The sequence below is a fragment of the Lawsonibacter faecis genome (genome assembly GCF_014287675.1).
Classification (GTDB): domain Bacteria; phylum Bacillota; class Clostridia; order Oscillospirales; family Oscillospiraceae; genus Pseudoflavonifractor; species Pseudoflavonifractor faecis.
In genome coordinates, this window is the sequence record NZ_JACOPQ010000015.1 from 56,867 (window position 1) to 107,173 (window position 50,307).

General features: G+C 62.6%; 54 protein-coding genes (1 of these 54 running past the window's edge). 25 read left to right on the forward strand and 29 right to left on the reverse strand.

All coding sequences use genetic code 11. From position 1 onward, the window contains the following. Positions 1-799: the 5' portion of a helix-turn-helix domain-containing protein gene (locus H8S62_RS15535; protein WP_155150132.1), read on the reverse strand. It extends 65 nt beyond the left edge of the window; 799 of the gene's 864 nt are visible here — the first part of the coding sequence; it begins with the start codon at positions 797-799; the stop codon falls past the left edge of the window. A 207-nt stretch (positions 800-1,006) separates the two neighbouring features. On the opposite strand from H8S62_RS15535, the gene sdaAB reads away from it, so the two are divergent. The 7 genes from sdaAB to H8S62_RS15570 all read left to right on the forward strand — a co-directional run bounded on the left by sdaAB (position 1,007) and on the right by H8S62_RS15570 (position 8,324). Beyond that, the gene (gene sdaAB, locus H8S62_RS15540) at positions 1,007-1,675 is read left to right on the forward strand and encodes an L-serine ammonia-lyase, iron-sulfur-dependent subunit beta (protein ID WP_186920205.1); all 669 of its coding nucleotides are present in this window, start codon (positions 1,007-1,009) and stop codon (positions 1,673-1,675) included. A 1-nt stretch (position 1,676) separates the two neighbouring features. Further along, positions 1,677-2,534 carry an L-serine ammonia-lyase, iron-sulfur-dependent, subunit alpha gene (gene sdaAA, locus H8S62_RS15545; RefSeq protein ID WP_186920206.1) on the forward strand — a complete coding sequence of 286 codons (858 nt, stop codon included), beginning with the start codon at positions 1,677-1,679 and terminating at the stop codon, positions 2,532-2,534. A 205-nt stretch (positions 2,535-2,739) separates the two neighbouring features. After that, on the forward strand, positions 2,740-3,108 hold the full coding sequence (locus H8S62_RS15550) for a VOC family protein (RefSeq protein ID WP_155150127.1): 369 nt from the start codon (positions 2,740-2,742) through the stop codon (positions 3,106-3,108). 3 nt (positions 3,109-3,111) lie between these two features. After that, complete coding sequence (locus H8S62_RS15555; protein WP_186920208.1) at positions 3,112-4,176, forward strand: acyltransferase; 1,065 nt, start codon at positions 3,112-3,114, stop codon at positions 4,174-4,176. Positions 4,177-4,260: 84 nt separating this feature from the next. Continuing rightward, positions 4,261-5,682: an MBOAT family O-acyltransferase gene (locus H8S62_RS15560; protein ID WP_186920210.1), complete on the forward strand. Its 1,422-nt coding sequence runs from the start codon at positions 4,261-4,263 to the stop codon at positions 5,680-5,682. A 12-nt stretch (positions 5,683-5,694) separates the two neighbouring features. Further along, complete coding sequence (locus H8S62_RS15565) at positions 5,695-6,924, forward strand: alginate O-acetyltransferase AlgX-related protein (protein ID WP_186920212.1); 1,230 nt, start codon at positions 5,695-5,697, stop codon at positions 6,922-6,924. 182 nt (positions 6,925-7,106) lie between these two features. Further along, complete coding sequence (locus tag H8S62_RS15570) at positions 7,107-8,324, forward strand: MFS transporter (protein WP_243255780.1); 1,218 nt, start codon at positions 7,107-7,109, stop codon at positions 8,322-8,324. A 103-nt stretch (positions 8,325-8,427) separates the two neighbouring features. Here H8S62_RS15570 and H8S62_RS15575 read toward each other — a convergent pair whose 3' ends face one another. Genes H8S62_RS15575 through thyA form a run of 4 tightly spaced genes read right to left on the reverse strand, consistent with a single transcriptional unit; the run spans position 8,428 to position 11,286 of the window. Beyond that, positions 8,428-9,447 (reverse strand): nitrilase-related carbon-nitrogen hydrolase, encoded by a 1,020-nt coding sequence (locus H8S62_RS15575; protein ID WP_186920213.1) that lies wholly within the window; start codon positions 9,445-9,447, stop codon positions 8,428-8,430. Further along, positions 9,381-9,950 (reverse strand): NUDIX hydrolase, encoded by a 570-nt coding sequence (locus tag H8S62_RS15580; RefSeq protein ID WP_186920215.1) that lies wholly within the window; start codon positions 9,948-9,950, stop codon positions 9,381-9,383. Before H8S62_RS15580 ends, H8S62_RS15575 begins: the two co-directional genes overlap by 67 nt. A gap of 5 nt (positions 9,951-9,955) precedes the next feature. Beyond that, a complete protein-coding gene (locus H8S62_RS15585) occupies positions 9,956-10,435 on the reverse strand; it encodes a dihydrofolate reductase (protein ID WP_155150116.1) in 480 nt (159 codons plus the stop codon). Between the two features lie 20 nt (positions 10,436-10,455). Continuing rightward, positions 10,456-11,286 (reverse strand): thymidylate synthase, encoded by an 831-nt coding sequence (gene thyA / locus H8S62_RS15590; protein WP_155150114.1) that lies wholly within the window; start codon positions 11,284-11,286, stop codon positions 10,456-10,458. Between the two features lie 128 nt (positions 11,287-11,414). Between thyA and H8S62_RS15595 the strand changes: the two genes are divergently transcribed. From H8S62_RS15595 to H8S62_RS15610, 4 genes are all read left to right on the forward strand, one after another. Beyond that, on the forward strand, positions 11,415-11,915 hold the full coding sequence (locus H8S62_RS15595) for a hypothetical protein (protein ID WP_186920216.1): 501 nt from the start codon (positions 11,415-11,417) through the stop codon (positions 11,913-11,915). A 160-nt stretch (positions 11,916-12,075) separates the two neighbouring features. Further along, entirely contained in the window at positions 12,076-12,849 is a 774-nt protein-coding gene (locus H8S62_RS15600) for a nitroreductase family protein (RefSeq protein ID WP_186920218.1), read from the forward strand. Positions 12,850-12,868: 19 nt separating this feature from the next. Further along, positions 12,869-13,231, forward strand: coding sequence for an ArsR/SmtB family transcription factor (locus H8S62_RS15605; protein ID WP_155150229.1), 363 nt, complete (start codon positions 12,869-12,871; stop codon positions 13,229-13,231). A gap of 267 nt (positions 13,232-13,498) precedes the next feature. Continuing rightward, positions 13,499-14,062: an FUSC family protein gene (locus H8S62_RS15610; protein WP_186920220.1), complete on the forward strand. Its 564-nt coding sequence runs from the start codon at positions 13,499-13,501 to the stop codon at positions 14,060-14,062. A gap of 88 nt (positions 14,063-14,150) precedes the next feature. Here the strand turns inward: H8S62_RS15610 and mtaB are convergent, their stop codons facing one another. Continuing rightward, on the reverse strand, positions 14,151-15,488 hold the full coding sequence (gene mtaB / locus H8S62_RS15615; protein WP_186920221.1) for a tRNA (N(6)-L-threonylcarbamoyladenosine(37)-C(2))-methylthiotransferase MtaB: 1,338 nt from the start codon (positions 15,486-15,488) through the stop codon (positions 14,151-14,153). A 194-nt stretch (positions 15,489-15,682) separates the two neighbouring features. Between mtaB and H8S62_RS15620 the strand changes: the two genes are divergently transcribed. From H8S62_RS15620 to H8S62_RS15635, 4 genes are all read left to right on the forward strand, one after another. Continuing rightward, positions 15,683-15,928 (forward strand): HPr family phosphocarrier protein, encoded by a 246-nt coding sequence (locus tag H8S62_RS15620; protein WP_155150104.1) that lies wholly within the window; start codon positions 15,683-15,685, stop codon positions 15,926-15,928. 86 nt (positions 15,929-16,014) lie between these two features. Further along, positions 16,015-16,593 (forward strand): 5'-deoxynucleotidase, encoded by a 579-nt coding sequence (yfbR, locus tag H8S62_RS15625; RefSeq protein ID WP_186920222.1) that lies wholly within the window; start codon positions 16,015-16,017, stop codon positions 16,591-16,593. 118 nt (positions 16,594-16,711) lie between these two features. Further along, positions 16,712-16,981: an ACT domain-containing protein gene (locus tag H8S62_RS15630; RefSeq protein WP_155150100.1), complete on the forward strand. Its 270-nt coding sequence runs from the start codon at positions 16,712-16,714 to the stop codon at positions 16,979-16,981. A 229-nt stretch (positions 16,982-17,210) separates the two neighbouring features. Continuing rightward, positions 17,211-18,569, forward strand: coding sequence for a PFL family protein (locus tag H8S62_RS15635; protein ID WP_155150098.1), 1,359 nt, complete (start codon positions 17,211-17,213; stop codon positions 18,567-18,569). Between the two features lie 226 nt (positions 18,570-18,795). Here H8S62_RS15635 and H8S62_RS15640 read toward each other — a convergent pair whose 3' ends face one another. From H8S62_RS15640 to H8S62_RS18730, 5 genes are all read right to left on the reverse strand, one after another. Further along, positions 18,796-20,163, reverse strand: coding sequence for a hypothetical protein (locus tag H8S62_RS15640; RefSeq protein ID WP_186920223.1), 1,368 nt, complete (start codon positions 20,161-20,163; stop codon positions 18,796-18,798). 297 nt (positions 20,164-20,460) lie between these two features. Next, entirely contained in the window at positions 20,461-23,385 is a 2,925-nt protein-coding gene (locus tag H8S62_RS15645; protein ID WP_186920224.1) for a beta-glucosidase, read from the reverse strand. A 223-nt stretch (positions 23,386-23,608) separates the two neighbouring features. Continuing rightward, the gene (locus tag H8S62_RS15650; protein WP_186920225.1) at positions 23,609-24,877 is read right to left on the reverse strand and encodes an ATP-binding protein; all 1,269 of its coding nucleotides are present in this window, start codon (positions 24,875-24,877) and stop codon (positions 23,609-23,611) included. Continuing rightward, on the reverse strand, positions 24,874-25,584 hold the full coding sequence (locus H8S62_RS15655; protein WP_155150091.1) for a LytR/AlgR family response regulator transcription factor: 711 nt from the start codon (positions 25,582-25,584) through the stop codon (positions 24,874-24,876). The genes H8S62_RS15650 and H8S62_RS15655 overlap by 4 nt, the downstream gene beginning before the upstream one ends. Positions 25,585-25,693: 109 nt before the next feature. Further along, positions 25,694-25,825 carry a helix-turn-helix domain-containing protein gene (locus H8S62_RS18730; RefSeq protein ID WP_423788679.1) on the reverse strand — a complete coding sequence of 44 codons (132 nt, stop codon included), beginning with the start codon at positions 25,823-25,825 and terminating at the stop codon, positions 25,694-25,696. A gap of 59 nt (positions 25,826-25,884) precedes the next feature. Between H8S62_RS18730 and H8S62_RS15665 the strand changes: the two genes are divergently transcribed. After that, positions 25,885-26,424, forward strand: a complete 540-nt coding sequence (locus tag H8S62_RS15665) for an aldo/keto reductase (RefSeq protein WP_341481073.1) — start codon at positions 25,885-25,887, stop codon at positions 26,422-26,424. Next, the gene (locus H8S62_RS15670; RefSeq protein WP_155150087.1) at positions 26,363-26,764 is read left to right on the forward strand and encodes a MerR family transcriptional regulator; all 402 of its coding nucleotides are present in this window, start codon (positions 26,363-26,365) and stop codon (positions 26,762-26,764) included. Before H8S62_RS15665 ends, H8S62_RS15670 begins: the two co-directional genes overlap by 62 nt. A 222-nt stretch (positions 26,765-26,986) precedes the next feature. Here H8S62_RS15670 and H8S62_RS18585 read toward each other — a convergent pair whose 3' ends face one another. The 7 genes from H8S62_RS18585 to H8S62_RS15695 form a co-directional block, all read right to left on the reverse strand. Beyond that, a complete protein-coding gene (locus tag H8S62_RS18585) occupies positions 26,987-28,780 on the reverse strand; it encodes an ATP-binding protein (RefSeq protein ID WP_186920226.1) in 1,794 nt (597 codons plus the stop codon). 52 nt (positions 28,781-28,832) lie between these two features. After that, a complete protein-coding gene (locus H8S62_RS15680) occupies positions 28,833-29,510 on the reverse strand; it encodes a response regulator transcription factor (protein WP_155150083.1) in 678 nt (225 codons plus the stop codon). Between the two features lie 147 nt (positions 29,511-29,657). Further along, the gene (locus tag H8S62_RS15685) at positions 29,658-30,878 is read right to left on the reverse strand and encodes a TPM domain-containing protein (protein WP_186920227.1); all 1,221 of its coding nucleotides are present in this window, start codon (positions 30,876-30,878) and stop codon (positions 29,658-29,660) included. A 231-nt stretch (positions 30,879-31,109) separates the two neighbouring features. Next, positions 31,110-31,238, reverse strand: a complete 129-nt coding sequence (locus tag H8S62_RS18415; protein WP_279287768.1) for a hypothetical protein — start codon at positions 31,236-31,238, stop codon at positions 31,110-31,112. Positions 31,239-31,331: 93 nt separating this feature from the next. Continuing rightward, the gene (locus tag H8S62_RS18420) at positions 31,332-31,460 is read right to left on the reverse strand and encodes a hypothetical protein (RefSeq protein ID WP_279237039.1); all 129 of its coding nucleotides are present in this window, start codon (positions 31,458-31,460) and stop codon (positions 31,332-31,334) included. A 93-nt stretch (positions 31,461-31,553) separates the two neighbouring features. After that, positions 31,554-32,780 carry a toxic anion resistance protein gene (locus H8S62_RS15690; protein ID WP_155152288.1) on the reverse strand — a complete coding sequence of 409 codons (1,227 nt, stop codon included), beginning with the start codon at positions 32,778-32,780 and terminating at the stop codon, positions 31,554-31,556. A gap of 117 nt (positions 32,781-32,897) precedes the next feature. Beyond that, positions 32,898-33,602: a 5-bromo-4-chloroindolyl phosphate hydrolysis family protein gene (locus H8S62_RS15695; protein WP_186920228.1), complete on the reverse strand. Its 705-nt coding sequence runs from the start codon at positions 33,600-33,602 to the stop codon at positions 32,898-32,900. A gap of 135 nt (positions 33,603-33,737) precedes the next feature. Here H8S62_RS15695 and ilvA point away from each other — a divergent pair, with 135 nt between their 5' ends. The 4 genes from ilvA (at position 33,738) to recR (ending at position 37,027) form a co-directional block, all read left to right on the forward strand. After that, positions 33,738-34,958 (forward strand): threonine ammonia-lyase, encoded by a 1,221-nt coding sequence (ilvA, locus tag H8S62_RS15700; RefSeq protein WP_155152292.1) that lies wholly within the window; start codon positions 33,738-33,740, stop codon positions 34,956-34,958. A gap of 277 nt (positions 34,959-35,235) precedes the next feature. Then, positions 35,236-35,883 (forward strand): ribulose-phosphate 3-epimerase, encoded by a 648-nt coding sequence (rpe, locus tag H8S62_RS15705; protein WP_155152294.1) that lies wholly within the window; start codon positions 35,236-35,238, stop codon positions 35,881-35,883. 5 nt (positions 35,884-35,888) lie between these two features. Further along, positions 35,889-36,326, forward strand: a complete 438-nt coding sequence (locus tag H8S62_RS15710) for a hypothetical protein (RefSeq protein WP_186920229.1) — start codon at positions 35,889-35,891, stop codon at positions 36,324-36,326. 98 nt (positions 36,327-36,424) lie between these two features. Further along, positions 36,425-37,027 (forward strand): recombination mediator RecR, encoded by a 603-nt coding sequence (gene recR / locus H8S62_RS15715; protein WP_155152298.1) that lies wholly within the window; start codon positions 36,425-36,427, stop codon positions 37,025-37,027. Between the two features lie 37 nt (positions 37,028-37,064). On the opposite strand, the gene H8S62_RS15720 is transcribed toward recR, so the two are convergent. Continuing rightward, the gene (locus H8S62_RS15720; RefSeq protein WP_155152300.1) at positions 37,065-37,268 is read right to left on the reverse strand and encodes a hypothetical protein; all 204 of its coding nucleotides are present in this window, start codon (positions 37,266-37,268) and stop codon (positions 37,065-37,067) included. A 106-nt stretch (positions 37,269-37,374) separates the two neighbouring features. Here H8S62_RS15720 and H8S62_RS15725 point away from each other — a divergent pair, with 106 nt between their 5' ends. Continuing rightward, complete coding sequence (locus H8S62_RS15725; RefSeq protein ID WP_155152302.1) at positions 37,375-37,584, forward strand: YlcI/YnfO family protein; 210 nt, start codon at positions 37,375-37,377, stop codon at positions 37,582-37,584. A 264-nt stretch (positions 37,585-37,848) separates the two neighbouring features. Here the strand turns inward: H8S62_RS15725 and H8S62_RS15730 are convergent, their stop codons facing one another. Both H8S62_RS15730 and H8S62_RS15735 read right to left on the reverse strand, forming a co-directional pair. Beyond that, entirely contained in the window at positions 37,849-39,417 is a 1,569-nt protein-coding gene (locus H8S62_RS15730; protein ID WP_186920230.1) for a vWA domain-containing protein, read from the reverse strand. A 156-nt stretch (positions 39,418-39,573) separates the two neighbouring features. Beyond that, positions 39,574-40,578, reverse strand: a complete 1,005-nt coding sequence (locus tag H8S62_RS15735) for an asparaginase (RefSeq protein WP_155152306.1) — start codon at positions 40,576-40,578, stop codon at positions 39,574-39,576. Between the two features lie 177 nt (positions 40,579-40,755). Here H8S62_RS15735 and H8S62_RS15740 point away from each other — a divergent pair, with 177 nt between their 5' ends. The 3 genes from H8S62_RS15740 (at position 40,756) to H8S62_RS18425 (ending at position 41,960) form a co-directional block, all read left to right on the forward strand. After that, a complete protein-coding gene (locus H8S62_RS15740) occupies positions 40,756-41,160 on the forward strand; it encodes an Ltp family lipoprotein (RefSeq protein ID WP_186920231.1) in 405 nt (134 codons plus the stop codon). A gap of 79 nt (positions 41,161-41,239) precedes the next feature. Beyond that, positions 41,240-41,593, forward strand: coding sequence for a DUF4234 domain-containing protein (locus H8S62_RS15745; RefSeq protein WP_155152272.1), 354 nt, complete (start codon positions 41,240-41,242; stop codon positions 41,591-41,593). Then, positions 41,583-41,960: a DUF2752 domain-containing protein gene (locus H8S62_RS18425; RefSeq protein WP_155152270.1), complete on the forward strand. Its 378-nt coding sequence runs from the start codon at positions 41,583-41,585 to the stop codon at positions 41,958-41,960. Before H8S62_RS15745 ends, H8S62_RS18425 begins: the two co-directional genes overlap by 11 nt. A 167-nt stretch (positions 41,961-42,127) precedes the next feature. Here H8S62_RS18425 and H8S62_RS15755 read toward each other — a convergent pair whose 3' ends face one another. The 8 genes from H8S62_RS15755 to H8S62_RS15790 form a co-directional block, all read right to left on the reverse strand. Beyond that, positions 42,128-42,733 carry an NAD(P)H-dependent oxidoreductase gene (locus H8S62_RS15755; RefSeq protein WP_186920232.1) on the reverse strand — a complete coding sequence of 202 codons (606 nt, stop codon included), beginning with the start codon at positions 42,731-42,733 and terminating at the stop codon, positions 42,128-42,130. 43 nt (positions 42,734-42,776) lie between these two features. Next, a complete protein-coding gene (locus H8S62_RS15760) occupies positions 42,777-44,045 on the reverse strand; it encodes a DUF2812 domain-containing protein (protein WP_186920233.1) in 1,269 nt (422 codons plus the stop codon). A gap of 42 nt (positions 44,046-44,087) precedes the next feature. Further along, complete coding sequence (locus H8S62_RS15765; protein WP_186920234.1) at positions 44,088-45,257, reverse strand: DUF2812 domain-containing protein; 1,170 nt, start codon at positions 45,255-45,257, stop codon at positions 44,088-44,090. Beyond that, entirely contained in the window at positions 45,254-45,577 is a 324-nt protein-coding gene (locus H8S62_RS15770) for a PadR family transcriptional regulator (protein ID WP_155152261.1), read from the reverse strand. Before H8S62_RS15770 ends, H8S62_RS15765 begins: the two co-directional genes overlap by 4 nt. Before the next feature lie 114 nt (positions 45,578-45,691). Beyond that, on the reverse strand, positions 45,692-46,282 hold the full coding sequence (locus tag H8S62_RS15775; RefSeq protein ID WP_155152259.1) for an SGNH/GDSL hydrolase family protein: 591 nt from the start codon (positions 46,280-46,282) through the stop codon (positions 45,692-45,694). Between the two features lie 36 nt (positions 46,283-46,318). Next, positions 46,319-47,032, reverse strand: a complete 714-nt coding sequence (locus H8S62_RS15780; protein WP_155152257.1) for a GNAT family N-acetyltransferase — start codon at positions 47,030-47,032, stop codon at positions 46,319-46,321. 190 nt (positions 47,033-47,222) lie between these two features. After that, positions 47,223-47,990: a DNA/RNA nuclease SfsA gene (gene sfsA, locus H8S62_RS15785; RefSeq protein WP_186920235.1), complete on the reverse strand. Its 768-nt coding sequence runs from the start codon at positions 47,988-47,990 to the stop codon at positions 47,223-47,225. A 104-nt stretch (positions 47,991-48,094) separates the two neighbouring features. Further along, positions 48,095-50,307: InlB B-repeat-containing protein (locus H8S62_RS15790; protein ID WP_186920236.1), on the reverse strand; the 2,213-nt coding region annotated here is incomplete at its 5' end.

Below are 50,307 nucleotides of genomic sequence, written 5' to 3' on the forward strand. Positions count from 1 at the left end.
CGGCGCCGAAATACTCCGGCCCGGAGAAAACGAGGGGCATCAGGGAGCTGACGGCGGCCAGCACACCGCAGAGGAAGCTTTTGCTTCTGGCCCCATCCCTCCAAATCCCGGCGACCGCCAGGGCCAGCAGGGCGACGGTCAGAAGGCCGGTCATCATCGGCGCAAAATTGGCGTACCCAATGGGTATGAGGCTGAAGCTGGAGAAGGTGCTGCGTATGAATACGACCCCGCCGTCTTCGCCTGGACGCCCGAAGTTGAGCACCGCGCTCCAGGGGGATATCTCCAGTCCCAGGGCCAGAACCGCCGCGGCAATGGAGACGCCCCGGGCCGCCGCCGGGGAAGGCCCGCCGGTCCGGAAGGAAAACGCGGGGAGTCTGGGCAGGGCGATCCCGGCCGCGATGAGAGCCGCTCCGCCGGCCGCCAGAAACCATTGCAGGGGCCCCCGCACGCCGATGATAAACAGCGCGATGGGCAGCAGGATCGCGCCCGCTGCGATCAGGAGCGCGGAGACAGACTTTCTCCCCATCCCCCTCATGTACTTCAGCGCGTCCAGCACGGCGCTGTCCGCTTTTTCCCGTTCACCGGCGGCGATTGGCTCCCCGGCCAGCAGTTCATTCACCGTTATGTCCAGGGCGGCGGCCAGTGCGGGAAGCAGGGAGATGTCGGGAAAGCCCCGGCCCGTCTCCCAGCGGGAGACCGCCTTGTCCGTCACGCCGACGGCGCCGGCCAGGTCCTCCTGGGTCATATTCTTCCCCCGGCGCAGGGCGGCGATAAATGTGCCCGTTTTATGTGGGTCCATTTGTATCCCTCCTCCCCATCAGCATAACATGAAGGCGCGATTGTGTCACTCTATAGTTCGTAGAGCGGAGATTTAGCGGAAAAACCGGCGGTCGGCAGGCAAAGCGCCGGGCCGCACTCTAGCCTCTTTGGGGCGGCTCATCTCCCCGCGCCCCGCAATGCGGCGTTTATAAACCCCCTCTGATGATAGAAAGGCGTGACTGCTGATATGAATCTCTTTGACATTATGGGACCAATTATGGTAGGACCCAGCAGCTCCCACACGGCGGGGGCGGTGCGCATCGGGCTCATCACCCGCAAGCTGCTGGGGCGGCCTCCCGTCCGGGCGGAACTGCTGCTCCACGGGTCCTTCGCCGCCACGGGGAAGGGCCACGGCACCGACCGGGCTCTGGTGGCCGGGCTGCTGGGCATGGATCCTGACGACCCGGACATCCCCCGCTCCTTCGCCCTGGCGGAGCGGGCGGGGCTGCTGGTGCGCATCGGCAGCGTGGTTCTGCGGGGCGCCCACCCCAACTCGGTGCTCCTGAAGGTGGAGGACGAGCGGGGCAATACCCTGGAGGTCAACGCCTCCTCCCTGGGCGGGGGACGGGTTCGGGTCAACGCCATCGACGGCCTGGACGCGTCCTTCACGGGGGACTACCCCACCCTCATCATCCGCAACGAGGACCGGCCCGGCGCGGTGGCGGAGGTGACCTCCATCCTGTCCCGGCGAAAGGTGAACATCGCCACCATGCAGCTCTACCGCAACATGCGGGGCGGCCTGGCCGTCATGGTCATGGAGAGCGACCAGGACATCTGGCAGGAGGCCGTGGAGGAGCTGCGCTCCTGTCCCGGCATCGTGCGGGTGACCTATCTCAATATGCAGGAGGGCAACTGATATGGCGTTTACATCCGTTGAGGGGCTGCTGCGCGCCGCCGGGCAGGTCCCCCTGTGGCAGGCCATCCGGGACGACGACTGCCGGGACCGGGGCGTGGTGACGGCGGACTCCTGGAGCCACATGGAAAAGCTCTGGACCGCCATGCAGGAGAGCGTGGGGCAGTACGACCCGGCCCTCCGCTCCACCAGCGCGCTGGTGGGGGGCGAGGGCGGAAAGGTGGAGGGGAGCCGCGCGGAGCTGTGCGGGCCCTTCCTGCGGGAGGTCATCGCCACCGCCCTCAAAACCGGCGAGTGCAACGCCTGCATGAAGCGCATCGTGGCCGCCCCCACGGCGGGGGCCAGCGGCGTGCTGCCCGCCGTGCTCCTGCCCCTCCAGGCCCGGGACGGGCTCTCGGACGAGGTGATGACCCAGGCTCTCTACGTGGCCGCCGGGTTCGGACAGGTTATCGCCTCCCGGGCCTCCATCGCCGGGGCGGAGGGGGGCTGTCAGGCCGAGGTGGGCTCCGCCTCGGGCATGGCCGCCGCCGCGCTGGTGCATGTAATGGGCGGTACGCCCTTCCAGATGACCCACGCCTGCGCCATGGCCCTGGCCAACACCCTGGGGCTGGTGTGCGACCCGGTGGCGGGGCTGGTGGAGGTCCCCTGCGTCAAGCGCAACGTCATGGGCGCGGTCAACGCCCTCTCCTGCGCGGAGATGGCCCTGGCCGGCGTCACCAGCGCCATCCCCTGCGACGAGGTCATCGACGCCATGCGGGCCGTGGGCGACGCCATGCCCGCGTCACTGAGGGAGACGGGCATGGGGGGGCTTGCCGCCACACCCACCGGGAGAAGAATCGCCGAGCAGGTGCTGGGCGGGTAGGCGCCGCCCACACGCGCCCGCATGGTGCGCAGCCGCGGCGGATAAAAAAAGGTCTCCCGCGGAGCCGCCGTTGGTTTCGCCGTGGGCGGGGGCCCTGCCCCTGCCCCGGGCGCTCAACTGCCTGTGACATCCGTCCTTGCTCTTCCCCCGCGCGGTATGTTATACTAGAAAACCGATTTGATAAATACAGAAGGAGTTGTGCCGTATGCTGCGTTTTGCTCACTTTAACTTTAACGTTCTGGACCTGGACCGCTCTTTGAAGTTCTACGCCGAGGCCCTGGAGCTCGCCCCCGTGCGCACCAAGGAGGCCGGGGACGGCTCCTTCAAGCTGGTGTACCTGGGCGACGGCGAGACCGGCTTCGAGCTGGAGCTCACCTGGCTGAAGGACCGCGCCGAGCCCTACGACCTGGGCGAATGCGAATTTCACCTGGCCTTTGTCACCGACCGCTACGACGAACTGCACAAGCGCCACGAGGCCATGGGGTGCATTTGCTTTGAGAACACGGCCATGGGCATCTACTTCATTGAGGACCCGGACGGCTACTGGATCGAAATCATTCCCAGCCGGGGGTAAGCCATGGCGAAAACCGTCGACGGCCGCGTGGCCTACGCCGACCTGCTGCGGGTGCTGGCCACCTTCGGGGTCGTGGTAATCCACGTGTGCAGCATCTGGTTTTACGACGTGGGGGTAAGCTCCGCCGCCTGGTCGGTGTACAATGTGTACGACGGCCTGGTGCGCTGGTGTGTGCCCCTCTTTGTCATGCTCTCGGGTATGTTCATGCTGGACCCCAAGAAGGGCCTCACGCTGCCGGGCCTCTTTTTCAGGAATATCCTGCGGGTCTGCACGGCCCTGGTGGTCTGGGGCGCGCTGTACGCCATTGCGGATTTTGGCCGGGTGGGCGGGCGCTTCACCTGGGATGGCATTCTCTCCGCCCTCAGAAGCGCCCTGCTGGGCAACACCCACTACCACCTGTGGTTCCTCTATGTCATTCTGGGGCTCTATCTGGTCACGCCCATTCTCCGCGCCTTCGTCCACGGGGCCGGCCGGAGGGATTTCCACTACTTTTTCATTCTCTGCTTTGTGGTGGCCTTCCTGCTGCCCACCCTGCTCCAGTTCCGGCCCAGCCAGACGGTCTCCACCTACCTGGCCCGGCTGAACCTCCACATGGTCATGGGCTACGTGGGGTTTTACGTGGCGGGGTACTACCTGAGGACCTATTCCCTGGGGCGGCTGGCAGAGGTCATTATCTACATCCTGGGCGTGGCCGGCGGCGCTGCGACGGTGTGGGGCACGTCGGCCCTCTCCCAAAAGACGGGGAGTCTGGTGGGCACTCTCTACGACTACATGACCCCCAACGTGGCCGCCATGGCGGTGGCGGTTTTTGTGCTCTTCCGCTACCTTCTGGGGGTCAGCGATGAGCGCGGCCGCCGCAGGAGCCTGGCCGGGATCGCCAAGGTCACCTTCGGCATCTATCTGGTCCACGACTTCTTCATCACCCTTTTCCGCCATTTCGGCCTTACCGCCCTTCCCATCCCCCCGGTGGCCGCAGTGCCGCTGATGACGGCGCTGGTCTTCCTCTGTTCCTTCGCCGCGGCGTGGGTCATCGGCAGGATTCCCTTTGTGGGCAAGTATTTGACCTAGGCCTTGTTTGATAAACGTCAACACGGCCAATCGGCCCAAACCGCGCGCTGCCCGTATTCTCTCTCTTGAAGGAGAACCTCTCTTATGCTGTTTTCCAGTTCCATCTTTCTGTTCGTCTTCCTGCCGGTGGTGCTCTTGTGCTACTATCTGCCCTTCCGGGGACACAGGCAGGGGCAGAACATACTGCTTCTGGCGGCCTCCCTGCTGTTCTACGCCTTCGGGGAACCCTGGTTCGTCTTCGTGATGATCGCCTCCATCCTGGCAAACTACGGCTTCGGCCTGTGGGTGGACGCCGCGCGGCGAAAGGGCTGGAGCCGCAGGCTCCCCATCGTGTGCACGGTGGTCTTCAACATGTCCATCTTCTTCGTATTCAAGTACCTGGTGTTTGTGCTGACCAACCTGAACCTGCTGGGCTTCCAGTTCATGATCCCGGTCATCGAGCTGCCCATCGGCATCTCCTTCTTCACCTTCCAGGCCATGAGCTACGTGCTGGATGTGAGCCGTGGAGACGCCCCGGTCCAGCGCTCCCCCTTCAAGGTGGGGCTCTATGTCTCCCTCTTCCCCCAGCTCATCGCCGGTCCCATCGTCCGGTACACCACGATTGCGGACGAGATCGACGGGCGGAGAGAGACCTGGGCGGACTTCTCCTCGGGTGTGTCCCGCTTTCTTGTGGGACTGGGGAAAAAGGTCCTGCTCTCCAATCAGCTTGCCGTGGTGGCGGACACTGCCTTCGGCGGCGGCGCGCCCTCCTCGGTGGCCTTTGGGTGGCTTGGCGCGGTGTGCTACATCCTTCAGCTCTACTACGATTTCTCCGGCTACTCCGACATGGCCATCGGCCTGGGCCGCATGTTCGGCTTTCACTTCCTGGAGAACTTCAACTACCCCTATATCTCCACCTCCATCAGCGAGTTCTGGCGGCGGTGGCATATCTCATTGACCACCTGGTTCCGGGACTACGTCTACTTCCCCCTGGGCGGAAGCAGAATGGACAGGCAGTGGAAGGTGGCCCGGAATCTCTTCGTGGTGTGGCTCCTCACGGGTATCTGGCACGGGGCCAACTGGACCTACATCGTGTGGGGGCTTTTGAACTACGGCCTTCTGATGTGGGAGAAATATGGGGGGCTGGGCAAAGGCTGGCCCAAGTTCTGGGGCTGGCTCTATACCTTCACGGCCTTCGTCCTCACCTGCGTGGTCTTCCGGTCAGACTCCCTGGCCGCGGCGGGGCGCTACTTCCAGGTGCTCTTTCACCTGGGCGGCGGAATTGCCGGTTTTTCCGGGCAGTTCTTCCTCTATCTGCGGGAGTACGCCCTCTTCATCGTGGCCGCGGCCCTCTGCGCCGCGCCCATCGGGACCTGGCTGCGGGGGAAGGTCGGCTCGCTCCGAAGCGGCGCTCTGCTGCCCGCCTGGGACGCCCTCTCCGGCGTTTGTCTGATGGCGATTTTCCTGCTGTCGGTCTGCTTCATCGTCAAGGGGACCTATAACCCCTTCATCTACTTCAACTTTTAAGGGGGCGGAATGATGAAACGCAAGCACAGTATGACCGCCGTCCTCTTCCTGGCCGGGCTGCTGGCCGGGCTGTTGATTCTGGCCAGCTCCTTCTTCGGCCAGGAGGGCAAGCTGGAGACCCTGCTCAAGAACTTTGTCCGCAGCGGAGATGTGACGGCCCTGGTCACCGGGGCGGAGGGTGCCGCCAACCAGGATTTGGACCGCTCCCACTTTTTCATCCAGCTCTTCGGCGGCGTGCAGCGGCTCATGGGCCGCAGGGCCATCGTGGATATGGCAGAAGCGGACTATACCGTGGTCAAGATGGACGACGGGGCGCTGACCTTTGAGAACCTGAGCCGGGAGCCGGTGGACGTCACCCCCCACGGCGAGGCACTGGTCCAGCTCGACCGGGCGCTGCGAGACCAGTTCGACCTGCCCCTGCTCTATATCCAGGCCCCCCAGAAGGCCAGCAATGACGCCCTGCCCACCGGCGTCACCGACTACGGCAACGGCTATGCCGACAGTCTGCTGTCCGTGCTGGCGGAAAATGGCGTGGACTATCTCGATCTGCGCCCCGGCATGGAGGCTGCGGCGGCGCAGCCGGACGCCCCCGCCTTCTTCTTCCGCACCGACCACCACTGGACGCCGGAGGGCGGCTTTGCGGGGTATCAGATTCTGAGCCGATGCCTGGACGAGCACTACGGCATGGAGGCTCCGGCCCTCTTCACCGACCCGGACAGCTACGAGAAAATGGTCTATGAGGACTACTTCCTGGGCAGCCAGGGCAAGCGGGTAGGCACCCTCTACGCCGGGACCGACGACATCACCCTCTGGAAGCCCAAGTTCGAGACCAGCTTCACCTACTCCGTGCCCCTCAACGCCATTGAGCGGACAGGCCCCTTTGAGGAGTCCCTCCTCTTCCCGGAGCGGGTGGCGGAGAGGGACTACTTCGGCGGCAACCCCTACACCCTCTATGCCGGCGGGGACTATAACCTGGCCCGCATGACCAACCACTTCAACCCGGACGGACCCCGGATTCTCCTCATCCGGGACTCCTACTCCTGCGTTCTGGCCCCCTTCCTGGCGCTGAACTGCTCGGAGGTCGTCACCATCGATCTGCGCTACTTCAAGGAAAATGTGCTGGACTATATCGAGTGGCTGGACCCGGATCTGGTGTGCGTCATGTATACCGCCAGTTCCACCCGCCTGCCGGAGCTGTTCCAGTTCTTCGGCGCGGAGGAAAAGCCCGGATTTCGATATTAGGTTATACCTGAAACGTCCAGGCGGCGCGTCTATCGGCGGAAACCGCGTCCTGCCGTACCATTTTTCCTTGGAATCCACACCACTCCGACGTTTCAGATACACCCTAAAGGAAATTCCGAGTTTACGGCCCTGTTCCTTTTCATTTTACCATACTCTTTTCACACTTCATTGGGGGTGCCCTTTTGGACCACACCAACTCCATGCCCTCCGTCCGGCGGCTGGACCTGCAGTACATCGTCATGCAGGCGGCCTACTGGGCCATGTTCGCGGGTATCTGCGCCTATCAGGCCGCGCTGCTGCAGCAGCGCGGCTTCTCCAACAGCGACGTGGGGCTGCTCATCGCCGTGCGCTGTCTGGCGGGCATCGTCTGCCAGCCCCTGCTGGGCGGCTTTGCCGACCGGCATCCCGGCATCCCCCTCAAGCACATCGTCTCCGCCTCACTGGCGCTCTCCCTCGTGGTGGGCCTCCTCTTCACGGCCATGCCCATGGGTATGGCCGGAACCGTGGCGGTCTTCGTCATCCTGGGCGGCTTTGAGATCTCTGCCTACCCGCTGATGGACGCCATGGCTATCCAGTTCATCAACGCCGGGGTCCCCATCCGGTACAGCCTGGGCAGGGGCATCGGCTCCATGGCCTACGCCCTCACCTGCGTGGTGCTGGGGCTCCAGGTGGCCCGCTGGGGGGTGGAGAGCACCCTTATCACCCACGCGGGACTGGTGGTGCTGGTCATCGCACTGGTGTGTACCTATCCAGCCTTCCACGCTGCGCCCGCCCCCGCCGGTGCTCCGGCGGAGAAGCCCCATTCGGTGTGGTACCTGCTCAGGAGCAATCCCCGCTTTACGCTGATGCTGGCGGCGATTCTGCTGGGACTCACCGCCTGCCTGCCCATGAGCAACTTCCTTGTGAACGTCATTGAGAGCCGGGGCGGCACCAGCGCCGATCTGGGCCTGGCCCTGTTCGTCATGGCCGGGTTTGAGATGCCCACCGCCTTTTTCTTCCAGAAGCTCCTGCGCCGCCTGGGCAGCGGCAGGCTCATCCTCATCAGCATGATTTTTACCACCCTGAAGGCCGCGGCGCTCTTCTTCGCCTTCAACATGCTGGGGGTCATGCTGGCCCAGCCCCTGCAGATGCTGGGCTACGGACTCTTCACCCCCGCGTCGGTCTTCTTTGTCAACGAGTCGGTGCCCGAGGCCGACCGGGTCCGGGGGCAGACGGTGATGATGGTCGCCTCCAACGGCATGGGCGGGATGCTGGGCAGCTATATCTCCGGCCGGGCGCTGGACATCGGCAGCGCGCTCCCCGTTGGCGGGGCGAACCTGATGCTCCTGTGCTGCATCGCGCTGGGCGGGGCGTCGATCGTCCTCGCGCTGCTGGCGCTGAAAGTAAACGGTAAAAAGTAAAAAGCTGAATGGAACCACATCCACAGCAAAAATAAGCCGCCCGGGAGACAAAGAGTCTCCCGGGCGGCTTATTTGGGGTTCAGGCCCCTTCGGGCACAGGTTTTTACTTTTTACTTTTTGCCTTTTCTCCCCGCCGCTTGCGCTTTTCGTACTCCCTGGTCCCTTTTCGTATATCAAGCGGGATTACAACATGTCGAAACAGCTTCGAGCCCTCGTCGATATAGGTGCCGTAGAACGGGATCTCCCGCAGCCGCTGCCCCGGACTTGTGACGGCAAGCTCAAATAAGCCTATCTCCCTGTCCTCAAAACGGATGGCATGGCCATTGGGCAGATAGACCCCGGACTGCCCCGCCAGCTTGAAGTCCTTCATCAGCAGCCCCGTGATTCCCGCCATGCGGTCCACCGCGCCAATCGCATTGCAGAAGACGACGGGGACCCCAAAGGCCGCGGCGTAGGTACTGCCCAAAAAATCGATTTTTACTCTGTTTTCGCCTCTGACCCTCCCGCTGCCGTCCACCGACATTGCCCAGGCGTGGGGCATCAGGATCAGGTCCGGCTTCTCTTCTTTGATGCTCTCATAAAAGCACTCTCTATGTGCGTCGAAGCAGATTGCCACCGCGATCTTACCCAGCGGGGTTTGAATGATGTGGGGAAATCTGCCCCGCTTGAACAGGTTTGACTCAGGCTCCTCTTTATAGACGAAGCCGCAGACGCCGTTTTTACACGCTATCAGATAGGCGTTATAGTACTCGCCGCCGGAATGATCGAGATAACCGCAGCCGATGTACATTTCGTATTTCTGCGCCATGGAGACCGCCCAGGCCTTTGTCAGCGCCCCTTCCCGCTCCCTATAGTCCCATATCTCCGGGGTGGGGATATAGCCCGGCGTGGAAAGCTCCGGTAAAATGACAAAATCAACGTCTCTTACCTGCGCCAGAAGCCGCTCGATCATGCATAATCTGTTTTCGATCCCGCGGACTGAATTGTCCACTTGAATTGCCGCAAAATGCACAGGCCCGCCCCCTATCCAATGAGACATGCCGATCGTTTCCTCTTCTATCCCCTGTGAAGCAGCGCCCGGGCGCGGTCCAGCAGCTTCAGATAGACATAGTCCATCTGCCACTCGTTGGTGATCTCCGTGAGCTTCTCGGCAGGGAGCCATGCCACGTCCGTGTTCTCCCCCTCCCGGACGGTGAGGCCGTCCGCCTCGTCGGCCACCAGGAGGTAGCTCACGTTCAGGTGCTGGTGGGCGGCGACATACCTGCCCCGCTTCACATGACCCCATACGGGCAGGACGTCCAGGCTGGCAATCTCTGTGGAGAGGGGGCGGATATGGGTAATCCCGGTCTCCTCCCAAGCCTCCCGGAGGGCCACGGTCAGAAAGTCCGGGTCGCCGTCGGCGTGTCCGCCGGTCCAGGCCCAGACTTTGAAGATATTATGGTGGGCCATAAGCACCTTGGTAGCGTCGGCGTTCACCACGAAGCCGGAGCTGGTCATATGGGCGTACTCATTTTCGCGGGTAAGAACGGTGTCGGGGTAATTTTCAATATACTCCAGGATGATGCGCTTGTCGGTCGCCTCCTGTTCATCGTGGGGAACAAAGGCGCGGATTTCGTCGGCGTACATACGGCTCACTTCTTTCTCTGATAGACGGTGTAGTGGAATGTCACGCCGTTTTCCACAATGGCCGGCTCCTCTGTGGAACAAACCCAGTCAGGCAGGGCGTCCAGATTGGGGAACCAGGCGTCTGCCGGGTATGCGGCGTGGATTTTGGTCACATAGGCGGTGTCGCACACGCCCAGCAGGGCGCGGTAGACGCTCTCTCCGCCGATGACAAAGGCGTCCGCCGGACAGGCCGCCAGAGCCTCCCCCATCGTGTGGAGCACCCTGGCGTTTTCCACTTCAAAGGCCCGGTTGGTGGATAAAATATAGTTCTCCCGGCCCGGCAGGGGTCTTCCGCCCGGGAAGGTCTCCAGGGTCTTACGGCCCAGAATGACCGGATGCCCCATTGTGAGGGCCTTAAAGCGCTTTAAATCCGCTGAAATGCGGACCAGGAGCCTGTTTTGATGCCCAATAGCCCAGTTTTGGTCCACGGCGGCAATCAGATTCATTCCAGTTCCCTCCCGCTCCGTCAAACCGCCACGGGGATACTTACGTCCAGCGGGTGGGACTGATAGCCCTCCAGTTTCAGGCTGTCCCTGGTAAAGGCGTAGAAATCGGTGACGGAGGTGTCCATCACCAGCCTGGGGGCCTCATAGGGCGTGCGGGCGATGATCTCCTCCACGATTGGGACGTGCCGGTCGTAGATATGTGCGTCGGCAATCACGTGGACCAGCTCCCCCGCCTCCAGCCCGGAGACCTGGGCGAGCATGTGCACCAGTGCTGCGTACTGCATCACGTTCCAACCGTTGGCGGTGAGCATATCCTGGCTGCGTTGGTTGAGGATGGCGTTGAGGGTCTTCCCCGTGACGTTAAAGGTCACGGACCAGGCGCAGGGGTAGAGGGCCATCTCCGAGAGGTCGTGGTGGTTGTAGAGGCTGGTCATGATCCGCCGGGAGGAGGGGTTGCGCTTCAAATCGTAGAGCACACGGTCCACCTGGTCCATGTCCCCCTCGGCGTAGTGGTGCTTCACGCCGAGCTGGTAGCCGTAGGCCTTGCCGATGGAGCCGGCCTCGTCCGCCCAGGCGTCCCAGATGCGGCTTCCCAGGTCGTGGATGTTGTTGGACTTCTTCTGCCAAATCCAGAGGAGCTCGTCCACGCTGCTCTTGAAGGCCATTCTGCGGATGGTCTGGACAGGGAACTCGGCGCGCAGGTCGTAGCGGTTCACAATTCCAAAGCGCTTTACCGTATGGGCGCTCTCCCCGTCCGCCCACCTGGGTCGGACGGACAAATCGGTATCCCAGGTCCCGTGGGAGAGGATATCTTTACAGTTCTCAATAAACAGTTCATCCGCGCGGCTCATAGGCGTTCCTCCGTATTCGACAAAGCTTGTATTGAGGTATCATACCATATTTTTTGTTCCCCCACAACCGTTTACACAGGGTCCTTTTCATGCTAAACTACTCTCAACGGTCAAGAGGAGGCGACGGGATGGACTATTCCGCTACCGAGCGCAGCGGGCGCTTTTATCTGCGATCTCTGCTGTGCGTGATTTTCATTCTCATGGCGGTGCAGACGCTGCTTCCCTACCGGGGGATGCTGTCCCTCCCCCGCTCGCTGCCCTTCATCCTCCTCACGGCCCTGACCCTGCTTCCCTCCGCCGTGGTCTTCTGGGCCTTCTTCCGGGGGAGCTGGCCGGGGCTGGTGGTATTTGTCCTGGGGACCTTCCAGTTCATTGAGCGTGTCACCGACCTCTTTTACGTTCGGGACGTGGAGCTGATGGTCAGCCCCTATACCCTGGTTGGGGTGCTGTGTATGCTCCTGCGTCTGACCGTATTTTTCATGGCCCTGCGCGGGGACGGCACGGCGCGCTACCTGGAGCGGCGGCGGGAAGTCCGGCTGACCCGTGACCACTTCATAGAGGGCGGCGTTTTTCTGCTGAGTTTTATCGTGGCCGGGCTGGCCGAGTCCTACTCCTACGGCTTATTCTAAATGAAAAGAGCCCCGCGGACGGAAGGGCCGTACCCGGGCGGAGGTATGCTCTGCCCCCTATGGGCACAGCCCTATTGGTAGCCTCTTTCTTTACGGATGTGGCGAAGGCGCGTTTTTCTGCTATAATCGTTCATGAATTTGAACGAAGGCGGCGATACTGATGGCGGAGCATATGATTACAGTCGATACGGAGCGCTGTATCGGGTGCGGGCTGTGTAAGGCGGACTGCGCTGCCCGTAATATTGAGATACGGGCGCAGAAAGCGGTTATCCTCACCCCTGACTGCGTACTGTGCGGGCACTGCGCGGCGATCTGCCCCCGGGGCGCCGTATCCATCAGCGGGTACGGGGAGGCGCCGATCTCCCGGGACGGCGGGCGTCCGCTGGACCCGTCACAGGTGCTGGACGTCATCCGTTTCCGGCGGACCATCAGGCAGTTCCAGGCGCAGGATATCCCGAGCGGAGTGCTGGAACAGATCCTGGAGGCGGGGCGGCTGACTCACACTGCCAAAAATCTGCAGGATCTCTCCTTTATTGTGCTGGACAGGGAGAAGGCCAAGTTCGAGCAGATGGCTGCGGCGCTGTTCCGTAGGGTAAAGCCCCTGGCGAATCTGTTCAGCCCCATGGCGAAGCGGATTCAGATTGACGACCACTTCTTCTTTTTCCATGCGCCCAAGGTGATCGTCATCGCCGCGAAGGAAGAGATTAACGGCTGTCTCGCGGCGCAGAATATGGAATTCGTGGCGGAGGCCCACGGGCTGGGCGTCCTGTTCAGCGGCTTTTTTACCATAGCGGCCAACCGCTCCGGCAGGCTCAGGAAGGCGCTGGGCATTCCCAGAGGAAAGCGGGTGGCAGCCACACTGGTATTGGGCTATCCCAAGGTAAATTACCGGCGCTCCGCACAGCGGGAGGCGCTGGACGTCACATATTTATAAGGGCGGGTGCTTGATGGAATTGGACCGTGAGTGCTCAGCGCGGCTGGAGCAGATAACCCTGGGCTTCCGGGAGTGCCGCAAGGCTTTTACCGCAATCGGCGACGAGACGAGGCAGCTCATTTTGTTCGTCCTCCTGCAGAGCGATCTGTCAGGCGTCCGGGTCGGCGAGATTGCGGAAAGGACGCACCTCACCAGGCCCTCGGCCTCTCACCACCTGCAAATTCTGAAGGACGCGGGGATCGTCAGCATGAGAAAGGACGGGACCAAAAACTACTACTATATCAGCGCCGACGAGACCCGTTGGAAGGCAATTGCGGACCTGGGAAACCTCATCTATGAGGGCGTGCTGCATATCAGCGGGCAAACGCACGGCAGTCCGTAATGCTTTCCCAGCCTCCGCCGCACGCAGGAGGTATGCGCCGGTTCGTTTTCCCCCGCTCATTTAAATTTCCTTTTTACCGCCTATTTTTCAGTCATCCGGCCTGTTTTGCCCCTTAATCCCCACCACTGGGGCGCATCTTCGTCGGCATGGACCAATCCCCCCAAATCTGGGGGGATTTTTTCGTGGAATTCCCATCATTTCCATTTTTCTGGCGCTGTGTTACACTATGGGAGTCTGATGAAAATTGCAACAGGAGTTGTCCAATCTATGGAAACCGCTGAAAAACGCCGCTTTCCCGGCGTGGGGCTGCGCAATATCAAGACCGCCTGCTCCGCCACCCTCTGCGCCCTCCTATACTTTCTCCTCCTCCCCGACCGAAACCCCGCCTTTGCCTGTATCGGCGCCATTTTCGGAATGGGGGCCAATATGGAGCACTCCAAGCTCCACGGCGGGAACCGCCTCTTCGGCACCATTATCGGCGGCTTTCTGGGGATGGGACTCTATAGGGTTTTTCTGATCGTTTACCCCGAGGGGGGCCATCACCTTCTGCTGGTGCCCCTGCTCTTCATCGGCGTGGTCATCCTGATTATCCTGGCCCAGATCTTCTGGGTAGGCGCGGTGCAGCCCGGCGGCGTGGTGCTGTGCCTGCTGCTGTTCAGCATCGGCCCGGATAACTACATCTCATACTCCCTCAACCGCATGTTTGACACAGGCGTGGGCGTGGTCATGTCCCTGCTCATCAATTACCTCCTCCCCCGGGAACGGCTGGAGGGGTGGATCGAGTGGGGCAGGGGCAGATGGGATGCCATAAGCGGGCGCGGAGAAAGCTAGCCGCGCAGAATGCCGCGCATCCCCCACCCGCCGGGACGCTGTCCAGCCCGGGCGGCGGGAGGCCCGGGCGGCGGGGAACGCATTTTATCTACGATTCCAGCACGCCCATGAGCCGGGTATCCTGTACGCCGGTAATCACCACATTTCCGAGCACATTGTGGAGATTTTCCGCCGCCGGCGCCCGTACCTCCACGTAGTTGGGGGCATGGCCCCGCCAGCAGCCGTCCTTCTCCTCCTCAAAGAGGACGGGCAGGGTCGCCCCCACCCACCCGGCCAGATATTCCCCCTCCAGCCGGGCGGCCAGGAGTCCGGCCCGGCCGGCGCGCGCCTCCTGCTCCGCCCTGGGAATCTGGCCGGACATCCCGGCCGCCGGGGTGCCCGGGCGGCGGGAGTAGGGGAAGATATGCATGGAGGAAAAGGCGCACCTTTCCACAAAGGCCAGTGTGTCGGCAAACTCCTCCTCCGTCTCGCCGGGAAAGCCCACAATCAAATCCGTGGTAATTGCGGGCCGGGCAAAGGATTCACGGAGCAGTCTGACGCTCTCATAGTACCGCGCGGTATCATATTTCCGATTCATCCGCTTTAAAGTGGCGTCGCACCCGCTCTGCATGGAGAGGTGGAAATGGGGGCACAGATTGGGAAGGCGCGCCGCGCGGCGGCAGAACTCCCCCGTAATGGTCCGGGGTTCCAGAGACCCCAGCCGCACCCGCGCGCCGGGGGCCGCGGCGCAGACCGCCTCCACCAGATCGATGAGGCCTGTCCCGTCCCTGAGGTCCTGGCCCCAGGAGGAGATCTCAATGCCGGTCAGGACAATCTCCCTGTACCCCTCTTCCGCCAGCCGCTTCGCCTCCGCCTCCGCCTCCGCCATGGGGAGGGAGCGGACCGGGCCGCGGGCGTAGGGGATGATGCAGTAGGTGCAGAAGTTGACGCAGCCGTCCTCCACCTTGAGCATGGCCCTGGTACGCTGGGCCAGGCCCCCGGCGCTCAGGTGCTCATAGGCGCGGTGGGTCATGATGTTGTCCACCAGGATCTCCGGGGCGGAGACGGAGGCGCCGATGGGCGGCTCCGCCCCGTCGAAGCGCGCCCGCTCGTCGGCCAGCCGCTCCACCTCGCCCAAAAAGCCCATGCGGTCCCCGGTGCCGGACACCAGGTCCACCCCCAGGGCGGCCACGGCCTCCGGGTCGGTCTGGGCGTAGCAGCCGCAGACCGCCACCACAGCCCGGGGGCAGCGCTTCCGGGCCCGGCGGATGACGCCCCGGGACTTCTTGTCGCTCACGGCGGTGACGGTGCAGGTGTTGACGATATAGGCGTCGGCCTCGGTTTCAAAGGGCACCAGCTCGTGGCCCCGGCGCTTGAGTTCGGTTTCAAGGGCCTGGGTCTCGTACTGGTTCACCTTGCAGCCCAGGGTGTAGATTGCACATCGCATGGTCATACCTCGCAGAATTTCATGGTGTTTACCCGGCGCGCCTCGTACAAAACGCGCAAGTTGCGCCCCGCCGGGAATTTGTGTTTGTAATTTGGCGGCCCGGTGCTATAATGGTAGGGTGCTAACTCTGGGCCGCTCCTATTTTATCAGCAGTCCGGCGGATTGTACAGACCAAACCACAGGAGGTACCCGCTATGCAGACCTTTTTCGTATCCCTCTCCTCCATCAGCGACGTAAAGAAGTTCGTGGACGCCGCCACCCGCTGCGCCTGCGAGGTGGACGTCCTCTCCGGGCGGTATGTCATCAACGCCAAGTCCATCATGGGCCTCTTCTCCCTGGACCTGGCCAAGAGCGTCAAGGTGGAGTTTCACGGGAGCGACGCGGACGCCGACGCTTTCCGGCAGGAGATTTCCGCTTTCCTCGCCGAGGCCGCCGAGTAATTTCCATCAGTCAGCCAACGTGGCGGAGCCCTCTGGAGATTGTCTCTCAGAGGACTCCGCTTTTGGTATCATCAGGAGGACCGCCTATGGCGTACAATTTCTTTGCTTTTATCTCCAGGATGCGGTATATCAGCCGTTGGGGGCTGATGCGCAACACCTTTCAGGAGAATATCCAGGAGCACTCCCACATGGTGGCCGTTCTGGCCCATGCCCTCGCCGTCATCCGGCGGGATGTGTTCGGCGTGCCCTGCGACCCCGGCGAGGCCGCCGTGGCCGCCCTCTACCACGACGCGCCGGAGATTTTCACCGGCGACCTGCCTACCCCCGTGAAGTACTATAACCCCGAGATCCGCGACGCCTACAAGGAGGTGGAGGCCACCTCGGCCGCGAAGCTGCTGTCCATGCTGCCCGAGGAGCTGCGCCCCTCCTACGACCACTATCTCCGGGAGGACTACGACAGCGCGCTCCACGCCCTGGTAAAAGCCGCGGACAAGCTCTCCGCCCACATCAAATGCCTGGAGGAGCTGAAGGCCGGCAACCACGAATTTGAGGCCGCCGCCCGCCAGACGCTGGAGGCGGTGAAGGCCACGGCGCTGCCTGAGGTGGATTATTTTCTGACCCACTTCCTGCCAGGATTCGGCCTGACGCTGGACGAGCTGCAATGAGAGCTGTTTTCCGCCTCAGCACAGGGCCTGGGAAACCGTCGCGCCCGGCGCGATCGGCCGGATGAAACTCCGCTTCTATACATCATAACATTTTCAACAAGAGAAAGGATGAACCCCTATGCGCGCCATCGTCACCGTCAACGGCAAGGACCAGGTGGGCATCATCGCCACCGTCAGCACACTGCTCACCCTGCACAACGTCAACATTCTGGACATCTCCCAGACCATTCTCCAGGGCTACTTCACCATGACCATGCTGGTGGACGTGTCCCAGGCGGACATCCCCTTCGCCGACCTGTCCGTGGCTCTCGAGGAGGCGGGCACCAAGCTCTCCATGGCGATCCACGCCCAGCGCGAAGATATCTTCCACGCCATGTACCAGATTTGATTCCGCGCGCAGGCGCGAGGGGAGGCACCGTGACCCATATGTGCAATCATCAAAAGATACTGGACACCCTGGATTTGATCGGCCACCCCAGGGCGCTTACGCACCCTGGGGACCCCGTGATTTTACATCCTCGGGACAAATAAATTGCCCCTGCGGCAAGGTTTTGGGCGCCGCCCAAAACGCTTGAGCGCGCCGCTCGGCGCGAATGACCGAATGGGAGGATTATTTTATGCTCAACCATCAGAACATCCTTGAAACACTGGATATGATTGACCACCAGCACCTGGACGTGCGTACCATCACCATGGGCATCTCTCTGCTGGACTGCTGCGACAGCGACCCCAGGGCCGCCTGCCGGAAGATTTACGACAAGATTACCCGCAAGGCCGAGAAGCTGGTCTCCACCGGCGAGGCCATTGAGCGGGAATTCGGCATCCCCATTGTCAACAAGCGCATTTCCGTCACCCCCATGGCCCTGGTGGCCGGTGCCTCCCGGACCGACGACTATGTCCCCTTTGCCGTGGCGATGGACGAGGCCGCCAAGACCACGGGCGTAAACTTCATCGGCGGCTTCTCCGCCCTGGTGCAGAAGGGCGGCACCCATGGGGACAGGAAGCTCATCGCCTCCATACCCGAGGCCCTGGCCGTCACCGACTTCGTCTGCTCCTCCGTCAACGTGGGTTCCACCAAGGCGGGCATCAACATGGACGCGGTGGCCGAGATGGGCCGCGTCGTCAAGGCGGCGGCGGAGCGCACCGCCGACCGGGGCGGCTTCGCCTGCGCCAAGCTGGTGGTCTTCTGCAACGCCGTGGAGGACAACCCCTTCATGGCCGGCGCGTTCCACGGCGTGGGCGAGGGCGAGTGTGTCATCAATGTGGGCGTCTCCGGCCCCGGCGTGGTCCACCACGCCCTCAAGAGCGTGAAGGGCCAGCCCTTCGACGTGGTGGCCGAGACCATCAAGAAGACCGCCTTCCGCATCACCCGCATGGGCCAGCTGGTGGCCCAGGAGGCCAGCCGCAGGCTGGATGTGCCGTTTGGCATCGTGGACCTCTCCCTGGCCCCCACCCCCGCCGTCGGGGACAGCGTGGCCCGCATCCTGGAGGAGATGGGCCTGGAGGTCTGCGGCACCCACGGCACCACCGCCGCCCTGGCCCTCCTCAACGACGCCGTCAAGAAGGGCGGCGTCATGGCCTCCTCCCACGTTGGCGGCCTCTCCGGCGCGTTTATCCCCGTCAGTGAGGACGAGGGCATGATCGCCGCCGCCGCGTCCGGCGCTCTCCACCTGGACAAGCTGGAGGCCATGACCTGCGTGTGCTCGGTGGGCCTGGACATGATCGCAGTCCCCGGCGACACCACCGCCGAGACCATCTCCGCCATCATCGCCGACGAGGCCGCCATCGGCATGGTCAACTCCAAAACCACCGCCGTGCGCATCATCCCCGCCCCCGGCATGAAGGTGGGGGACACGGTGGAATTCGGCGGGCTGCTGGGCAGCGCGCCGGTGATGCCGGTGCACCCCTTCGCAAGCGGCGAGTTCATCCACCGGGGCGGGCGTATCCCCGCGCCGATGCAGAGTTTAAAGAATTAAAGCGCCCGCCGGATAAGCAGACGGGTGGTAACTGTATCTCCGCGCCGACGCGGCCTTAAAAACCAATCTATAAAAGCGAGGCGTCCGTTGGCATCAACGGGCCTCGCTTTTATAGTGCTTCGATTCCCCGGCCGGTAATCCGCTCGCCGGCCCGGACTGCATCCCGTCCCGCGCGGCGGCGGTCCCCGGCGGCCTGAGATAAAAACCGCGGAAAGCAGGTCCTCTGTCAATACCGGACCATGCCCGCGAGACAGTCTCCCATAAAATCCAGCTTCAGGCAGTAATCAGGCCGATCGCCGTCGTCTTTGTAAACGAAGTAATACTCCAGACTTCCGTGGGTGATGTAGCAGTCTATCCTTGTTACACGCTCACGCCTGTCATAATAAAGATACGCAGGGGAATACGTGGTGCCGAACAGCAGGGCATCATGGCCGTATTTCTTGCTCCACAGGGTCCCATTGTCCCGGTACAGGAAATCAATGTGGACGACAGTGAAGGGCTCGTCCGTCGGACGGTCTTCGTCAACTCCAGTCGACCGGAAGCAGACGGGCTTCCCCGCTTCGTTATACTCATAAAATTCCTGATAGTCGCTGACATATTCCGCGCCGTCCGTACCATAGAACGATTTCACACAATACGGCCCCTCGTCTTCCCACACGCCGCTTTTAACGCCGTTAAATGCGAAGCTGACGAAGGCCGGCGGCGGTCCGGCGGCGGCACTCACATCGTAGCGAAACCCGCAGCCCTTCCCCGCCTCCTCGTCAAAGTACAGCTCCAGCAGCAGCCGGTCCGCCTCGTCCACACAGGTGAAATAGGCCGTCTCCCCGTCAAACCCGTACTCTTCTTTTATTTCCAGGGTCCGCAGCTGCGCCAGAAGCTCGGTAGCCGTTCTGTCCCCTGCGATAGACTCATACTCGCCTTGAATCAAATAGGAGTGGAAGTCCGCGGCGGAGATCTCCTGGCCGCCGTAGTAATAATACGCCTCCACGCCGAGCGGCTCGTCCTCATCTATCTGATAATTGCCGTTTGTATCCTCAAACATCCAGCTGGACAGCGCATCTTTATAATAGGACTCTGTTTCATGGCGACCATTTATCTTCAGGTAGGTCACATACATGATCGCCCCAGCCAAGTCCCCGTTATAGTTGCGGATTACGTTTCCCTTGGGGATGTATTCATACCCGTGGTTCCCCATGGCCCCATAGCCCCACTGATCCATAACAGCGTAAAGTTCGCCGCCGGCATACTGGTACACGCTCACGAAATATCCGGGTCTTCCAGCCACAAGCTCCGGGACATTGTCCTCATCCAGGTAGATGAGCGCGTATCTCAAGCCCTCAGCCTCAGCCTCCATCTCATTCACCTTTTCAGCATAGGCCCTGGCGTAGCCGACCAGTCCCTCCAGCGGGTCCCCGGCGCTGTCGGCGGGGTCCGGGGGCGGAGCGGGGTCGTCGGGCGCAAGGTCACCCCCTGCCTGCGCTGATGCCGGGAGCGGAGTAGCAGCCGCCGTCCGGGACGGGATGGGGGAGCGCGCCGTGCAGCCCGACAGCAGCAAAAGCGCGCAGAGCAGCCCCGGAACCGCTCGGTTTTTCATATGCATCCCTCCTGCCGCGCCGACGGCTCCGCCGTGCGCGTTTGTTTCATCCTACCACTCCCCCGCACCCTTTGTCCCGCTTGATTCGGCTACAATTTATCACCAATTGGTTACGATGACAGGCGCTGCTCCTCTCACCTGGAACCTCCAGACCGGCGTCCCAAGTGCGGCATTCGTTTGAGCCTGCAAATACCATCATCCCGACCTTATAAAGTGAAAAAGCCCGCCGCTTTATGGCAAAGCGGCGGACTTTTTCGCTTGCGGAGCAAACGCAGTCTCTACTTCCCGGTCTCCGGCTTATCTCCGGGCCGCCGTATCGGCAGCGGAGCGGCTCTTCCGGCAGCGCAGGAAAATCCCCGCGCCCCCGGCGATAATGGCCGCACCCATGAGGCAGTCGAAGAGAATGAGCCAGATCTGCCAGGTTGGCAGGACACTGACAATCCGGGTGGAGGTACTCACACCGTTCATGGCGGCGCTGTTGGCCCCGGTGTAGAGAATATTCTTACAGGCCTGGCGGAGCGCCGTCATGACGCGGGCGTTGTTCTTGTAGGGGCTGATGTTCTCGTTGGCCTCACTGGTGGAGAGCATCATGTCGTTGCCCGCCAGGACCGCCTGGAGCGCGGACTGATAGACGGGGGTGCCCACGTAGTCGGTGACCACATGGCCCACAAAGCCCCACTCGCCCCGAAGCACATCGTTGAGGAGCACCGCGTGGCCCGCCGCCCAGGTGGCGCCGATGCGGTTGTGGGAGGTCATGACGGCCCGGGCGCCGCCAAAACGGACGGAGTATTCAAAGGGCGTCAGGTATATCTCGCGAATGGCCTGCTCATTGGAGAAGGTGGCCACACCCTTGCGGTTGGTCTCCTGATCGTTGATGGCAAAGTGCTTGATGTAGCAGAATACGCCCTTCTCCTGCACGCCGGAGACCTCCGCCGCGCCCATGGCCCCGGCCAGGAACCCATCCTCAGAGTAGTACTCAAAATTTCGTCCGGAGTAGGGTGTGCGGTGGGTGTTCATAGCTGGGGCGTACCAGCCGGTGACGCCGCCGTGGAGTCCGTCCTCACCGATGAGGCGGCCGACCTCCCGGATGAGGCCCACATTCCAGGTAGCGGCCATCACCACCTCGGCGGGATAGGCCATGCACTTGGTGCCGCCGCCCACCAGTGTGGCGGAGATGCCGGCCGGGCCGTCCTTGTCGGTGGTGCCCAGGTAGGAGACAGAATTGATCTGGGAGGTGCGGTAGCCGCCCAGGGCAACCAGGCGCACCATCTCGTCGGCGGTAAGCTGATCCAGCAGCTCCTCCCACTGGGGGTCGTCGTAGGACTTGCCGATCATCATGGCCAGGGTCAGATCTGTTCCGGCCCCCATGTTGGGCATCGTGTAGCCCTCCTCGCCGGTGTCGGGTCCGGCGGCCAGGTCGGCCTTCAGCGCCTCGGTGGCGGTAAGGGTGATGGTCTCCGGGAACGTGCCGGTCCAGTCGCTGCGGGTGAGGTAGGTGAGGTCGCCGTAGTAGTGGCGGATATCGGCTTTGTCAAACTGATTGGTGATTGCCGTGCCCGTCGCCGCGGCGGAGTAGGAGACGGTATCCAGCGTGGGCTGGTTCCATTTCGCGGCCAGGGCTGCGTCGCCGTCGGCGTCCATGCCGTCGGCTGTGGTAAGTCCCTTGGAGGCAAGGATATTGTTCAGCGCGTCATGTACATTTTTGCCGGCGGCAAAATAATAATCGCCTGCATCCAAAATGTAGGTCTTGGCGGTGTTGGCGTCGTAGGCGCGCAGTTCCTCCCTGGAGACCTCCACCTGCACCGTCTCGCTCTGGCCGGGGGCCAGAACGCCGGTCTTGGCGAAGCCGCAGAGCTCCACGCTGGACTTCTCAATCCCGTTTTGTCTGTCGTAGTCGGTATAGGGGGACTGGAAGTAGAGCTGGACGACCTCTTTGCCCGGTACGGACCCGGTGTTCTCCACGTCAAGGGAGAGAGTAAAGCGGTCTCCCTCGGGGACGCACCTGAAATTGCTGTAGGAGAAGTCGGTATAGCTCAGGCCGTACCCGAAGGGATACTGCACGGTGGCGGCGTAATCATAGCTGCCGGCGTTGCCCTGGCCCAGGACGGCGTCCTCGTACCGGGTCTCGTAGTAGCGGTAGCCGACGTAGATGCCCTCCTGATACACGACGTAGTTCTTGCCGGTGTACTGGGTCATCACGCCGAAATAGCTCTCGGACAGATTGTCCAGCTCGGAGCCGTTGGTGTACTCCAGGCCTCCGAAGTTCTGCATGGCGGGGGCGCTGAGGGAGTCGTAGGCGTAGGTGTCCACCAGGCGGCCGGAGGGGTTCACATCGCCCTTCACGGCGGCGGCCACGGCGGCCAGGCCGTTCTGACCCGCGGCGCCCATCCAGATGCAGGCGTCGATGCCGTAGCGGGCCTCGTCCAGGAAGCCCAGCTCCATGGCGTTGCAGGAGTTCACCAGAACGATGGTCTTGCCGAACGCCCCGCTGTCCCTGATGAGCTGCAGCATCTCCTTCTCCTGTGTGGTGAGCTGGAGATAGGTGCCGCCCCCCTCGCGCTCGTCCATCCTGCGGGAGAGGTCGTCGCCCTCGCCGCCGCTCCGGGCCAGCACCACAATTGCCGCGTCGCCATACCGGGCAAAGGAGTCCCTCACGGCCTGGGAATACTCGCCTGCCGGGCACTCGTTAATGGCAAAATTGTTCCGGCTGGCAAAGATGCTGGGGTTGGAGCGGGTATAGCTGTCGTGGTTGCCCTTGTAGAAGTTCCAAAGCTCCGGGTTGACCTCGTAGCCCACGTCCTCAAAGACAGTCTTCAAGTCCTTGGCGGTGGAGGTGTCCACACTGCCCGAACCGGTGCCGCCGTAGATGAGGTCCACGGAGGACTCCGAAAAGAGGCTCACCTTCCTGCCGTCCCCCAGGGGGAGGGCGTTATTCTCATTTTTCAGGAGCACAAGACCCTCGGCCTCCACCTGCTCGCACAGGTCCAGCCCCGCCTGATAGAGCTCCCCGTCGGTGGTGTAGACGCTCTCATAATAGATGGCAGTGGGATCGCCGTTCTCCACTCTGGAGGTGGTATGGCCGAAAAAGGTCGTAATGATGGTGGAATAGTTCAGCGCGACGGCGTTGGCAATGATAACGGCCACCAGCAAAACGGCCAGCGCCGCGCCCCATACGCCTGCGAACAGCTGATTGCTCCACTTTTTCCTCTTTGCCTTTGTCATGGGATTTGATTCCTCCTTGCATCTCTCCGGCGGCGCGGCGCGCGTTCCGCATCCAGCCATTTTTGTCATTCTGTGCCCGAACACATCTGCTGTTGCACAGTATAACAGCTGATTTGACTGCGTCCAGAGGGTGTGCCCCAACTGTCGGTTTTCCTTCCCCAACTGCAGGGAAAAAGCCGGCTCGCGATGACTTGTCGTCATCGCGAGCCGGCTTTTTCCCATATCACGGAAGGGGGATGGACAGCCGCAGGACAAAAAGGCCGTTTTCAGGGTGGACCGTCATACAGCCGCCGTACTTCTCGACCGTGTATTGAATGCTGCGGATGCCGAATCCGTGATACCCGTCCTGTTCCTTGGTGGTCACGGGCAGTCCGTCCTCGAACGTCAGCGGGTGGTCGTAGTAATTCTCACACTGGATCAGCAGCAGCCCCCGGCTGGACCAGACCGACACGCTGATCAGCCGCTGCTCCCGGTCCGGCAGGGTGCTGACCGCCTCGATGGCATTGTCAATGGCGTTGCCCAGCAGGGCGTAGACATCCACCGGGTCCAGAAAGTCCAGCTTGCTGCCGTCGGCCACGCAGGTCATGTTGATGCTGTGGCCCTCGCAGTAGAGCTTCTTCTCGGTGAGCACCGTATCCAGCACCTCGCTGCCCGTCTTCACCGTACAGTCGTAGATCTGGATGGAGTCCTCGATCTCCCGCAGATAGCGGCTTTTGTCCCAGTCCTGTCCGGGCCGATCCAGCGCGGCGATTTGGTGCTTCAGGTCGTGGCACTTGCGGTTGATGAGGGCGATGTTCTCCTTCGCCAGATCGTACTGGGTCCGCTCCTGGTGCCACAGGCGGTCCTTCAGATCCAGTTCCCGCTGGAGCCTGGCCCGCTTCTGCCAGATGGTCTGCACCCACAGCCCGAAGAAGCAGCACAGCATCGCGTAGAGCCGACAGGCGTAGAGGTAGGGCACGCTGTTGTTGCCGCCCAATACCTGGAGCGTGACATAGTGGCTGATTAAAATCGTAAAGGAGAGTATCAGCAGCAAAGAGGCGATAGACTGCCCCCAGGTGGCCCCGTAGCGCCCCTTGTCCGGCAGGCGGCGGGCAAAGGCGAAGCAGAAGAGCAGATACACCGCAGCATAGATAATCAGCTTCAGCCAGTAGTACCAGCCCCCGGGCCGGCCCAGCAGCTGGTAGAGAAACGCGTGGGCGCTGTAGGCGAAATGCTGTGTGGCATAGGCGCACACGGCGCAGAACAGGGCATCCCACACGCTCAGGCTGCAGCAGGCCCAGGCGAAAAGGGCGGTGAGGGCAAACTCCAGCAGATAGCGCAGCAGCGAGCGTGGAATAAACGCGGCCAGGGCCAGACAGGCCAGAATGCCCAGAATGACCCGAAGGGGGAAATTTCTGCGCTTTTCCAGCGGCAGCATGTAGAGCACGCAGGCAATCAGCAGCTCCAGAGGGAAGAGCAGGTAGTTTACAGCCCAGTTGATGAATTCCGTCATAGCCCGCCGCCTCCCAGATAGTCCGTCAGTTCCTGCAGAAACTCTTTTTTGCGCGGCCTGCTGATCAGCAGCTCCTCCCCGCCCACCTGTACGATGTTCTGCCGCACCTCCCGCACATGCCGCAGATTCACCAGATAACATTTGTTACACCGTACAAAGTGCTCCCCCGCCAGCTGTTCCTCCATATCCCGCAGCGTGCCCGGCATGGTGAAAACCCCGTCCGCCGTGTGGATATGCAGCCGGTGGGAGACCGTCTCCACATAGAGCAATTCATCGGTGGGCACACGCCTCACGCCTCCGGCCAAATGGAGCACCACGCCGGAGGACCTGCGCCGCCGGAGGATGGAGGATACCTTGCGCATCTTGAAGGCAAACGCCGCGTAGCCCACCGGCTTAAGGACATAGTCCAAGGCCTCCACCTCGTAGCCGCGAATCGCGTATTGGGCCATATTGGTAATAAACATCAGCAGAACCACCGGGTCCCGCTCCCGAATATGCCGGGCGGCGGTCATGCCGTCCATGCGGGGCATCTCTATGTCCATCAGGATAAGGTCCCAAATAGGGCGGTACTCCTGCAGCAGCGCCGCTCCGTCGGGGAAATGAATTGCCTCCACACCCTCGCCGGACTCAGCCTGATATCGGGCCAGATAGTCCTCCAGCTGACGTGCGGAGGCCGGCTCGTCCTCCACAATGGCGACCCGGAGCATACGCCGTCCCTCCCCTCCCCAATGAATTTGGCTTGTTCCATTTTAACACATAAATTCAAATCAGCCAACGGTTCCCCCATCGGAACAGAACCGTCCGGGGCCGAAGCCGTCACCGCTCCCGCCTGCGGTATTCCGTCGGTGAACGGTAACACCTCTTTCTGAACTGCTCCTCAAAGTAAGTCGCCCCGGAAAACCCGGACAAAAAGGCCGCCTCGGTAACGGTCATCTGGGTCGCCCGCAGAAGGGCGCAGGCCTATTCGTAAAACCGAGGAGGCATACCGTGCCGGAAAGCGCCGCGCCATCGGCGTTTCCACCTTCTATCCCGGCCGGCTCATCGACCTGTGCAATTTCGTGGAGGTGGCCCACGCCGTCAACCAGGTAGAGACACACGCCTTTCGACAGCAGCGCTCCGCCCATGAGACCATGGTGAAATACGGCGTCCAGCACGAGTCCTGGGGTCCGTTTGCGGAGGGACGAAAGGACTTCTTCTCCAACCCCGCCCTCTGCGAGACCGGCGCGAAGTACGGCAAGTCCTCCGCCCAGACAACCCTGCGCTTTCTGCTGCAGACCAGCGTGGTGGTAATGGCCAAAACTGTCCGCCGGGAGCGGATGGAGGAGAACCTCAACGTGTTTGATTTCTCACTGTCGGATGAGGATATGCGGTCCATCTCCGCGCTGGACGAGGGGGGAGAGCACATTTTTCTCCCACTGCGATGCCGCCGAGGTAGAGTTCTTGACCGGGCTGGTATAATAAAAGCAGAAGAGGAGGCATACCGTTATGACGATTGCCGAGGTAAGCAGGCAGTACGGCGTCAGCGCCGACACTCTGCGCTATTATGAGCGCATCGGACTCATCCCGCCCGTGCCGCGAAGCAAGAGCGGCATCCGGGACTACGACAGAGAGTCCTGCGCCTGGGTGGAACTGATGAAATGCATGCGCGCCGCGGGGGTGCAGATTGAGGCGCTGATTGAGTACGTGGCGCTGTTCCAAAAGGGCGACGCCACCATCGCCGCGCGCAAGGCGCTGCTGGTGGAGCAGCGGGAGCAGCTTCAGGCGCGGATGGCGGAGATGCGCTCGTCCCTTGACCGGCTCAACTACAAAATTGAGAAATACGAGCTTTTGCTGGTGGAGAAAGAGCGGCAGCTTTTTCACGACGGGACAGAGGCGGCGGACGACTGAGCCTTAGCCCGAAACGCTTTATGGCACATTCATTTTCAGTCGGAGGTGTATTTCCATAGACGTTTTGAGAAATCTATCCGTATTCTGGACAGTATTAAGTGCATGCTCAAGGAGTGAAATCAATATCTTTCGAGCGGGCGGTCACCTCAAAGGGGTGGCCGCCCGCTCGACATATGAGCGCTGAAACAGGCACAATCTCTTCACCGGCGCGAAATCCTCGTCTCAATAAGCTGCGGGCACTTCCATCCAGAACCGCACCCCGCCCGGCAGATTCTCCGCGCCGCAGCGCCCGCCGTGGAGGTTCGCCATCCCCCGGACAATGGCGAGGCCCAGACCCGCGCCGCCGCTGTCCCGGCTGCGGGCAGAGTCGCCCCGGTAGAAGGTCTCGAAGAGCCGGGGAAGTTCGGCGGCGGGGATGTTCTCTCCGTCGTTCTCCACCGCGATGCGGGCCCAGCCCCCCGGCCCGGTGAGCTTCACCCGCACCTCGCCGCCGGGGGAACAGTAGCGCAGGGCGTTGGAGGCGTAGTTGGCCACGGCCCGTTCCAGCTTCTCACAGTCCCCCCGGACCCGCACCGCCGCCAAATCCAGGCTCAGTCGGCAGCCCTTCTCCGCCAGGGGCCGCTCCAGCCGGGCGAAGATCCGGCGGACCAGCTCCTCCAGGTCCACATCCTCCGGCCTGAGCGTCTCCGCCCCCGCCTCCAGGCGGGAGAGGTCCAGCAGCTCCCTGACCAGGGCGTCCATGCGGTCGGACTCCTCCATGATGACGGCGAGGTAGTGCTCCCGCTTGGCTGGGTCGATATCCTCCAGAAGAGCCTCGGCATGGGAGCGGAGGACGGCCAGAGGGGTCTTCAGCTCGTGGGCCACCGCCCGGGTGAGGTCCTGCTCCCGCCGGAGGTCCGCCTCCAGCTTTCCCTGGGCCGCGTTAAAGGCGGCGGCCAGGGAGTTTACCTCCTGGATCGGTCCGTCCTCAGTACAGGGAAAAGACCCGTCCGCCGCGTCCTGGCTCAGACGCTCCAGTGGGCGGGACAGCTTTCTGGACGTATACCCCGACAGAATGAGGAGCACCAAAGCGGCCAGCATCAATGTGGAGAGGTAGGTCCAGCGGAGCTGGTACATGGCTGCGAGACGGAAGCTGCAGCTCCGGGCCACCTGGTAGCCGTAGCCATTTCCGTAAGTTCCGCCGCTGAATCTCCCGCCCTCATTCAGTACGGCTCGCCTCTCTCCGGCCTGCTCCCGGGCCAGAATGGCCTGGGCCTCCCGGAAGTTTGCCAGGCGGCGCTCCATATCGACTTGTCCGTCCCCATTGCTCCCCCAGTCGGGCAGCAGGACGCTGGACAGCCTCATAAAGGCCAGCTCCACGGTAACCGGGGTCTCCCCCCGGGCCGCGGTCTCCACCACGGTCTCCACACCGCCGTCCGGGTGGACCAGCTCGATGCGCTGCACCCGCAGGCTGCAGCCGCCCTCATCGAATCCGGTCACCCGGGCCACGGTTCCGTCCCCGGGGTAGTTTTCATCGCCGGTTGGATAGACGTCAAAGCTCCAACTATGCGTCCGATTGGCCACAATCCACCGGGCCAGGGCCAATTGCCCAGCGTCGTCCAGGCCGCTGTCCAGCTCCAGGTGCCAACGCTGGCCAACGTCGATGCCGTCCTCGTGGCCGTAGCCATAGGCGAGCTGGCTGTGGGCCAGCTCCGCCCCGGTCTCCGCATCGATAATCGCCAGTGCCATGCCTCCCTCCAGGCCTTCGGGATTCGTCAGCCCCAGCGACATACCGCTCAGGTTATAGCTTAGAATGGCCCCGGCCTGCTCCTGCCGGTCCTCGACAATGTTGCGGCGGTAGATCTCCACCTGTTCCCTCAGCTCGCTGCGGATATCCCGGCCCAAACTGTCCGCCTCGTTCTCCAGTCGATTGGAGGTCTCCACCCTCAGGCCGATCATAATGAACCCCCAGAGAAACAGCACCGTTCCCGCCATGGAGAGCGCTATCTGCCAGCGCAGCTTTCGGGGTCGTCTCACCAATGCGACCGCCCGCTGCCAACCCGATTCCAGAGGCGTTCCTCTCATCTTCTCACCCCTCCTCCGTCAGCTTGTAGCCCGCCTTGATCACCGTCTTGATCTGCCCCCCGGCCCCGCCCAGGCTGGCGCGGAGATTCTTCACCTGCACGTCCACCGCCCGCTCGTCTCCCTCGAAGTCAATGCCCCAGACCTTGTCCAGCAGCTGGGCACGGGAGAGCACCCGGCCCTTGTTGCGCAGGAGGCAGGCGAGCAAATCATATTCCCGCGGGGATAATTGAACCTCTTGATGACCAATTGTACAGCTTCTGCGGCTCAAATCCAGCCGAATCGCCCCGCAGGCCAGGGTCTCCCCCGCCTCGGGGCCGCCCCTGGCCCGGCGGATAAGAGCGGTGGTCTTGGCGTAGAGCACCGCCAGGGAGAAAGGCTTGGTGACATAGTCGTCCGCCCCCAGCTCGTACCCCCTGAGGGCGTTTTCCTCCCCGTAGAGGGCGGTGAGAAAAATGATGGGCACGCCGCTGCGCCGCCGCACCGCCGCGCACACCCCGAAGCCGTCCAGTCCGGGCATCATCACGTCCAGCACAATCGCGTCGTAGTCGTGGTCCCGCAGCAAATCGAGGGCCTCGCCGCCGCAGCGGGCCACATCGCATACAGCCCCCTTGGAGACGAAGTAGTCCCGGACGATTTCGCGCATGCTCCGCTCGTCCTCTACAATTAAAATGCAGTCCGCCATAGCCGTTCCCTCCTTCTGCCGATATATTATAACACGGATGTGTCGGGGATGTGTCGGGACGGGGCGCCGCCTAATCCTGGGTCGCCCTCTGCGGATACGATTAAAGCGCCCGGAACAGTTTTGTTCCGGGCGCTTTTGGTATTTGGATTATCTGCGGCCGCCGAAGCCGCCGCCCCGGGAACCGCCGCCGAAGCCGCCGCCCCGGCTGCCGCCCCCGCCGAAGGAGCCGCCCCCGCCGAAGGAGCCGCCCCCGCCGAAGGAGCCGCCCCCGCCGAAGGAGCCGCCCCCGCGGGAGCCTCCGCCAAAGCCGCCGGAGGGCCGGGAACCGCCGCCGGAGGGTCGGGAACCGCCGCCGGAGGGTCGGGAACCGCCGCCGAAGGTTCCGCTGCCGCCGAAGCCGCCCCGCGTACCGCCGCCGGTAGGCCGCCCGCCGAAGGTTCCGCCGCCCCGGGGGCCGCTGTTGCCCGCGCCGCCGAAGCCGCTGGAGGGCCTGGAACCGCCGCCGCCGTGGGGCGGCCGGGGACCGGGCCCGGGGCCGTGGGGGCCCCTGGGCGGGGGCGGCTGGTGCCAGTGCCGGTGATACCAATGGGAGTGGGGTCCGTGCCAGAACAGGATGGGCCGGAACATAACCGGGGGTACGCCCACACCGTAGTACCGTGTGCGGTAGGCGTTGTACCGGGACCGGTCGATGGCGGAGAGAATAATGACCAGGAGGATCAGGAGGACCACGGCCCTGACAATCCATGTGGTAACGGAGTAGCCGTTGTAGTAATTTCCGTAGGAGTCGTCATAACCGGAGCTGTTGTCTACCCCGGCGTTGCCCAAATTAAAATTGCTGATATATACCTCGTTGAGGGAGGAGAAGAAGTCCAGGGCGCCCTTGTCAAACTTCCGGTTGTCAAAGGCGCTCTCAATCACGCCGCTCAGGTCGGAGATGACCCGGCTGGTCATGATGGTGGCGAAGTCGTCGCCGTAGTCCAGGTAGTACTGGTAGCCGTCGCCGTCCAGGGCGATGACCAGCACCGCGTCGCCCTCGCCCAGCCCCAGGTCATAGGCCTGGTTATAGGAGATATCCGTGATGTCCTGTCCGTCCAGGCCGTTCACCGTCACGACGGACACCACGCTCACGTAGCGGTAATCCCAGTTGGCGTTATAGATGCCGATGCTCTTCTCGGTGGAGGCGGAGAGGATGTCCGCCTGATCCCATACCAGGTTGGCGTAGGTGCTGGTGTCCAGGGAGGTATCCAGCTCCCCGGACTGCCCCTTGGCGCTGGCCTGGGGCATCCTCCACCAGCCGATGGCAATGGCGGCCGCAATGGCGACAAGCATCACCATGACGGCTACGCCCTGTTTCTTCAATACTTTCATAGGCGCTCCTTACTTGTATGGCTTGGTGGGTGCAGACAGATCGGCGCGATGGCGCCTGGCCAGCGCCCCAAAATGCTTTGGCATTTCGGGGTCCCCCTGATATTTTATCTGCCTGGGCGGAATGAATCCGCCCGGCATCAAGGTTTCGGCCCTGCGGGGGCGGGCCGAAACGCTTGGGACGCGCCGCCCGGCGCGGCGCCGGAGCCGGGCCAACCGGCCCCAAGCACTTTTTCAGCCTCTCAGCTCCAGCAGCTTCTGCTTCAGCTCGCCCTCGATGCGGCCCAGCGCCCCAAAATGCTTTGGCATTTCGGGGTCCCCCTGATTTTTTATCTGCCCGGGCGGAATGAATCCGCCCGGCATCAAGGTTTCGGCCCTGCGGGGGCGGGCCGAAACGCTTGGGACGCGCCGCCCGGCGCGGCGCCGGAGCCGGGCCAACCGGCCCCAAGCACTTTTTCAGCCTCTCAGCTCCAGCAGCTTCTGCTTCAGCTCGCCCTCAATGCGGCCCAGCGCCCCAAAATGCTTTGGCATTTCGGGGTCCCCCTGATATTTTATCTGCCCGGGCGGAATGAATCCGCCCGGCATCAAGGTTTCGGCCCTGCGGGGGCGGGCCGAAACGCTTGGGACGCGCCGCCCGGCGCGGCGCCGGAGCCGGGCCAACCGGCCCCAAGCACTTTTTCAGCCTCTCAGCTCCAGCAGCTTCTGCTTCAGCTCGCCCTCGATGCGGCCCAGCTCCAACTCGGCCTCCTTGCGCTTCTGGGCGCCCTCCTTCTGGATGTTCATGACCTCGTCCAGCGTCGCGATGAGCTGCTGGTTGGTGTGCTGGAGGGTCTCAATGTCCACGATGGAGCGCTCGGCCTCCTTGGCGGTCTCCACGGTGCCCATCCGCAGCATATCGGCGTTCTGCTGGAGGAGCTGGTTGGTCATGTTGGTCACCGCGCTCTGGGCGGCGGTGGCCTGGCGGGAATGCTCCAGCCCCAGGGCCAGGACCATCTGGCTCTTCCACAGGGGAATGGTGTTCACCAGGGACGACTGGATTTTCTCCAGCATAAGGGTGTCGTTATTCTGGATCAGCCGGGTCTGGGGGCCCATCTGGATGGAGATCATGCGGGTGAGCTCCAGGTCGTGGAGCTTCTTCTCAAAGCGGTTGCAGAGGTTGGCCATGTCGTTGTACTTCTGGGCGTCCTCCTGGCTGCCGGAGGCGGCGGCCTTCTTGCGCAGCTCCTCCAGCTCGCCCTCGCGGACCTTGGCCAGCTTTTTCTTGCCGGCGATGATGTACATGGTCAGCTCTTTGTAGTACTTGGTGTTCAAATCGTACATCTGGTCCAGCATGGCGATGTCCTTCATCAACGTCACCTGGTGCTGCTCCAGCATCTGGCATATCTTGTCCACATTGGTCTCGGCCTTGGTGTAGGCGACCTTCATCTCCTCCAGCTCGTTGCGCTTCTTCTGGAAGAAGCCAGCGATGCCCTTTTTCTCCTCCACGTTGAAGCCCTTGAGCTGAACCACCAGCGAGGAGAGGGTCTGGCCGATCTCGCCCAGGTCCTTGGTGCGCACGCTGTTGAGGGTGCTCTCGGAGAAGGAGGCCACATTCTTCTGCGCGGCCGCACCATACTGGAGCACCACGTTGGAGTCGGTAATGTCAATTTTCTCGGAGAAGTCGTTCACCATCTTGCGCTCAGCCTCGGTGAGCTGGCTCTCATCCAGCTGAATGGCCTTGGCCTCCTTCTCCTTCTGGGCGGCGGCGGTATCCTCCAGGGTGATGCCGCCCTCCAGGGTCAGGGTCGGGGCCTCAGGGGTCTTCAGGGCGGCCTCCGCCACGGCGGCCGCAGCGTCCAGATTGGCGTCGGAAGCTGCCGTGGGGTCCAGGGTCAGGGAGGGTGTCATTTCGGGCTTATCAGTCATGATAGATACATCCTTTCAACGAATCCATTTCTTTATCCCAATAAAAAAGTAAAAATGAAAAAGTAAAAAGCTGTGGTATCGCCGTCTTTTTACCTTACTTTTTCCCTTTTCTCTTCATTATAGGCCCCCGGCCCGCATTCCGCCGCTCAGCCCCTCCTGGGCCAGAAGATTCTCCATAACGGTGATGTCGGTGGAGATGTCCATCGCCACGTCGCCGAAGAGGGCGTCCAGCTGTTTGTCAAAAGCGGCCACCACCGTGTCCATCATGGTCTCGATCTTGCCCATGGTGCCGTCGATATTGGTGCCGGAGACCCCCGCGGCGTCCATGCGGTCGTAGGCGTTGAGAAGCTTGAGGGTGGTGGGCAGGTAGTAGTTCAAAAAGCGGCTGATTTGGGAGCGCTTCTGGGGGTTCTCCACCACATGCTGGATAATTTTCGCCGTGGTGTCCTCCAGGTGGTCAATTTGGGCGGAGATCTTCTCGTCCTCAATGGCCTCGTTCAGGCGGCGCATCTCGGAGAGGGCCAGGTCCTTCTGCTCCACCAGTTTGTCCAGCTCGCTGTCGCCGGTGGTCTTCTTCTCCGGCTTGGGCGCGCCCGGTTCCTCGGCCTTGGCCTCCGGCCGGGGGGCGCCGGGCTCCGGGTCCGGGGTCTGGTAGGCCTTGTTGGGCCAGATTGCCTTGCCCAGGACAAAGACAATCGCGGAGGCCACGCCGGCCAGGACATAGTGCAACGGCCGGTACAGGGGCAGCAGCAGAGCCCACCCAAGCCAAAGGGCGGCCACAAGGTAAAACGGAGCCACTGATTTTTTTACCATTTTCGCCATGGTTATTTCCTCCAAATGCTGTAAACCGATACAGTGTTATTGTACTGCCCAGGGGCCTTAAGTGTCAAGAACACGTTGACTTTACACCGCAAATTCATTAGAATAAAGAGAACGTGAGAAAGGAAGTCCTGCCGAATGATGACACTGGAAGATTTTAAGGCCGCCCGCAGCGTCCTGGCGGGGGTCATCAACAACACCGAGCTTGTCTATTCCGCCGCCTTTTCCAAGGCCACCGGAAACAATGTATACATCAAACCGGAAAATATGCAAGTAACAGGGGCCTACAAAATCCGCGGCGCGTACTATAAGATCAGCACCCTCACTGAAGAGGAGAAGTCCAAGGGACTGGTGACCGCCTCCGCGGGCAACCACGCTCAGGGCGTGGCCTACGCGGCCCAGGCGGCCGGCGTGGAGGCCACCATCGTAATGCCCACCACCACTCCCCTGGTGAAGGTCAACAACACCAAGGATCTGGGCGCCAGGGTGGTGCTTCACGGCGAGACCTTTGACGACGCGGCGGACAAGGCTGCGGAGCTTGTCCGGGAGCAGGGCCTGACCTACATCCCGCCCTTCAACGATCTGGCCGTCGCCACCGGCCAGGGCACCATTGCATACGAGATTTTCCAGTCCCTGCCCGACGTGGACGTGATTCTGGTCCCCATCGGCGGCGGCGGGCTGGCGGCGGGCGTGTCCACTCTGGCCAAGCTCCTCAATCCGGGGGTGAAGGTCATCGGCGTGGAGCCTGTGGGCGCGGCCTCCATGAAGGCCTGCCTGGAGGCGGGGCACATCGTCAGCCTGGACAGGGTGGAGACCATTGCCGACGGCGTGGCGGTCAAGACCCCCGGTGAGCTCATTTTCCCCTACATTCAGCAGAATATCGATGAGATCATCACCATTGACGACACCGAGCTGGTGGACGCCTTCCTGGACATGATGGAAAAGCACAAGATGATCGTGGAGAACGCGGGTCTGCTGCCCATGGCCGCCCTGAGCCATCTGGACTGCAAGGGAAAGAACGTGGTGAGCGTCCTCTCCGGCGGCAACATGGACGTCATCACCGTGGCAAGCCTTGTCCAGCACGGGCTTATCAACCGCGGGCGGGTGTTCACCTTCTCCGTGCAGCTCCCCGACCGCCCCGGCGAGCTGCTGCGGGTGGCCAAGATCGTCTCCAAGGAGAACGGCAACATCATCAAGCTGGAGCACAACCAGTTTGTCAACATCAACCGCCAAAGCGGCGTGGAGCTGCGGGTCACACTGGAGGCCTTCGGCCACAGCCACAAGCGCTCCATTCTGGAGGCCATGCGGAAGGCGGGCTACGACGCGAGAGAGGCCAACACCGGGGATTTCTATGATTAAACCCCCGCCCCCCTGCTCAGGGAGGCGGCGCGGCCCGATATACTCATTGCCGTCCGCCGGGCGCTTGCCCGGCGGACGGCTATCTGAAAGCGGTTGTTCCCAGGTGCGGGTCCGTCGGGTCGTGGGAGTGTGCGGGGGGAGAGGCCTGAGCCGCACCGGAGCGATTCCGCTGATGCATCCTATGTGCGGGCCAGGCTGTCGGTGCGCTCACCGGTTGATTGGAATACGGGTATTGTACAGGAATTGTTTGAACTTCCGTTAAAGAGGAGATAAAAAGATGATTAAAATCGCCCCTTCTCTGCTCTCGGCCGATTTTGCCAACCTCCAGCGGGACATCGAGGGCGTCCCCAATGCGGACTGGCTCCATGTGGACGTGATGGACGGGATGTTTGTGCCCAATATTTCCATCGGCGTGCCGGTGGTGAAGTCCCTGCGCAGGTGCACCGACAAGTTTCTGGACGTCCACCTGATGGTGGAGAAGCCGGGCCGTTACGTGGAGGCCTTCGCCAGGGCCGGGGCCGATTTGCTGTCCGTCCATCTGGAGGCCGACATGCCCCCGGCCATCCACGCCGCCCTGGACCAGATGGAGGCCCTGGGTGTGAAGAAGGGCGTCGTCCTGCGGCCCATCACCGCCGCCGAGGCGGTGATCCCCTATCTGAAGCGGGGAATCGACCTGGTGCTGGTGATGACGGTGGAGCCCGGCTTCGGCGGGCAGGCCTTCATGACCGATCAATTGGAGAAAATCACGGCCATCCGCCGCTATATCGGCGCGTACTGTCCCGCCTGCGACCTGGAGGTGGATGGCGGCGTGGACCCTGAGACCGCCAAGCTGGTCATCGCCGCCGGGGCCAACGTGCTGGTGGCGGGCAGCGCCGTCTTCGGCAAGGCGGACCCCGCCGCAGCCGTGGACGCGCTCCGGAGCTGAGCGCCATGCCGAAGGTCTTGACCGGCGCGGAGGCCGCCGCATTGGGCGTCAGCGTCCTTCACGAGCGTATGGACAACGGCGAGCTGCGCTTCCGCCTCCGCTTTGCGGATGGCAGCTCCTATATCCGCACTGAGGCCGCCCGGGGAAGCGGCTGGCAAAACAGCCACCTCCACCGGGCGGTGCGGGAGCTGAGCGTGCTCCAGTCCGGGGCCATGCTGGTGGCAGAGGAGCGGGAGGGCGCGCTGGAGCTGCGCCTCCTCCGGGCGGGGGATTTCTACCTGTGCCCGCTCCATGTGCCTCACAACAGCTATCTGTTTCCCGGCGCGGTGGCCCATACCGTGAAATTCGGTCAGGACCTGCCCGCGTCCGACTGGGTCGCCTGCCCCCATCTGGACCCCATCTGCCGGGCCCTGGACCCGGACGAGCTGCTGAAGACGCTGTAGCCCCGCCCGCGCCTCCTCTCCGCACCACCCCAGTATGTCCATACCCTGCTCCCCATCTTCTTATCTTCTTATCTTCTTCCCTTCGGAGGTCTTACGCCATGCAGTACTTTCCCCCCGCCCTGGAGCGGCTGGTGGAGCAGTTCAACAAGCTCCCCGGAATCGGCAGCAAAACCGCCCAGCGGCTGGCCTTTTTTGTCCTCTCCCTGCCGGAGGAGGACGCCGCCGCTTTCGCCCAGGCCATTCTGGACGCCAAGTCGTCCATCGCCTGCTGCCCCATCTGCCAGAACCTGACCGAGGGGGACGGCCCCTGCGCCATCTGCCGCAGCCCCAAGCGGGACGCGGCCACCGTCTGTGTGGTGGCCGACCCCAAGGATGTAATCGCCATGGAGCGCAGCCGGGAGTACGGCGGGCTTTACCACGTTCTCCACGGGGTCATCTCCCCTATGAACCATGTGGGACCGGACGACCTGCACATCAAGTCCCTTGTGGAGCGGGTGGGAAGCGGCGGGGTGCAGGAGGTCATTATGGCCACCAACCCGGACACTGAGGGCGAGGCCACCGCCATGTACCTCTCCCGGCTTCTCAAACCCTTCAGCGTGAAGGTCACCCGGCTCGCCTACGGCATCCCCGTGGGCAGCCACCTGGAGTTTGCCGACGACGCCACCCTGATGCGGGCCCTGGAGGGCCGCCGCGAGATGTAAACGATAAAATCCCCTGCCCGCCGGGCAGGGGATTTTATTAGGTCTCCGCAAGCAGCTTCTCGAGAAATGCGATTTTTTCTCCGTCGCACATCTCATCGCTGTAAACAACCCGCTCCACATCGTTTAAAAGATGGACGGACTCCGCCTGAAAGGCCCGCTCGATGTGCTCCACGCCGGGAATATCCACAATGACTCTGCCGTTTTGAATCAGGTTCGATAGGACCACATTGACGCGCTTCATATTTTCGCCTCTGCGATAGACAATTTAATACCCAAATCGTTATGCATAAATAATATACATTCTGCAACACAATGCAAAGTACAAATCGTGTTGCAGGTGATATGATATGTCCAAAAAATTTAAACTGCCCGCGGTCCCGAAAACAACCCAGAAAAACGTGCGCTTTCCCAACGACGTAATTACCCTGGTGGAAGATGCCATCAAGGGCACGGAAGTGACCTTTTCGGCCTTTGTCATCGAAGCCACGCGTGTGGCCCTGGAGAATCTGAAAGAGACGGAAGAAGAGGACGGCCGGCAGAGCGATGCCATTGATTGAAGCGCAATCCGTTTCTCCCCTGAACAAGACCGGCTTCCCGCATAAAACGGCCGCCCACACGGGCGGCCGTTTTGCTTTGATTGAGACGGCTGCTTCCTGAACAGAATGACGCCGGCCAGCGGAGACGGTCTCTTCCCCGCCGATTGATTCCGGCGGTGCCTGCGCGCCCCGGCGCGCTTGTCCCCTCCCGCCATACCCGGCAGGGCAGAGCCTCCGCCCCGCTGAGGGCCATGCCAGCAGCGGCATCATCGCTTTTACCGGTCTCTATTGCTCCAGCCGTCCCCTTACCAGCTCCAAAAACTCCGCCTTATACCCGTCCTCCGCCACCCCGGGGAGCCGGGAGAGCCGGCCCACAATCCCGCCATAGCTGGCCGTACCCTTGTACTGTGAGTCCCGCAGCAGCATTCCAAACTCCGCCACCCCAGCCGCAAAGGCGCTGTCCTCCGAGGGGGTCTCCACCGCAATCTCCTCCCCCATGGGGTACTCCAGGAGGGTGCTTTTCTCTCCGTCGGGGGCCTTATAGCGCACGCTCAGCGTGAAGTAGTCGCCGCTGCCGGTGGGGGACGCCGCCTGGTAACTGAGATCGGACCCGGGGATATCCATGGGCGAGTCCGCCATGGCAAGCTCGTAGAGCACCGTCACACGGTGCCCGGCGCCGATCTCCCCGCCGTCTCTGGCGTCGTCGGCAAAGTCCTCGGCGGCCATCAGCCGGTTTTCATAGCCGATGAGGCGGTAGCCCTTCACCCGCCCGGGGTTGAACTCCACTTGGAGCTTCACGTCCTTGGCCACGGTGAAGAGGGTGCCGCCCATCTCCTCCACCAGGACCCGCCGGGCCTCCAGCGCGCTGTCGATATAGGCGTAATTGCCGTCTCCGTGGTCGGCCAGTGCCTCCAGCTTGTTGTCCTTCAGGTTCCCCGAGCCGAAGCCCATCACCGAGAGGAACACGCCGCTCTCCTTCTCCTCCTCCACGAGGCGGGCGAGCTCCCCCTCACTGGTGACGCCCACGTTCAGGTCTCCGTCGGTGGCCAGAATCACCCGGTTGTTGCCGCCGGGGATAAAGTGCCGCCGGGCCAGCTCATAGGCGGTGGTAATCCCCTTGGCGCCCGCTGTGCTCCCCCCCGCCGTCAAATCCTCAATCGCGGAGCGGATGACCGCCCCCTCGTCCCCGGTGGCGCCGTCCAGCACCACCCGGTCCGAGGCGGCATAGGTCACGATGGAGACCAAATCCCCCGCCCGGAGGTTCTCCGTCAGCAGGCCGAAGGCCTGCTTTACCAGGGGCAGCTTGTCATCGTCGTTCATGGAGCCGGATACATCGATGAGGAACACCAGATTGGACGGCGGCATGGCGTCCCAGTCGGGCTGGGCTGCCTGGAGCCCCAGCCGCAGGAGCCGGGCGTCCGGGTTCCAGGGACAGGGAAAGAGCTCCCCCGTCACGGAGAAGGGCTCTCCCGCTTCCGGAGCGGGGTAGTCATAATGGAAATAGTTCACCAGCTCCTCAATACGAACCGCATCCGCCGGAACTTGCGCCCCCTGGTTGAGCAGCCGGCGGAGATTGGCGTAGGATGCGGTGTCCACGTCGGCGGCGAAGGTGGAAAGCGGGCTGGCGGAGACGGCCAGAAAGCTGTTTTCCCGGATGTACCCGTACTCCTCCGTGTTCCAATCCACGCCCTCAAAGGGCTCGGTGTACCCGCCGCCCCAGGCCTCCGGCGCGACGGGGGCCGTGCCGGAATAGGCGCTGGGCGCGGCGTCCGCCGTACTGCCGCCGCCGGAGCACCCCGCCGCAGACAGGAGCAGCGCGGCCGTCAGGAGAAGGGCTGAATACTTGCGTTTCATTGCAGATTCCTCCATTCCTTATTGGGTGCGGCTAGAGTTGACCGGCTTTGCAAGAGACCGCTTCCTTCCGCCGCCCCTTTTCCTCTTAGACGCGGGTATTTCCAGAATGTTCCGCACAAAAAAGCGGTCCGGGAGATTCCCGGACCGCTTTTCTCTCTATTCCAGTTCCGCCGTGACCTCACCGCAGAGACTCTCCCGGAACAGTGCGCGCACCTGCGCGGCGTCCTCTGTCCGTCCCAGTGCCCACATGAGCTTGGTGACGGCGGCCTCCGTGGTCATGTCCCAGCCCTGAATGACCCCCTGCTCCAGGGCCTTCTTCCCCGTCTCGTAGATGGAGAAGTCGCTGCGCTCATAGAGGCACTGGGAGCACACAACCACCGCCATGCCCGCCTGGGCGGCGGCGTGGAGCTTGGCAATCAGGTCCCGGCGGATGAAGTGCAGCCCGCCCGCACCGAAGGCCTCGATGACCACGCCACGGTAGTGCATGGACAGGAGCATGTCAAAAATCTCCGGGTTCAGCCCCGGCGTGAGCTTGATGAGGAACACGTCCCGGCACAGCCGGTCGTCCAGTTGGGTGAGGGCCGGGGCCGCCGGGGGCAGCGCACCGGGACAGACATGCAGCCCGCCCGCGTCCACTGTGGCGGCCAGGGGCCAGTTTACACTCTCAAAGGCGTCGAAACCGGTGGTGCGGGTCTTCACTGCCCGGCAGCCCAAGATTACCTTCCGGTCGAAGGCCACGAAGACCCCCGCCGCAGCCGACGCCGCCATGGCGAAGGCGGTGCGCACGTTCTCCAGCGCGTCGGTGAGGGGGTGCTCAATGGGGAGCTGGGCCCCGGTGAGCACCACGGGAATCGTGATGCCGCGGAGGAAAAAGGAGAGGATGGAGGCCGTATAGCCCATGGTGTCGGTCCCGTGGGTGAGGACCACGCCGTCGAAGCCGTCCCTCGCGTCATAGACCGCCCGGGCGATAAGCTGCCACTCCTCAGGCTGGATGTTGGAGGAGTCCATGCACAAAATGTCCCGGATGGTCAGCTCATAGTTCTCCGCCACGGCCGAGAGACGCGCGGCCAGGCCCGCGCCGTCCATGCCCGGGACCAGGCCGTCTTGGGTGGGGCGGGAGGCGATGGTGCCCCCGGTGGTCAGCAAAAGCAGCTTTTTCATGGTTTCTTTCCCTCTGTATCATCAGTTGTATCGGTTTGCAGGCAGCGCTGTGCAGCATCAGAATTCGACTGCCCTGAATTTTTAGTGTATCATAAATATTGCCCTTCGTAAATGGCTTGCGCCGGGGACGTGGAGACTCTATTACGCCCCCCTGCCCGGGCCGGCGGCTTGACAGATATGTATAACGGAAGTATGGACGCGCACCTGTGGGAGCGTGGATCGAAATACCTACAGCAAGAACGACCAGCTCGTGAAGATGGAGTCGCTCTCCCCGCGGGCGAGACCTTGGGCCAAAAGAACGCTCCTGCAAAGGCAAAGTCTTATTTGAATATTTCGGCGTTCTCTTATGAGGGGCTAATCAAGCAATTGAAGTTTGAAAATTTTCATATGAAGATGCTGTTTATGGAGCTGGGCAACTGCGGCGCTGATGGGAATGAGCAGGTTGCAACAAAGGCGCAGTCCTATCTGGCAATTGCCTCGTTTTCCATAGACGGCTTGATTCGGCAGCCGGAGTTTGATGGATTCCCGCAACCCCTTGCAATTCCTAAACTTTTTTATCATAGTAATTTAATAAACTCTTAATTTGCAAATCCCACCGGCCTGCGCTATACTGAACTTACGAAATCAAGACCGGAATCGACGGTCTTCAGGAGGCGGTATTATGCGGCATCGCAGCGTCGGCACATGCGTATTTCTCACCATTATCACCTGCGGCATTTACGGGCTCTACTGGCTTGTCTGCCTGACGGACGACTCCAATGAGTGCACCGGTATGGGGCAGACCAGCGGCGGCGCGGCGCTGCTGTTCACCATTATCACCTGCGGTATTTACAGCATCTATTGGTGCTACAAGATGGGTGAAAAGCTGGATCAGGCCCGCGCCGAGCGCGGCGTGCCCACCGGCAGCCAGGCCATTTTGTATCTGATCTTGTCCATTGTGGGTCTGGAGATTGTGGCCTGGGCCCTGATGCAGAGCGAGCTCAACCGCTACTACTACGGCGGCGATGACTTCTAAAGCGCGAGCCCTCCGGCTCATCAGACGGGCGGGCCTGATTCTGGGAATCGGGCTCGCCTATGCTTTTTTCGTCCTCTTGACAGGGCTTGCAGTTCCCTGCCCCTTCCACGCCGTCACGGGGCTCCAGTGTCCCGGCTGCGGGATCACGCGGATGTGCCTGGCCCTCCTGCGGCTGAATTTTGCCGCCGCCTGGGCGTCAAATCCCGGTTTATTGGTGCTATTGCCCCTGCTCGCAGCGCTTTTTCTCAAAATGGCGGCAGGATACGTGAAAAGTGGGCGGAAAACACCCACGAAAGCGGAAAGCACCGCAATTTGGGTCCTGGTCGGCGTCCTTTTGGCCTATGGCGTGGTGAGAAACCTGATATAATCACAAAAAACCTTCGCAGGGCAAGCCTCGCAAAGTTCCGCCGTACACAGGCGACGGAATAAAATGAAGCTCTGTCATCAGCTTTCTATCAAAGAAGCCCCGAGCGGCTCCTTTGACAAGCTCAATTACGAAAACCCGGAGCGCAATGCGCTCCGGGCGTTTTGTTTTTAAAAGGACTCCGCGAGGGTCCGGCCCCGCTCCATGGCGTTGGCCAGGACGGCCCCGCCGTCCGTCCGCACGTCGTCCAGCCCCTCGGCATAGAGGAGCTGGAAATCCGGGATGCCGTAGACGGTGCAGAGGGCTTCCAGGTGTTTGGCGCCCAGCTCCATCCAGCTCTTCTCAGGTGCGGAGAAATTACCGCCCCGGGTGGTGATGAAGAGGAGCTTCTCCGCCCGGCAGAGGCCCCGCTGCTCCCCCTCCCCGTCGTAGGCGAAGGTGATGCCCACCACCGACACCCGCTCCAGGTAAATACGCAGGATGGCCGGGAAGCTGAGGTCCCAGAAGGGAGCGGCAATCACGATTTTATCCGCCCGGGCGAACTGGTTGGCGTCGTCGAACATGGGCTCGCTCAGCCGCCCGGCGGCCCAGAGGGCGTCCCGCTGCGCGAGAATCTCGGGGTACTGGGGCTGGAGGCGCCGGGCAGCCAGGTCCCGGCGGCGGATTCTATCGCCGGGGCGGCGCTGGGCGTACCGCTCCAGAAAGGCGGCGGCCAGCCGGCGGGTCCGGGACCGCTCCCCACGGACGCAGGCGTCTACATATAAAAGCTCGCTCACGGGCATCACTCCTTGGGTTCAGTGTTCCACGTCCGCGCCCGTATCATTCCTCCACAATCCACGCCAGCAGCCGGTCCGTCAGCGCCCGGTCCCGGGATGCTGTGGGTACGGACACCAGCCGCACCCTGCTTCCCCGCCGGGAGAGGAGATTATACCGCCCGTCCTTCCAGCCCTCCCAAACATCCTGCCGCCCTTCCATGGGGACCATGTCGTAATTCCAGAGGGCCCGGGCCATCCGGTCCGCCATAACGGGGGCGTAGCAGTCGTACTGCTCCACAATCAGGCGGCGGTCCATGGGCATCTCTGCGGGGACGGCCAGCTCGTCGGTGCCCCGTGCGTAGCTTAAAAGGAGGCTCCCGTAGCTCTCCATATGGTCGTAAGGGGTCTCCAGGGCGGGGAGCTGGGCCTCCACATGGGCGCGCATGGCGCTGAAGGCGGGTGAGAAGAGGCCCCGGCCCAGCCCCAGGGCCAGCACGAAGCCCGCCAGCGCAGCGCAGCGCCACAGCCGCACCCGCTTGGGCTGGCGCATATGCGCGCCGCTGGAGCAGTAGGTCATGAGCACGGCCACGCCGATGACCGCGGCCAGGAAAATCAGCGGCTTGGCGCTGGGCATGGACACCAGATCCAGGGCGAAGCACCCAGCCAGGGCCGCCACGCCCAGGTAGGAGAAGATGGTCAGTGTCCCCCGCAGCCGGGCCCGTGCCAGCGGCGGCGCGTCCGACCAGCCCCCGGCCTTCGCAGCCTCCCGCCACTGGAAAAGCCGCTTGACCGACGCCGCCAGATAGACCGCCCCGCCGGTCAGGGCGGCCGGTGTGGCAAAAAGGAGGAAGGCCGCCGTACTGCTGGCAGCGGAGAGGCGCAGCAGGGAGGCCACCGTGGGGAACCCGATGAGGAGATACCTCGTCAGCGCCAGGGTCACCAGCACCGCCAGAAATACGGCGCAGGTGGCGCACCAGCGCGCCACGTCCGCCCGGTAGCGGCGGAAGGTGCCCTCATCCGGCGCCTGGATGGGGACGGTCTCCGCCCCCGGAAGGGAGCGGTAGATGTTCATATAGCGGACGGTGTAGAGCCGCTCCCAGCCCGCCCGGCGGCAGTGCTCCCGGTACTCGGGGGTATCCTGGGGCACGGGCTCGGCAATGTCCACATAGTAGTGCAGATCCGTTCGGTCGGTCCGCCGGAAGCGGGCCACCACCCCCAGCCACACCTCGGCCAGCGCCCAGCCCTGGGCCGCCATGGCGTCCAGATAAGCCCGAGCCGCCTGATAATCAATGGTGAGAAAGCCGAAAAAGCCGAATGTCACTCGTTTTTTCATGCTCCGGCCTCCTTTCTGCCTCCAATAAGCTGCTATAAGTGTTTAATGAAGCTGCAGACGCTCCCGCAGAATGTCCGGCAGCGCCGGGTCGGAGAGGTCAAGAGGGCCGTTGACGACGGCCACCACATTCCCCTCACGAAGCAGGATTTGGCTCCACCCCTCGCCAATGCAGATCCAGCTCTGTTCAAAGCCCAGCTCGACGGCCTCCATCGGAAATATGCTGGGGCGGTAATATCCGCCGACATCCACCGTCACCCCGGCCCGGACCATGTCCTCCGCAAACCAGCGGGCCAGCCCGGCGGCGCGGCATTCAAAACGTTCGGTAATCAGAGTCCTATCCGCAAGCTCACTGTAGCTGACGCGGTCGAGGAGAATCCCGGGGGTCCGGTCCAGAGACAGCGGCTTCCAGCCGTCCTTCCCCAGGTCTTCCGCCCGAAGTACGGGGGCGGTCTCTGCCGCCTGCGCCACCGCCTCCAAGCCGTCCTGAAACGTGACGGACTCCCTCCGGGCGGTTTGTACAAAGCCCATAATCCATCCGCCGACGCAGAGGACGGCGGCGACGGCCGCAATGATCTGCCGCGCCTGGGCGGCCCGCCTGGACGTGGCCGGCAGCTCGCTTCCCGCCGCGATGGCCCGCTTTCCCGCACGCCAATAGCGCAGATGCGAAGCGCCGCTGAGAACCAGGTAAATCAGCAGCAGCGGCAGCGCCAGTGCTGACACCACCAGATTGTCCTCCAGCAGCGATTCAAAGCTGAAGAGGGGGGTGCGCTCCGCTGCGGGAACTACGAAAAAGTAAGCTGCCAGAAGAGTTGCCACAATTATCAGTATCACCAGGCTGGCTATCCATCCGCGCCGTAAATATTGGTAAAACTGTTTTTGTTCCAACTCCGGATCGGTCTGAAGCGGCGCGGGGTTGACGCCCGGAACGGAGGCGAAGATATAGATACCGGGCTTCCGCTCCACCTTATGCCAGCCGGCGTCCTCCATCAGCTGGAGGTATGCCTCCTCCCGCTCACCCTTCCCGCCCGTCGGGTCCACCGCCACGGCGTACTGCAGATCCCGCCGCCGCGCAGGGTTGAAGACGGCGACGGGGCCCGGCCAGATCCCTTCCAGTTCCCAGCCATGGGCCGCCTGCTCGTTGAGCCAGGCCTCCGCGGCGCGGTAGTCAATCGTGTCGAACCAAAACAGCTTGCGGCGCTTCTTCTCTCTCATGGCCGCCCCTCCTCCCGCAGAACCCGCTCCATGTCCGCCGCCTGCTGCATGATGCGGCGGCACTCGTCCCGGAGGGCGCGGTCGCCCTCACCCGTCAGGCGGTAGTACTTCCGCTTCTCCTCAATGCGGGTCTGCCGGATGAGACCGTCCCGCTCGAAGCGGTCCAGCAGGGCGTACAGCGTCCCCGCCCCTACCGTCACCCGGCCCTCGGTCAGCTCCAGGATGTACTGCATGACGGCATAGCCGTGCCGCTCGCCGCGCAGGGCCAGGAGGACATAAAACATCTGCTCGGTCATGGTATCCATTTTTTTGCGGGCCATTACGTCTCCCTCCCAACTATATCGATTATCGTCATAACCATGGTATATCAATATTCGATATAAGTCAAGCGGCGGGCACAAATCAGGCGGGCACAAGGCCCGCCTGAACGCCGCCTATTTCAGCGCCTGGAGCGCCAGGGGAAGGACCATCTCGGCCACCCTGCGCTGCCCGGCGGCGGAGAGATGCCGCCGGGGCGTGCGCTTTTCGCAGTACCAGCGCTCCACATTGGTGCCGAATGACGTATACAGGTCCACAAAGGGCACGTGATACCGCTCACAGAGCTCCTGCAGGGCGCCGTTCCACTTGGGCAGACGGGTCTGGACCAGCGCGCCGCCGAAGTCCTCGTCGAACCAGGGGATGCCCAGCACAATCAGCGCCAGGTCCAACTCCTCCGCCTGGCGGATTACATCCTCCATCTCGGAGAGGTAGAAGGACATCGTGCGCTCCAGCCGCCGGATATCGTCCAGCCCGAAGCCCACCACGCACAGGTCGGCTCCCCGGGCCACCCGCTCGAACTCCGCCCGCGCAAAGGCGGCGGGTTCGCCGGGGTATCCCTCGTTGCGCACCTCCGCCTTGACGCCCAGGGCGCACAGGATGTCCGCCATCTGGGCGGGCCAGGCCAGCTCCAGCGGGCCGCAGCAGCCCTCGTCCCCCAGGTAAAACCGGGTGTTCCCGTCCCCAAAAGCCACAATGGTATGGTCCATGCTCTTCGCCTCTCTCTGTCTGTCGCTTCCCCAGGCTCAGGCCAGCAGGTCCCCCTCGGAGATCACCTCGTACCAGTGGGAGAGCAGACGCTCCTGCACAAAGCCCACCGAGCGGTAGAGGGGATAGGCGCTCTCGTTGGCGGTGGACACCTGGAGCCAGACCCGGGTACAGCCCATATCCGAGAGCATATCCATCACGGATAGCAGCAGCTCCCGGCCAAGCCCCTTGCCCCGGGCATCCTTGGTCAGACCGATGGAGCCGATCTCCGGGTTCTCCTTCTTGAAGCCGCACTCGTAGATGCCGACGGGCACCCCATCCAGCAGGGCAAAGCCGCAGCGGTACTCCGGCCCCAGGATCTGCGCCAGATCATCCCGGCCGTAGGTTGCGGAGTTGGGCACGTCGAAAAACGAGGCGTTGTAAATCGCCAGAAACTGACCTCCCTTCTCCCGGGTCAGCGGCTCCAGGGTGATCCGCCCCTCCGGGCGGGGGCGGCCCGGGTCCAGTGCGCGCTCCATGCCCAGCATATCGTGGCGGAACTCCAGCCGATATCCCTCGCCTGCGCCCTCGCACAGCGGGGCGGAGGGATCGGTGGAGGCGGCAAAAATTGACGTGGCCCCCTCCCCCAGGAGCTTGCGGGCGCCCTGGCGGACGGCCTCGTCCACCTGGTCCGGCCAGCACTTGCGGATCAGAATATATCCCTTCCCCTTGGCGGGGATTTCTTTTGTAATAACTTCCAGCTCAGGCTGCATAACTGCGCCTCCTGTCGTGATGCGGGCGGTTTCCCGGCGCGCTCCCGGGCGGCGGGAAAGGTAAGCCTGTGGGCGCTCCGGTAAGTCCCGGAAGCACTCCAGTTGATACATTATACAACAGCGCCCCTGACTGTGCAAGCCCAGGACATCCGCCGCCGTGACCGGCGTGTCTGAGCATAGCCGCCGCGCACTAGAGCCTGACCTCCACCGGGGCGCGGAGTGCCAGACTGTCCGGCGTCACCGCGCAGTCGTAGGCCAGGATACGCACCCCGGCGGCGGCGGCCCGGCGGAGGGCGCGGCCGAAGGCCGGATGGGTGCGGTCGTTGGGGGAGAAATAGTCTACATCGGTCATCTGGATGACAAAGCACAGGCAGGCCTCATAGCCCGCATCGCGGCAGGCCATCAGCTCCTCAATATGCTTAACGCCCCGCTCGGTGGGCGCGTCCGGGAACCGCACCGCGCCGTCCTCCTCCAGCGTGACTCCCTTGACCTCTACAAAGCCCCGGCGGTAGGTCTGTTCCGTGCCCGCCCCGTCCCCTTTCAACGATTGCTCATAGTAGAAATCAAATCTGGAATTCCCCCATGTAGTCTCCGGGCGGAGCAGGGACAGGCCCGGCAGGAAATGCCCGGACTCCGCCCACTCCTGAAAAACCTTGTTGGGGGCCTGGGCGTCCATGTTGATGAGACGGCTGACCCCCGCCGCCGGAGGCCGCCCGGTCTCCCCCGTCCCCTTCTCCACGGCAATCAGGTCGTACTTGGTCTTGCGGGCGGGGTTGCCGCTCTCCTGGAGATACACCGCCGCCCCCGGGACCAGCAGTTCCCGACAACGGCCTGTATTTTTTACATGGCAGATAACAAAACCGTCCGGCCCCGATGCTCCGCCGGCCAGCGCCACATGGGCGATAAAGCGGTTGGGCCGGGCCAGAAACACGCCCCGGCGGATATTGTCGTAGTGCATGGTTCTCACATCCTTACCGGGGTATGATAACACAAAAAGGATCGGCGGGCAAATCCTTGCCCGCCGATCCTTTTTGTGTTATCTATCGCTATCTGTTGCAGGATTTATTCTGCCAGGGCCGTCATGCCATAATATACATTGCTGCCGGCTGTGATCATGACGTAAGCGCTCGCAGGCGTCCAGCTTTCAAACGCGGCGCCCTTAGCGACGGTCCAGTCCTCGCCCGCCCCCTCTGCCAGGGGCTTATCCTGATACGTCTGGTAGAAGGGCGCACTGGACTGCTTGGTCGGCTTCACGTATTCGTGTAACTTTTGGTAGTCAAGCTGATCGCCGCTGGCGGTGTAGGTGACGAGCGGCTGGCCGGCGGCGTCAAGCATACCGACCTCAATCTTCGTGATGGTGTCCCAGTCAAAGCCATCGGCGTATTTCCAGCCCAGGTTGTAGGCTCCGGGCCAGGTATCTCCAAAGGCGCCGAAATCCTCCGTGGTGAAGCAGGATACGGGGTTGCAGTAGGTCACGTCGCCCACAATCACCTTGTTCTCCTTGCACTCGCTCCAATTGCTGCTGTTGTTGAAGCTCAGATAGGGGAGGAACTCCTCCGCCGTCAAGGCGCTGCCATTGACAGTGTTGGTCAGATCCAGCTTGAAGGTCTGGTTCAGGCGGGCCATGACGATGGTGTCGCCGGTCTTAGCTGTAAAGCTGTTGCCCGTTACATCGACGTCGGTGTATGCGGCGGTCTTCCGGCCGGCGTCGCCCCAGAAGGTATTCCCGATGGCGTAGCCGTCAATCTCCGTCCAGGTATTGCCGGAGAGGGTGATGGCCTTGGCCTTGCAGCCGTCGAACGCCACGCTCGCGCCGTCAAACTTGCTGTTTTCAACCAGGACGGTTCCAGCAGCGGTGTCTGCGCCCGCCCCGTTGAAGTACAGGGACCCGGCGGCGCCGTCCTTCAGCTTGCCGAAGGTGCAGTTGCGGATGGTGACGCTTTTATCTCCCACCACCTCTACGGTCTTGTTTTTCGCCTGGTTGGGAGTGATGGTGAGGCCGTCCAGCGTAACGCCGTCGCCCCAGACGAACACCAGGCTCTGTGTGGCCCAGGCGCCGTTTTCACGTGCGGTGGTGCTGGTGAGGACGGGGCTGCCCACGCCAATGACGGTGAGGTTATCGGCGGTGATGGGAAGATACCAGCCCGCCTGGCCGCCGTTGTCGACCACCGCGCCGTCGCTGCCGCGCAGCGTCACGTCATCAGGTGTGATGTCGTACTCGTCGCCCCAGAGAACCCAGGTCTGGTTGTCCGCCTGCCCGGCGACGGCGGTCTTCAGCTCATCGGCGGTCTCGATAAAGATAGTCCCCGCGGGATAGAGGTCATGGTAGCCGACCTGGGGGACGGCCCATTTGACAGCGTAGGACTTTCCGTAGGTGCGGGACTGGATGATGACATAGGAGGGCGCGCTCACGCCGGCGTCACCGCTCACGTCCAGCGCATAGGAGTTGACCTGCACGCCGTCGATATACTGGAGAATCTGCTCACCGTCGAAGCGGATTTCAACGGTGTGCCTGCCGGCTGTGGGCTTGACGCCCTCAATGTCGTTCCAGACGCCATCGCCGCTGGCATCCCAATACTGCCAGACAGCGCCGCCCTCAACCGTGGGATCGTTGGCAAACTGAAGGATGGCCCAGTCCAGCATGCCCTTCTGGTCCGCAGGCGTGCCGTGGATGCCGTCCACCTGTACCCAGATGGACGAACGAATGCCGTCCTTATCCTCGGTGCGGGCACTCAGCATCTCGTCGGTAATCTCGATCTCCGTGCGGACGTTCCAGCGGTCACTGGCCACGGCGCCGGTAAAGGAGCCCTTGCCCTGCCAGTCGTACCAATCGTTCGCCGCCTTCTGATCGGTGGTCTCATGGGTAATCCAGCCCTCAGCCACGGTCCAGGTCTTGGGCTCGGTGCGGTCCACGGTCCACTCGCCCAGAGCGGCCTGCTTGCCCCAGAGCGCGGTCAGCGTCAGGTCTCCGTTCACCGCTGCGGTGAAGTCATAGGGTTTGCCGTCCAGCGCCCAGCCGTAGAACACATAGCCGTCCCTGGTCGGCTCAGCGGGCACGGACGCCTTGCCGCCGCTCACCACGCTCTGGCTGGCGACCTCGCTGCCGCCGTCTGTGTTGAAGGCCACGGTGTAATAGGCTACGGAAGGCGCGCTGCCGGAATTGGTGTTGTCCTTAATCTCCTTGCCGTCGGAGTTGGTGGGGTTCTTTGTGCCGGGGGCCACGTCCACGGTGGTGGGCTTCTTGCCGTCCAGGACCACGTCGTCGGCCTTGACCT

Coding starts and splice junctions, on each gene's coding strand:
- H8S62_RS15685 (WP_186920227.1), bottom strand. CDS start 30,878: ATGAAAGTATTGAAGAAACAGGGCGTAGCCGTCATGGTGATGCTTGTC.
- H8S62_RS15765 (WP_186920234.1), bottom strand. CDS start 45,257: ATGAGAGAGAAGAAGCGCCGCAAGCTGTTTTGGTTCGACACGATTGAC.
- H8S62_RS15680 (WP_155150083.1), bottom strand. CDS start 29,510: ATGGCGGACTGCATTTTAATTGTAGAGGACGAGCGGAGCATGCGCGAA.
- H8S62_RS15645 (WP_186920224.1), bottom strand. CDS start 23,385: ATGACAAAGGCAAAGAGGAAAAAGTGGAGCAATCAGCTGTTCGCAGGC.
- H8S62_RS15655 (WP_155150091.1), bottom strand. CDS start 25,584: ATGCTCCGGGTCGCCATTGTGGAGGACGAGCCGGCCTCCGCACGTCAG.
- H8S62_RS18415 (WP_279287768.1), bottom strand. CDS start 31,238: ATGCCGGGCGGATTCATTCCGCCCGGGCAGATAAAAAATCAGGGGGAC.
- H8S62_RS15620 (WP_155150104.1), top strand. CDS start 15,683: ATGCAGACCTTTTTCGTATCCCTCTCCTCCATCAGCGACGTAAAGAAG.
- sdaAB (WP_186920205.1), top strand. CDS start 1,007: ATGAATCTCTTTGACATTATGGGACCAATTATGGTAGGACCCAGCAGC.
- sdaAA (WP_186920206.1), top strand. CDS start 1,677: ATGGCGTTTACATCCGTTGAGGGGCTGCTGCGCGCCGCCGGGCAGGTC.
- thyA (WP_155150114.1), bottom strand. CDS start 11,286: ATGAGCCGCGCGGATGAACTGTTTATTGAGAACTGTAAAGATATCCTC.
- H8S62_RS15760 (WP_186920233.1), bottom strand. CDS start 44,045: ATGAAAAAACGAGTGACATTCGGCTTTTTCGGCTTTCTCACCATTGAT.
- H8S62_RS15775 (WP_155152259.1), bottom strand. CDS start 46,282: ATGGACCATACCATTGTGGCTTTTGGGGACGGGAACACCCGGTTTTAC.
- H8S62_RS15670 (WP_155150087.1), top strand. CDS start 26,363: ATGACGATTGCCGAGGTAAGCAGGCAGTACGGCGTCAGCGCCGACACT.
- H8S62_RS15730 (WP_186920230.1), bottom strand. CDS start 39,417: ATGAAACGCAAGTATTCAGCCCTTCTCCTGACGGCCGCGCTGCTCCTG.
- rpe (WP_155152294.1), top strand. CDS start 35,236: ATGATTAAAATCGCCCCTTCTCTGCTCTCGGCCGATTTTGCCAACCTC.
- H8S62_RS15745 (WP_155152272.1), top strand. CDS start 41,240: ATGCGGCATCGCAGCGTCGGCACATGCGTATTTCTCACCATTATCACC.
- H8S62_RS15780 (WP_155152257.1), bottom strand. CDS start 47,032: ATGCAGCCTGAGCTGGAAGTTATTACAAAAGAAATCCCCGCCAAGGGG.
- H8S62_RS15600 (WP_186920218.1), top strand. CDS start 12,076: ATGGCGGAGCATATGATTACAGTCGATACGGAGCGCTGTATCGGGTGC.
- H8S62_RS15635 (WP_155150098.1), top strand. CDS start 17,211: ATGCTCAACCATCAGAACATCCTTGAAACACTGGATATGATTGACCAC.
- ilvA (WP_155152292.1), top strand. CDS start 33,738: ATGATGACACTGGAAGATTTTAAGGCCGCCCGCAGCGTCCTGGCGGGG.
- H8S62_RS15550 (WP_155150127.1), top strand. CDS start 2,740: ATGCTGCGTTTTGCTCACTTTAACTTTAACGTTCTGGACCTGGACCGC.
- recR (WP_155152298.1), top strand. CDS start 36,425: ATGCAGTACTTTCCCCCCGCCCTGGAGCGGCTGGTGGAGCAGTTCAAC.
- H8S62_RS15555 (WP_186920208.1), top strand. CDS start 3,112: ATGGCGAAAACCGTCGACGGCCGCGTGGCCTACGCCGACCTGCTGCGG.
- H8S62_RS15595 (WP_186920216.1), top strand. CDS start 11,415: ATGGACTATTCCGCTACCGAGCGCAGCGGGCGCTTTTATCTGCGATCT.
- H8S62_RS15695 (WP_186920228.1), bottom strand. CDS start 33,602: ATGGCGAAAATGGTAAAAAAATCAGTGGCTCCGTTTTACCTTGTGGCC.
- H8S62_RS15735 (WP_155152306.1), bottom strand. CDS start 40,578: ATGAAAAAGCTGCTTTTGCTGACCACCGGGGGCACCATCGCCTCCCGC.
- H8S62_RS18420 (WP_279237039.1), bottom strand. CDS start 31,460: ATGCCGGGCGGATTCATTCCGCCCGGGCAGATAAAATATCAGGGGGAC.
- H8S62_RS15690 (WP_155152288.1), bottom strand. CDS start 32,780: ATGACTGATAAGCCCGAAATGACACCCTCCCTGACCCTGGACCCCACG.
- H8S62_RS15740 (WP_186920231.1), top strand. CDS start 40,756: ATGTATAACGGAAGTATGGACGCGCACCTGTGGGAGCGTGGATCGAAA.
- H8S62_RS15610 (WP_186920220.1), top strand. CDS start 13,499: ATGGAAACCGCTGAAAAACGCCGCTTTCCCGGCGTGGGGCTGCGCAAT.
- mtaB (WP_186920221.1), bottom strand. CDS start 15,488: ATGCGATGTGCAATCTACACCCTGGGCTGCAAGGTGAACCAGTACGAG.
- H8S62_RS15725 (WP_155152302.1), top strand. CDS start 37,375: ATGTCCAAAAAATTTAAACTGCCCGCGGTCCCGAAAACAACCCAGAAA.
- yfbR (WP_186920222.1), top strand. CDS start 16,015: ATGGCGTACAATTTCTTTGCTTTTATCTCCAGGATGCGGTATATCAGC.
- sfsA (WP_186920235.1), bottom strand. CDS start 47,990: ATGCACTACGACAATATCCGCCGGGGCGTGTTTCTGGCCCGGCCCAAC.
- H8S62_RS15770 (WP_155152261.1), bottom strand. CDS start 45,577: ATGGCCCGCAAAAAAATGGATACCATGACCGAGCAGATGTTTTATGTC.
- H8S62_RS15565 (WP_186920212.1), top strand. CDS start 5,695: ATGAAACGCAAGCACAGTATGACCGCCGTCCTCTTCCTGGCCGGGCTG.
- H8S62_RS15720 (WP_155152300.1), bottom strand. CDS start 37,268: ATGAAGCGCGTCAATGTGGTCCTATCGAACCTGATTCAAAACGGCAGA.
- H8S62_RS15640 (WP_186920223.1), bottom strand. CDS start 20,163: ATGAAAAACCGAGCGGTTCCGGGGCTGCTCTGCGCGCTTTTGCTGCTG.
- H8S62_RS15580 (WP_186920215.1), bottom strand. CDS start 9,950: ATGTACGCCGACGAAATCCGCGCCTTTGTTCCCCACGATGAACAGGAG.
- H8S62_RS15585 (WP_155150116.1), bottom strand. CDS start 10,435: ATGAATCTGATTGCCGCCGTGGACCAAAACTGGGCTATTGGGCATCAA.
- H8S62_RS18425 (WP_155152270.1), top strand. CDS start 41,583: ATGACTTCTAAAGCGCGAGCCCTCCGGCTCATCAGACGGGCGGGCCTG.
- H8S62_RS15710 (WP_186920229.1), top strand. CDS start 35,889: ATGCCGAAGGTCTTGACCGGCGCGGAGGCCGCCGCATTGGGCGTCAGC.
- H8S62_RS15650 (WP_186920225.1), bottom strand. CDS start 24,877: ATGACGGAATTCATCAACTGGGCTGTAAACTACCTGCTCTTCCCTCTG.
- H8S62_RS15560 (WP_186920210.1), top strand. CDS start 4,261: ATGCTGTTTTCCAGTTCCATCTTTCTGTTCGTCTTCCTGCCGGTGGTG.
- H8S62_RS15630 (WP_155150100.1), top strand. CDS start 16,712: ATGCGCGCCATCGTCACCGTCAACGGCAAGGACCAGGTGGGCATCATC.